Annotated in this window: 36 protein-coding genes; 14 read left to right on the top strand and 22 right to left on the bottom strand. The window is 37.3% G+C overall.

The window, feature by feature from the left end; translation table 11 throughout:
* The 9 genes from ACEW8U_RS21930 to ACEW8U_RS21970 form a co-directional block, all read right to left on the bottom strand.
* Positions 1–2,375 (bottom strand): PKD domain-containing protein (locus ACEW8U_RS21930; protein ID WP_373524195.1); only part of this gene is annotated, 2,375 nt, incomplete at its 3' end.
* Positions 2,376–3,050: 675 nt separating this feature from the next.
* A complete protein-coding gene (locus ACEW8U_RS21935) occupies positions 3,051–4,034 on the bottom strand; it encodes a type IX secretion system membrane protein PorP/SprF (RefSeq protein ID WP_373524196.1) in 984 nt (327 codons plus the stop codon).
* Between the two features lie 496 nt (positions 4,035–4,530).
* On the bottom strand, positions 4,531–6,018 hold the full coding sequence (locus ACEW8U_RS21940) for a M28 family peptidase (protein WP_373524197.1): 1,488 nt from the start codon (positions 6,016–6,018) through the stop codon (positions 4,531–4,533).
* A gap of 273 nt (positions 6,019–6,291) precedes the next feature.
* A complete protein-coding gene (locus ACEW8U_RS21945) occupies positions 6,292–6,603 on the bottom strand; it encodes a rhodanese-like domain-containing protein (protein ID WP_373524198.1) in 312 nt (103 codons plus the stop codon).
* A 6-nt stretch (positions 6,604–6,609) separates the two neighbouring features.
* Positions 6,610–8,427, bottom strand: a complete 1,818-nt coding sequence (locus tag ACEW8U_RS21950; RefSeq protein ID WP_373524199.1) for a T9SS type A sorting domain-containing protein — start codon at positions 8,425–8,427, stop codon at positions 6,610–6,612.
* 13 nt (positions 8,428–8,440) lie between these two features.
* Positions 8,441–9,223, bottom strand: a complete 783-nt coding sequence (locus ACEW8U_RS21955; RefSeq protein ID WP_373524200.1) for a PASTA domain-containing protein — start codon at positions 9,221–9,223, stop codon at positions 8,441–8,443.
* Positions 9,224–9,442: 219 nt separating this feature from the next.
* A complete protein-coding gene (locus ACEW8U_RS21960; protein WP_373524201.1) occupies positions 9,443–12,490 on the bottom strand; it encodes a M43 family zinc metalloprotease in 3,048 nt (1,015 codons plus the stop codon).
* A 10-nt stretch (positions 12,491–12,500) separates the two neighbouring features.
* A complete protein-coding gene (locus ACEW8U_RS21965; protein ID WP_373524202.1) occupies positions 12,501–12,749 on the bottom strand; it encodes a NifU family protein in 249 nt (82 codons plus the stop codon).
* A 4-nt stretch (positions 12,750–12,753) separates the two neighbouring features.
* Positions 12,754–13,845, bottom strand: coding sequence for an Mrp/NBP35 family ATP-binding protein (locus ACEW8U_RS21970; RefSeq protein WP_373524203.1), 1,092 nt, complete (start codon positions 13,843–13,845; stop codon positions 12,754–12,756).
* A gap of 179 nt (positions 13,846–14,024) precedes the next feature.
* Here ACEW8U_RS21970 and dnaG point away from each other — a divergent pair, with 179 nt between their 5' ends.
* The 4 genes from dnaG to surE all read left to right on the top strand — a co-directional run bounded on the left by dnaG (position 14,025) and on the right by surE (position 18,808).
* On the top strand, positions 14,025–15,965 hold the full coding sequence (gene dnaG, locus ACEW8U_RS21975) for a DNA primase (RefSeq protein WP_373524230.1): 1,941 nt from the start codon (positions 14,025–14,027) through the stop codon (positions 15,963–15,965).
* A gap of 86 nt (positions 15,966–16,051) precedes the next feature.
* Positions 16,052–17,275, top strand: coding sequence for a bifunctional 3,4-dihydroxy-2-butanone-4-phosphate synthase/GTP cyclohydrolase II (locus tag ACEW8U_RS21980; RefSeq protein ID WP_373524204.1), 1,224 nt, complete (start codon positions 16,052–16,054; stop codon positions 17,273–17,275).
* Between the two features lie 109 nt (positions 17,276–17,384).
* Entirely contained in the window at positions 17,385–18,020 is a 636-nt protein-coding gene (locus ACEW8U_RS21985) for a hypothetical protein (protein WP_373524205.1), read from the top strand.
* A gap of 5 nt (positions 18,021–18,025) precedes the next feature.
* The gene (surE, locus tag ACEW8U_RS21990; RefSeq protein ID WP_373524206.1) at positions 18,026–18,808 is read left to right on the top strand and encodes a 5'/3'-nucleotidase SurE; all 783 of its coding nucleotides are present in this window, start codon (positions 18,026–18,028) and stop codon (positions 18,806–18,808) included.
* Here the strand turns inward: surE and ACEW8U_RS21995 are convergent, their stop codons facing one another.
* Positions 18,809–19,642 carry an SDR family NAD(P)-dependent oxidoreductase gene (locus tag ACEW8U_RS21995; protein WP_373524207.1) on the bottom strand — a complete coding sequence of 278 codons (834 nt, stop codon included), beginning with the start codon at positions 19,640–19,642 and terminating at the stop codon, positions 18,809–18,811.
* A 245-nt stretch (positions 19,643–19,887) separates the two neighbouring features.
* Between ACEW8U_RS21995 and ACEW8U_RS22000 the strand changes: the two genes are divergently transcribed.
* The 3 genes from ACEW8U_RS22000 to ACEW8U_RS22010 are packed head-to-tail and all read left to right on the top strand — an operon-like array spanning position 19,888 to position 22,031.
* On the top strand, positions 19,888–20,703 hold the full coding sequence (locus ACEW8U_RS22000; RefSeq protein WP_373524208.1) for a 1-acyl-sn-glycerol-3-phosphate acyltransferase: 816 nt from the start codon (positions 19,888–19,890) through the stop codon (positions 20,701–20,703).
* A gap of 12 nt (positions 20,704–20,715) precedes the next feature.
* On the top strand, positions 20,716–21,669 hold the full coding sequence (locus ACEW8U_RS22005; RefSeq protein ID WP_373524209.1) for a GNAT family N-acetyltransferase: 954 nt from the start codon (positions 20,716–20,718) through the stop codon (positions 21,667–21,669).
* Positions 21,666–22,031, top strand: a complete 366-nt coding sequence (locus ACEW8U_RS22010; RefSeq protein WP_373524210.1) for a CoA-binding protein — start codon at positions 21,666–21,668, stop codon at positions 22,029–22,031. The genes ACEW8U_RS22005 and ACEW8U_RS22010 overlap by 4 nt, the downstream gene beginning before the upstream one ends.
* Here the strand turns inward: ACEW8U_RS22010 and ACEW8U_RS22015 are convergent.
* The 3 genes from ACEW8U_RS22015 to ACEW8U_RS22025 form a co-directional block, all read right to left on the bottom strand.
* A complete protein-coding gene (locus ACEW8U_RS22015) occupies positions 22,028–22,900 on the bottom strand; it encodes a Brp/Blh family beta-carotene 15,15'-dioxygenase (RefSeq protein ID WP_373524211.1) in 873 nt (290 codons plus the stop codon). The two genes, ACEW8U_RS22010 and ACEW8U_RS22015, sit on opposite strands and share 4 nt — an antisense overlap.
* Positions 22,887–24,038, bottom strand: a complete 1,152-nt coding sequence (locus ACEW8U_RS22020) for a lycopene cyclase family protein (protein ID WP_373524212.1) — start codon at positions 24,036–24,038, stop codon at positions 22,887–22,889. Before ACEW8U_RS22020 ends, ACEW8U_RS22015 begins: the two co-directional genes overlap by 14 nt.
* Before the next feature lie 64 nt (positions 24,039–24,102).
* On the bottom strand, positions 24,103–24,855 hold the full coding sequence (locus ACEW8U_RS22025) for a bacteriorhodopsin-like (protein WP_373524213.1): 753 nt from the start codon (positions 24,853–24,855) through the stop codon (positions 24,103–24,105).
* Between the two features lie 376 nt (positions 24,856–25,231).
* On the opposite strand from ACEW8U_RS22025, the gene gyrB reads away from it, so the two are divergent.
* Both gyrB and ppk1 read left to right on the top strand, forming a co-directional pair.
* Positions 25,232–27,190 (top strand): DNA topoisomerase (ATP-hydrolyzing) subunit B, encoded by a 1,959-nt coding sequence (gyrB, locus tag ACEW8U_RS22030; RefSeq protein WP_373524214.1) that lies wholly within the window; start codon positions 25,232–25,234, stop codon positions 27,188–27,190.
* A 119-nt stretch (positions 27,191–27,309) separates the two neighbouring features.
* Complete coding sequence (gene ppk1 / locus ACEW8U_RS22035) at positions 27,310–29,430, top strand: polyphosphate kinase 1 (protein WP_373524215.1); 2,121 nt, start codon at positions 27,310–27,312, stop codon at positions 29,428–29,430.
* A 90-nt stretch (positions 29,431–29,520) separates the two neighbouring features.
* On the opposite strand, the gene ACEW8U_RS22040 is transcribed toward ppk1, so the two are convergent.
* Together ACEW8U_RS22040 and ACEW8U_RS22045 are read right to left on the bottom strand one after the other, a co-directional pair.
* Entirely contained in the window at positions 29,521–30,498 is a 978-nt protein-coding gene (locus ACEW8U_RS22040; RefSeq protein ID WP_373524216.1) for a TerC family protein, read from the bottom strand.
* 70 nt (positions 30,499–30,568) lie between these two features.
* Positions 30,569–30,850 carry a DUF202 domain-containing protein gene (locus ACEW8U_RS22045; RefSeq protein WP_373524217.1) on the bottom strand — a complete coding sequence of 94 codons (282 nt, stop codon included), beginning with the start codon at positions 30,848–30,850 and terminating at the stop codon, positions 30,569–30,571.
* A 185-nt stretch (positions 30,851–31,035) separates the two neighbouring features.
* On the opposite strand from ACEW8U_RS22045, the gene ACEW8U_RS22050 reads away from it, so the two are divergent.
* Positions 31,036–31,518 carry a cytidine/deoxycytidylate deaminase family protein gene (locus tag ACEW8U_RS22050; RefSeq protein ID WP_373524218.1) on the top strand — a complete coding sequence of 161 codons (483 nt, stop codon included), beginning with the start codon at positions 31,036–31,038 and terminating at the stop codon, positions 31,516–31,518.
* Here the strand turns inward: ACEW8U_RS22050 and murB are convergent.
* The gene (gene murB, locus ACEW8U_RS22055) at positions 31,515–32,528 is read right to left on the bottom strand and encodes a UDP-N-acetylmuramate dehydrogenase (RefSeq protein ID WP_373524219.1); all 1,014 of its coding nucleotides are present in this window, start codon (positions 32,526–32,528) and stop codon (positions 31,515–31,517) included. The two genes, ACEW8U_RS22050 and murB, sit on opposite strands and share 4 nt — an antisense overlap.
* A 90-nt stretch (positions 32,529–32,618) precedes the next feature.
* On the opposite strand from murB, the gene ACEW8U_RS22060 reads away from it, so the two are divergent.
* Positions 32,619–33,557 carry a succinylglutamate desuccinylase/aspartoacylase family protein gene (locus tag ACEW8U_RS22060; protein WP_373524220.1) on the top strand — a complete coding sequence of 313 codons (939 nt, stop codon included), beginning with the start codon at positions 32,619–32,621 and terminating at the stop codon, positions 33,555–33,557.
* A 182-nt stretch (positions 33,558–33,739) separates the two neighbouring features.
* On the opposite strand, the gene ACEW8U_RS22065 is transcribed toward ACEW8U_RS22060, so the two are convergent.
* The 5 genes from ACEW8U_RS22065 to ACEW8U_RS22085 all read right to left on the bottom strand — a co-directional run bounded on the left by ACEW8U_RS22065 (position 33,740) and on the right by ACEW8U_RS22085 (position 39,776).
* On the bottom strand, positions 33,740–34,309 hold the full coding sequence (locus ACEW8U_RS22065; protein ID WP_373524221.1) for a hypothetical protein: 570 nt from the start codon (positions 34,307–34,309) through the stop codon (positions 33,740–33,742).
* Positions 34,310–34,624: 315 nt separating this feature from the next.
* Positions 34,625–36,358 carry a phospho-sugar mutase gene (locus ACEW8U_RS22070; RefSeq protein WP_373524222.1) on the bottom strand — a complete coding sequence of 578 codons (1,734 nt, stop codon included), beginning with the start codon at positions 36,356–36,358 and terminating at the stop codon, positions 34,625–34,627.
* A 236-nt stretch (positions 36,359–36,594) separates the two neighbouring features.
* Complete coding sequence (gene hppD, locus ACEW8U_RS22075; RefSeq protein ID WP_373524223.1) at positions 36,595–37,689, bottom strand: 4-hydroxyphenylpyruvate dioxygenase; 1,095 nt, start codon at positions 37,687–37,689, stop codon at positions 36,595–36,597.
* Between the two features lie 145 nt (positions 37,690–37,834).
* Positions 37,835–38,842, bottom strand: a complete 1,008-nt coding sequence (locus ACEW8U_RS22080; protein WP_373524224.1) for a 1-acyl-sn-glycerol-3-phosphate acyltransferase — start codon at positions 38,840–38,842, stop codon at positions 37,835–37,837.
* 7 nt (positions 38,843–38,849) lie between these two features.
* The gene (locus ACEW8U_RS22085) at positions 38,850–39,776 is read right to left on the bottom strand and encodes a bile acid:sodium symporter family protein (protein ID WP_373524225.1); all 927 of its coding nucleotides are present in this window, start codon (positions 39,774–39,776) and stop codon (positions 38,850–38,852) included.
* Between the two features lie 404 nt (positions 39,777–40,180).
* Here ACEW8U_RS22085 and ACEW8U_RS22090 point away from each other — a divergent pair, with 404 nt between their 5' ends.
* Together ACEW8U_RS22090 and ACEW8U_RS22095 are read left to right on the top strand one after the other, a co-directional pair.
* Positions 40,181–41,908, top strand: coding sequence for a DUF1800 family protein (locus ACEW8U_RS22090; protein WP_373524226.1), 1,728 nt, complete (start codon positions 40,181–40,183; stop codon positions 41,906–41,908).
* 4 nt (positions 41,909–41,912) lie between these two features.
* Entirely contained in the window at positions 41,913–43,463 is a 1,551-nt protein-coding gene (locus ACEW8U_RS22095; RefSeq protein ID WP_373524227.1) for a DUF1501 domain-containing protein, read from the top strand.
* A gap of 39 nt (positions 43,464–43,502) precedes the next feature.
* Here ACEW8U_RS22095 and ACEW8U_RS22100 read toward each other — a convergent pair whose 3' ends face one another.
* Positions 43,503–44,915: a TlpA family protein disulfide reductase gene (locus ACEW8U_RS22100; RefSeq protein ID WP_373524228.1), complete on the bottom strand. Its 1,413-nt coding sequence runs from the start codon at positions 44,913–44,915 to the stop codon at positions 43,503–43,505.
* Positions 44,916–45,292: 377 nt separating this feature from the next.
* Between ACEW8U_RS22100 and ACEW8U_RS22105 the strand changes: the two genes are divergently transcribed.
* Complete coding sequence (locus ACEW8U_RS22105) at positions 45,293–46,186, top strand: nucleoside hydrolase (RefSeq protein WP_373524229.1); 894 nt, start codon at positions 45,293–45,295, stop codon at positions 46,184–46,186.
* Positions 46,187–46,378: the final 192 nt, after the last annotated feature.

Below are 46,378 nucleotides of genomic sequence, written 5' to 3' on the forward strand. Positions count from 1 at the left end.
GCAAAGGTTGATTCAGTTACTGCCTTCGATATGGCAAGGGTAGGGGACTGGGTAGCTGTTACGGTTACATCATCACTTACCAATAAATCATTAATAGCAGCCGTTGCCGTATTGGAAACGGAACCTGCATCGATATCATCCTGATCGACTGCATAGGTGGTATTAATGTCCTGAGAAGCACCCGGAGCAAGAACAGTGATTGTTGTGTTCAAACCAGTTAATGGATCGACAACCGAAATGTTCTCCAAAGTCACATTTCCTGTATTGGATACCGTAATGGTATAATTCAGTTCATCACCCGGAGCGGCAAAGGTTGATTCAGTTACTGCTTTCGATATGGCAAGGGCAGGGGACTGGGTAGCTGTTACTGTTACATCATCACTTACCGATAAATCATTAATAGCAGCCGTTGCCGTATTGGAAACAGAACCTGCATCAATATCATCCTGATCGACTGCATAGGTCGTGTTGATGTCCTGAGATGCACCCGGAGCAAGGATTGAAATAGTGGTATTCAGTCCTGTTAAAGGATCTACCACTGAGATGTTCTCCAAAGTCACATTTCCTGTATTGGATACCGTAATGGTATAGTTCAATTCATCACCCGGAGCGGCATAGGTTGTTTCAGTTACTGCTTTCGATATGGCAAGCGCAGGGGAAAGTACCGTAGGGGTTACAGCGGAGGCTACTATCGGACCGGGGACTTGGGTGGAATTTACATTTACAACATTGACCAAATTGTCCCCTGTATCAAAAACATTTTGTTCAACTGTGTAAACAATAGAATAAATCCAAATTTCACCCACATCCAAAATTCCAGGGTTTTGGGTATCTCCACTGACAACATTTAAAACAATTCCAGTAGAACTTTCTGGTAAAAAGTCAGTGGCCACAATATTGGAAATATTGACATTCCCTGTATTTTCGACAGTTATTTCATAAGTTAATTGCTGACCTGCGGCTGTCACAGGATTTGGACCATCGATCTGGGTTTTTTCAACTTTCAGTCTTGGTAGTTTGGTAAAATTTTCAGTATGACTGTCTGTTGCTTTAACCTGAATGTTTCCGGCGTTTGCAGTCGTAGTAGCAGTATTGGTGAAAAATCCATTCTCAATATCTTGTTGTGTTAAAACATAAGTACCCGCAAAAGCATTATTATTTGATTGTCCTACAGGAAGGGAAAAAGAAGAGCCCGTCAAATTAATCAAAGGGTCAACGACTATTACATTATTCAATGGGAAATTCCCTGTATTTGTCACCAAAAAAGTATAATTGATTCTATCTCCTGCACTTTGCATACCATCACCATTAGTATCCTCATAAACCCCGGATTTAATGATACTTATATTTGGTTCAGGGCTAGTCAGAACTATGGTAATGGATTTTTTACAATTGAATTCATCGGTTACAGTAGCTATGTATGTCCCCGCCGCCAAACCGGTTCTTTCGAATTCCGTGTTGCCATCATTCCAAGAAACGGAATTATCCCCGGTTCCGCCTGCAGTGCTTAATAGGATAGATCCGTCATTATTACCTGGGGTAGGTTGCGATGCGGTTGAAGTGACTAATAATTCATTTGGAATTGTAACTGTTTTTGTAAATGTATTTGAAACACCTTTCGAGTCTGTCACAATTAATGTGGCAGAGCCAGCAGAAGAGTATGTAACTGTTGGATTTGGTATATTGGAAGTTGTAGGATTGGCGTTGTTTCCAAAATTCCAATTGTATTGGTAAGGCTGACTACCACCATTGGTAGTCGATGTAAAATTAACCGAGGTTGACCCATTGACGGTACATGCTGTAAAATCAAATTGGACAGCCAAAGGTGCATCCACCACTATATCCGCTCCAAATTGACATTGTGCACTGGGGTAACTATTACACTCATAACTGGTAGATAAATTAGCCGATCCTGAAGTAGTCCATGCCAATGTTGGGGAGTCCAGTTTTACTTCAGCCCCACAGGTCCATGTAAATGAGTGGTTGAGTGTGACAACCCTGTCAATGTTTTTTGCAGAAGGGAGGTTGCCAATCCAAATGTTTATGTATTCTGAATTGCCCCCAATAATTAAATCAGCAAACAGCCTTGTGTTACTGGTACTTGATCCGGAATTTGAATTGTACACAAAGGAGATAAAGGCTGTTTGTTGTACACCAGGTGTACAGGTGGCAAAGGAGCTTGATAATGGAACCCCGTTAACATTACTCAAATACACTTCCTTAATTGTGAAGTTGTTTGACGAACAGGAGCTACCGCAAGTTCTTAAATCCAATAAATTTGGCTGATTTTGCGCGTGAACCTCATTTGGTATTGCCAAAAAATTCCATACCAAAAGTAAAGCCAGATTGGCGAAGTAGGTAATTGTTTTTTTCATTGCCTTTTTATTAATAATTGAAGAGTATGGAGGTTAGTCTAAGTATTGATTTTCAAAAATTCAGATTCCTACTCGGGAATACAGAAAAGTCTTAAAACATTTTAATGGTCCGCCTGATAGTTCAAGAGGAACAAGAAAATATTTTTCAAACATTTATTTTACAAAATCCAGTATCTTGGGTGATCAGGAATTTGAGAAAATCAATAGATAGATAATAACCTACCTAAATTGGGTGATAAACACTTACTAGGGTTTATCAAAATTTTTATTTTTATTCCAATTAAAAAAACTTTTGATGTACAAAGCAGAAATCTGATAACTAGGTGCTTTTTTTTATTGATTTTGTAAATACTAATCTTGTAGGTACAACTTACCATTTGACAGTTAATCTGTTTTATTCCAATTCTTTATAGTTATTGTTTATTTTATTCAGTTGAGGGAATTATCTTATAAATGAGAAATTGGCATAAAAAAAAGCTGCCTAGTAAGGTGAATCACCCCAGGCAGCCTTTTGAATTTATAGACTCTAAACTTAAAAAATCTCTTTTATGATATCCGCCTAAGTGAGCGTTTCTCATGTGGTTCGGGATTCCCTGAACTTTGATGGGGGATTGGATAATTTTTTTTATCCAATCGATAATTGAAGAGTTATATCTTTATCTCGTTTTGTATCTTTTAGAAATACCTTGGATTTTTCATATTTACTTTTCTTGCAGAAAGATAATAGCCAAGAGATATTTCGTGTGAATTTGTTCTCATATCCTGAAGAACATTCAGGTTTTGGTCATATGCATATCCTATTCTAAGGTTTGGAGTTGCAAAGAATTCAGTAATAAAAGCAACTGCATTTCTATTGCTCAAAGTTGGGCTGCTAGCTTCTAGGTTTTCATTCCAGATTTTGACATTTGATCTGTAGGAAGCACCTAACCAAAGCCTATCCATAAACAATACCATTCCATTCAAATCATAGTTTGTAGGAGCTCCTTTTACTTCTTTTACCAAGAAGGATGGCTTGAACTGAACATTCTCAGTAACAGGGATCAATACACCCGCTGTCAGGTAAAAATGAACATCATGGTATGCCAGGGCAACATCTTCTCTTTCCAAAGCAGATTTACCAATAAGGTTGTAAGCACTTAAACCTGCATAGAATTTATTGGTATGATAGAAAAGTCCAAGGTTCATATTTGGTGTCATCATATTTTGTACACCTGCAGGAAGGTTTGGGTCATTCTGGTGTAAAGGATTCAACATGTCACCATCAATCATATATTGAGAAACTCCTGCGCTGGCACCCAATGAAAAGAATGATTCTCTTCCTGTTTGGATCCTGTATGCATAAGTAAGCAAACCGGTTGTAGTGCTGGTAGGACCAATTTTGTCAGACATGACAGATGCTCCAAATCCCATCAAACCTTCATTGGCACTGAGGTCTGCAGTTACTGTGAAGGTTTTAGGGGCACCTTCAAAACCTACCCATTGACTTCGGTAGGTACTTTGAACATAGCCTTCATTTTTATATCCTGCATAAGCTGGGTTGATGTGAAGTCCATTAAAAATGTACTGGCTGAATTGAGGCAATTGCTGGCCAAAAGTAATTGATGCTGCTAATAAAGTTAAAGCAATTGAAAGTCCGAAAATCTTTAAAGTCGTTTTCATAACATTTTATTTTAGGGTGATGAATCTGGTTTGCAGACTCGATAATGTTTAGAGTTTTTAAAAATGTATTGCTGTTATGAGTAGACGAATACATTATTATGCTGTAAATATAGATCAAAATGTATTTCATATCCTAATAAAAGTAAAAAATAATTTTTCAAAAGGCGTTTTTTTTTATTTAAAAAGTATTTTAATGACTATTAACGTGTTTATTGATAATGCTATTTTATTTCAAAATAAATCAAAAAATGCCCTTTATAGCGTTTTTAGAATACTTTTATAAAAATTCGGCAAAAAAATAAGTGCTAAACAATAAATGATAGCACTTATAAATAATTTCAAAAATATTTTTACCATTAGAAGTATCGGAATCAATTCATTTGTCGAATTATTTTTTCAGTTGATTCAAATTAGATATTAATGGGAATAAATCCTTTTGTTTTTGAATTGACTTAGTGAAAAAATAGGATGGTTCCAACATTGGGATTTACTAAATCTATTTGATTCCGTAAAGTTCTTTCCCAACAGCTTCATATTTATCACCGCTTTTCCAAACAGGTCTTTCATTCCAATTGGCTATATTCTCAGCAGCTAAGATGTAAGATTTCCAATATAGCAATGCATAATCCAAGTCAAAGTTATCTACTTGGTCAGAGGGTTCATGGTAGTGTCTGGTGATTTCCTCATCGAATGCAGTAAAACCCATACCATAAGTAGGAGCGGGGATACCCTTTCTGGCAAAGCTCACATTGTCAGACCTGTCATATAGATTTTGCTCGGGAGCAGGGTCTGCTATGGCTTTCAGACCGAATTCTGCTGAGGCTTTTTCTAAGAGAGGGTCTGCTGAGGTTCTTCCCAATCCTATAATAGTTACCAATGAAGTGTCATTATACCCACCATTATCAATATTCAGATTGTAAATAATTTGTTTTAGAGGAATCAATGGATTTTCAGCAAAATAAGCTGAACCCAACAAACCTTTTTCCTCGGCAGTCCATCCACATAGTAAGATCGAACGATTGGGAGGGTTTTTGGCAAAATGTCTTGCCGCATTGATCACTGCCACAATTCCTACAGCATTATCTCTGGCCCCGTTATAGATAGAGTCGCCTTCAGCATTGGGTGTTCCAACCCCGACATGGTCATAATGGGCCGATAACATTACATATTCATTTTTTAGCTTTGGGTCTGTACCTTCTATAAAAGCCACCACATTTTTACCTGTGATGCTGCGATTAATTTTTCCTTCAACAAGAATTTCGGCTTTTTTTATTTCACCTTTCCCGATAGCATTTATATGTTCGTTGTTAAGATCCCTCAGCCATAAGTAAGGAAGACTTTCTACCCCTTTGGTGTTATCCAATGTCAGTTGTGTCCTGTTAAGAAAATTGGCAACAAGGTTCCAAGGAATTGTCGGTACATTATACATTTCTATTAATGCGACTGCTCCCTTTGATTGAGCTAATTTTATTTTTTCTCTTCCAGAACTAAAAAGGTCTGCAGGACTCAGTCTATTTGGAGCCCCCACGTTGGTTACTACTACTTTTCCCTTGACATCCTTACCTGTATAATCGGCTTCGAGTCCGTATCCTACTACTATCAATTCAAAATCGCCTGAAAACGAAGGTCCATCCAAAACCAAAAGGTTGTCACCTTGTGAGAACGAATTGCTTCCCAGCGAAACCCTTCCGACGGTTGGAGGTCCGGAGATTCTAAATGGAATTTCCTGATAATAGCCATTTGCTCCAGGTATTTCCTTTGCACCATACTTCCAAAACTGTTCAGCGATATATCTTGCAGCTAATTCAATTTCAGGACGGAGAGGATCTCTCCCCATCATTTCATCTGAAGCCAGATACCTAAAATGCGAAATGGATTCTTTGTCATTGAAATTAGACTCTATTATTTTTTTTGCATTTTGCGCAAAAGCTGTTACCGTAAGGATAGTTGCCAATAGGCAAAGGATTGTTTCTTTATTTATCATAGTTTTGGTAGTATTATCATATCAATAATAGGACAAAATATTCCTCATTCAAAAAAAACATCAATCTTTGGTTCAATGACATAGCAGTGAGCTTTGCCGTAGATTATCTTAATTTGGGATTGCCTTTGGGTTGGGACAATCTGTTGGACCACAATTCAAATTTTTGGATTTATCAAAAAAGGCCTTGGGTTGGCCTCGTTTTGGGGATTAACTTAAATTAAAAATAGGCAGCATTTTAAGATAAAATACTGCCTTTAATTTTAAAGATTTGCTTTAATCTTCCTCTTCTTCCATGGCCCTGTAAGCCAGCATGCCTCCAAGAAGATTCCTAACCTTGTTAAAACCTTGCGTTTCCATATATTTCTTTGCATTCCCACTTCTTGCACCCGACCGGCATTGGACAACGATTTCCTTGTTTCTATCTTTTATGTAATCCTTAAGCTGATGGGGTAATTGGCCCAAGGGTATGTTGAGGGCTCCAAGATTATCCTCTTCATATTCCCACTCCTCACGAACATCTATAAATAAGAAGTCTTCTTTGTTTTCTAGTTTTTCCCGGAGTTCTGATACTGTTATGTCTTCCATATTAGATTATTTAACTAAAATTCTAAATGATTTTTGTTCCTTATGACTGTTAAAAGTCTTTAATAGATATATGCCTTTTTGTTGTCCAACAAAATTAATGATTTTTCCCTTTTCGTAATCCTCATTGGGCAAGCTTAAATTTCTTCCCATAGGGTCAAAAATTTCAAAATATTCAAATTCGCCCTCAACATACAGTCTTTCACTAACAGGATTTGGGTACACTTTGAAAAGTAAAATGCTTTCTGAATCAACTTCTACTGGTGCTGTAAGGGTCAAATGTGGACGCATCATCAATGAACCTTCCACAATTTCGTTTTGAACCCAGGCACCCACTACGTTAAAGAAAATCTCCTGTCCATTATCATAGGTCTTGTCCAGTCCCACGTAAACAAATTCATTTGTAAACTGAGAAAAGCCTATATAGAATGTGCCATCAAGAGATATATTCTGATCAAGCTCAAAATAAGCAAATTCATTCAGTTCATTTTTTTCCGGAATAAATACTTCCTTTACATAAACAGGATCTTCATCCAAATCAGTCCAGACTGTCAAGTCGATTACCCGTCCGATCTGTGTGAAGTTTGTAAAATTGATGCTGATTCCTTTAAGAAAAAACGGGTCTTCTACCTCGTACCTGGTTGCCAGCATTCCTGATCTTTGATTGATACCGGCCGAATAATCTACACTTCCGTCATCATAGGCCAAATAGTCCCTGATGGGAATACTTGTTCTAACAGTATCATTTACCCTAAAGTCAATTTCGGGATAGCTAACGGTTCCCCCGTTTTCAGTTACCGTGAGAATGTCATCACCTGTGACCAAATAAGTGATCAACTCATAATCTGTTTCAACTTCTGGTAATGGGATTTCTGAAAATGGGTTACTTGTAAAAGTACGCCTTTCTTGCGCCGTAGGTACTGGATTGAAAGGGGTGTTGCTATTGAAGGATTTTATGAGGCTTTGATTTGCAGATTCCCGAATTTCAATGCTGTATTCCATTGCCCTGAATGTACTGCTCAGATTCTTGAATTCATTTCCTGTATTGTTCCAGAATCCCTCGGGATTTTTCTGTAACATAATTAAAGGAATAGCAGAATATTTTTCAAAGGGTCTTGCATTCAATTCAGTCAAAGCCCTATCCTGAAAATTTAAATCAGATTGGTTTCTGTTTTTGTTTAAAAATACATAATCCAACAGCCAACTGTCAAAGGGCCCTGAACTTCTTCCCCTGATCTGATATCGGAACTGAAAACCTGCGTGATGAAAGTCCGGATCAACCTTTATGATTTCCTGTGTGAAAAAGAACTGCTCTGCGGTCAACCCCCCTGATTTTTCCCAAACAGTTAACCAAAAACCATCAGGATCAAGAAACTGTAGACTGATCTCATCATTGGGGTCAGGCAATTCGCCTTTACCCCCTGCCTGCCAAAAAAAGCTTATAAAAACAGAGTTTGATTCGGAGGGCAAAATACCAGAAAGGTTTATGGGTTGAGAGGTGATTCGATCTGTAAATCCCTGCTCGAACTGAACGTTGGAATAAGGCCTACCACTTGTATCCACGCCATCCAAAAGGATTACTCCCAAGGTCGGTGCTGAATTGCCAACAGTGAATGATTGGGTGGCGCCTTCAATGATCCACTTTGTGGTATCGATTTCATTATTGGAAAAATCATCCCAAAAAGGGAGGCTAACTGGGTCTGCCATTACCCTGTTTGTAGTTCCGCTTTTTGTCTTGGACTTCGCCCAAGCAGGCGTAGGTAACTGTTGGAATTGCCCATAGGCCAGCATTGGCACCATATATAGCACAAAAACAAATTTGTTCAATATGAATTTGAACCTAATCATCTAAGTTATTCCTGTTGTCGTTGGATTCAGAAATCCAAAGATCTATGGGTTCACCGGTTTTTACAGTAGCACCGGGAGGAGGTATTTGCTGAATTATAATTCCTGATGGCACACTGTCTGTTTCCACATAATTTAGCCTTCCCATTCTAAGGCCTGAGCCGATTATTAGAAATTCCGCATCTATATCATCCATGCCAATAAGGTTTGGAACATCCAATATCTGATTGCCCAATCCATCTCCAACCACAAGATCAATCTGAGAACCTTTGGGAACTTCAAATCCCTCGGGTATATTTCTTCCTCTGTATTTTTGTTCCAAAACCACATTGATGCCAATATCCGGAACATATATGATTTCTCCCCTTATCAATCCAATATTACCCAAAATCTCTTGAGCATTTTTAAGTTGACTATTTACAAGATTGGGCATTTTGAGTAAAGGTGCATTCTTGGAATTGAGGGTTACATAAATTTTTCTTCCATTTTTTACTTTACTAGCAGGTTTTGGGGTTTGTTTAAGAACACTTAATGGTTTTAATTCCGCATTGAATCCACTGTCCAAGGTTACCTCAAAGGAAAGGTCCCTCGCATTTAGGTAAGATTGAAGTTCATTATATTCAAATCCTTCCAAGTCAGGTACTGTGACAGTTTGACCATGATTGGTATATGAAGGAAGATATACTTTAAGAAAAAGTACAATAATCAGTATGAAAATGCCAAGAACCAATGCGAAGTGAACGGTGATTTTTTTCAATGATTCCTTAAAATTCCCCATGTATTAAATGTCTTATTTGAATTAACGTATAAAGGTAAAATTATATTTGTTTCCTGACCAACAAATATCTGCAATAGGAATCAATTCTGTCCCAACTACCAAGATAAACGTTGTTAATTTGAATCTCTCAAATCATAAGCCAGAAGAAATCAGCCCGCTAAATGTTTTAAACAAATCATATAAAAAGCCAATCTAGAATAAATTTAATATGGTTTGGCACTATCTTATAAATAGTTTTCTTGTTTCAGTAATACTCCTACTTGTTATTTTTATGATAAACAAACCTTTTGAAAACTGTCTGGAGGTAAAGGTATAAGTCTGGTTCAAGGTATTGGGGTAATCCACATTTTGAACCAAAGCTCCTGTTGGACTGAATATTTGGATATTGACAGTTTCAAACTCCTGAAAATTGAAAACTAAGTTGAAAAGATCATCAGTGGGATTAGGATATATAATGGTGTTTCCTAAGCCTGGATCAACAGGCTGTTCATTTGCTGAAAGGAAGAGTTCTATGTTATCCAGATAAACGGGTCCATTACTCAAATCACCATTTTCAAAAACAAATGCCAATCGAGTTTCCCTTTTGTTAGGGCCCGAATATTCTGTCAAATCTACATAGTCCCTTACAAATTCAGAACTGTTATTTGGGTTGGCTTCATTGGCTTCGATTGTAGTGATTTCTGAACCTGTCTTTCTATAAACTTCCTGATAGGATCCACCCCCATCACTACTTGCCATTACCTTAAATACAGCACCTTGATTCATAGACCCTGCTGCCCTGTCAAAGAAAACACTTGCTTGACTGCTAACTGTCAAGTCAAAAATAGGAGATCCAAGCCAAAAACTATTGTTAGGGGCCTCACTTTCAATTTTCGCAACGTTTGATCCAGTTTCCCCGGTCTGTGTGGCAGAAAGTATCCATGAATTCAGATTATTTTCAGGATTCAATGAAATCCAAGGATTTAAAGAGGTCATGTTATTGAAGTTTTCTCTCCAAGGTGCCATAATAGTTTCAGAATTTATAATCACAAATCTGAGAAGATTGATGGGGCCTCTTTCATTTTGGTCAAAACTTGGATACAAAAGGTTGTATTCAAGTCTGTTTAAACCCTGTCTTGTGGAATTTGGTAAAGTGATATTTGTAGTTTCGCCAGGTAGAAGCTGTGTGCCTCTTGCTAAAAAGTTCTGTGAAAGTCCATTGACGATTCTGTTGAAGACGAAACCTGAAATGGGTAAATTGCCAGTGTTTGTCAACGATATGCTTTCATTTTCATGAGAATTGTTACCGATAGGAGCAGGGGTGATCAGTTCAGTCATTACAGCATCATACCTATATTCTTCCTCTGTTAATATCTCAATATCTTTTAGATAAATATTATTGCCATACCCATTTATGGCTATAAATGCTATTCTAACATTTGGTTGTCCTGCATATTTGCTCAAATTAACTACTTCTCTTCTGAACTGGTTTGAAGTGGAAGGTATAAACTCGTCTAAAGTAGGAGCTGTTGTTTGGAGAAAATCTTCATTTTTGTCGTAGGGTGCTTCTGAAATTCCAAATGTGTTGCCACAATCTGTTGAAATAGCGATCATCAAAAAATCTCCGAATCCTTCGGCGTCATAAGGACCATGAGCCATATTAAAAGTGAGCTGTGCATTGCTGACCTGGCTTAGGTCAAATTGGGGAGATACCAAGAAATCCTGTTCGCCCAATGCCTCATACTCATAGTTCCTGATGAAAATAGTTTTTTCAGGATTTGCATCAATTATTATTTCAGTTTCCTCCCATGTAAAACCCGCATCTGGATTTTTTATATCCCAAGTTTGATTGAATGTGTTGAAATTTAACTGGTATGGCAAATTTAAGGAAGGTTGAATGACTGGTGATGAAATAAAGGTATTGTTACCCGGATTTGGATCTGTATTACCATTAACCAATAATATGTTAGCCTCAAAATTGTTGCCTGTTGGAGCAAGTGTGATCTGATCAAAAGTTACATTGGCGGTCTCCCCTGAAGCAATATTGAAATTGAAGGTTCTGGTTTGAAGAACAGATCCGTTATTTTTAATTTCTATTCTAGCTGATGTAATCCGATTATTACCTGCATTTAAAACTTCAAACTGAGGAAGTAAGGTAAGATTGCATATGAAATTCTGCGGTTCGATAGTTCTTTCGAATGCAAGGTCATTCGGTTGCAGTATGGGGACAATAGTTGCCCTATTATTGACCAATGATGCCCTCCTCGGGCTTTCTTCCAAAACCACATCCATTCTTTCGACCTGTCCCACAGTGAAAATGTTCATACATGCATCGGCAGTGTAATCCATGTAATTTTCATTCATATCCCTGGATTCACATGTAAATCTTGGATTATTTATTCTACATACGCTATTTGATCCGCTTTGAAGTGGTGTATCGGTCACAAAATCATCTACGTCACACCCACCATCACCCCAAATATGCCTAAGTCCAAAAAAGTGGCCGATTTCATGGGTAGCAGTCCTACCACTAGAACCTGAAACTGCACTTCCTCCTTCTCCAAAATACCTGTAATCAACCCAGATTCCATCAATTTCCCGAGGCCATGGGTTCCCTCCCCAACCGGGAAGGCTCGTGATAGGAGGGGAGGCGATCCCAATAATTGGTGATGTAAACGGCAAAACCCATATATTTAAATACTCCTCAGGTGGCCAAAGTGCTATCTGACCGATAGATAACAGGTCATTAGACCCATAAGTGGTTTTTGGGCCCAAAACTCTATTAATGCCGTCTGTGGGAAAACCTCTAACATCTTGTTTGGCCAAAACGAATTCAATGTTTGAATCAGCTGCAAAGGGTAAAAATTCTTCAGATGTTTGAATAGCATCTGGATTCTGACGCCTGAAATCTTCATTTAAAATTCTTATTTGCGCTTCAATTTGGGATATCGGGATATTTGCACCCTGTCCTATATTGGTTCCATTATGGATCACGTGAACAATGACTGGAATAACCCTGACATCATTTTGTTGGCGTTGAAAACTTTGAGGTCTGTTTTTCCTTTCTTGAATATTGCCTTTCATCCAAGATTCAAAATATTCTTTTGAACCGTGAATCCCCATTTTTTCTTCCTGCAGTTTTTCCATATATACTGCGCCACATTTCTCATCATGTTGATGTTGATAGGGCTGTCCAAAGAAATTTTGGGCCTGTAAAAAAATACTATTAAAAATAAAAAAAAGGAACCATAATAGTCTGATTCCTGAACTAAATGCATTTATTTTCATTCGGATATTGTTAGGCAATGACGACATTAACGGCCTCGACCTTAATAATTTTAGGAACAGCTCTTTTAACTGCTTCTTCGACTCCTGCTTTAAGGGTCATTGTGGACATTGGACACGAACTGCAAGTACCTGTCAATTCCAATCTCAAAACCAAATCATCCGTGATTTCCACAATCTTCACATTCCCGCCATCAGCTTCCAAATAGGGTCTTATACTATCCAAAGCCAATTCTACTTGATCAATCAGTGATGCGTTCATTATTTTAATTTATTTGTACGATTTCTGTTTTATTTTTTTCAGCATTTCTGATGGCAACTTGCCTTGCTACTGCTTCCGCTAATGTTGAATACGCAATTTCTGTAATTCCGGATTTAAAAACGGCAGGATATCCGGAATCACCACTTTCACGGATACTTTGTACAATAGGAATTTCTCCAAGCAAAGGCACTCCGTATTTTTCCGCCAATCTTCTACCACCTTCTTTTCCGAATAAGTAGTATTTATTATTGGGTAATTCCTCTGGTGTAAAATAGGCCATATTTTCGACAACACCTAAAACGGGTACATTAATTTGAGGTTGCCTGAACATGGTCAATCCTTTTGTTGCATCACCCAAAGCCACTTTTTGAGGTGTAGTCACGATCACAACACCTGTTACCGGGACAGTCTGAACCATGGTAAGGTGGATGTCAGAAGTTCCTGGGGGAAGGTCAATCAACAAATAATCTAATTCTCCCCATTCTACATCCCCGATGAATTGCTTTAATGCTGAACTCGCCATTGGTCCCCTCCAAACTACTGCGGCATCCGAAGGGGTTAGAAATCCAATTGACATCAATTTGACTCCGTATTGAACAATTGGTATAATGATATTCTTGCCATCAACTTGCTTTATTCCAGGCTGTTCTCCTTCTACATTGAACATCATAGGTATTGATGGACCCGAGATATCCGCATCTATCAATCCCACTTTAGCTCCTGCATTGGCCAATGCTACTGCCAAATTGGAAGCAGTAGTTGATTTACCTACTCCGCCTTTACCTGAAGCAATAGCGATGATATTTTTTACATTTGGGAGAAGTGGCGTATTTGACCTGCTTGAGGTGACATTAGAAGTCATGGTAATGTCCAAGTCGACGTCTTTTCCAAAATCCTCTTTAAGTGCCTCAATGCAATTATTTTTAATTACTTCTTTGAGTGGGCAAGCAGGAGTGGTCAATACAACATTGAAGCTGACTTTCTTTTCTTTGATTTCAATGTTTTGTATCATTCCCAAAGTCACAAGATCTTTTTTCAAATCAGGATCCTCTACTCTGGAAAGGGACTTCAATATATTTTCGTTATTTAATATCATTTAATGGTTTGTCAATTTCCCTGCAAAATAGTTTATAATTATTCTAAATGGAAAATCTTTGTTTTTTTTCATGTATTTGTCAGCTCTAAACTAACCTTCAATATATTCGAATAGTTTCAGCTTTCAAGACAGATATGTTTTGCAGGAATACTTTTTATCTTTGAATCTACAATTCCAAAATCGTGATCAGCAGAACTACTACAGAAAAAGTCAAAGAAAGAGCAGATATTGAAGATATAGTCAATGACTATGTGCCTTTGAAAAAGAAGGGACAGAATCTCTGGGCCTGCTGTCCCTTTCACAATGAGAGTACACCTTCATTTTCAGTTTCTCCCGTAAAACAGATTTACAAATGCTTTGGATGTGGGAAGGCAGGAGATCCCATTCAGTTTGTCATGGACATTGAAGGAATTGGCTTCAATGAAGCCATTAGACATCTTGCTCAGAAATATGGAATTGAAATTGAAGAAGAAAAACAGGAAACCCCAGAAGCAATTCAGGCTTACAATGAACGTGAAAGCCTTTACATTGTACTGAATTTTGCCAAGGATTTTTTTCGAAACAATCTTACGACTGAGGAAGGTCGTGCGATTGGACTAAGCTATTTTAAAGAAAGAGGATTTAATCAGGCCATCATTGACAAATTTGATTTAGGTTATGCGCTTGATGGTTGGGACCATTTTTTAAAAGCAGGGAAGCTGGCAGGCCATTCAGAAGAATTAATGCTTAAAGCAGGACTGATTCTTCAAAAGGAAGGAGATCCTGAGCGGCTATATGACAGGTTTAGAGGTAGGGTGACTTTTACAATCCACAATCTTGGAGGTAAACCGATAGGTTTTGGAGCTAGGATCTTGACCCAGGATAAAAAACAGCCCAAATACATCAATTCCCCAGAAACAGAAGTTTATCATAAAAGTGATACCCTGTACGGTGTTTTTCAAGCTAAAAAATCCATCAGGGAAAAGGATAACTGCTACCTCGTCGAGGGATATACTGATGTCATATCCATGCACTTGGCCGGAATAGAAAATGTGGTGGCTTCTTCAGGTACCTCTTTGACCGAAAATCAGATCAAATTGATCAAACGGTTTACTGATAATGTTACCGTTTTATACGATGGAGATGCAGCCGGGATCAAAGCCTCTCTTCGAGGAATTGATATGATTTTGGAAGGGGGACTTAATGTAAAAGCTGTCGTTTTTCCTCAAGGAGAAGATCCGGACAGTTATTCTAGAAAAGTAGGTTCACATGCTTTTTCTGGTTATCTGACCCAAAAAGCCCAAGACTTTATTGCATTCAAAATCGCACTCTATGCTGAGGAAGCAGCTAATGATCCTATTAAGCAAGCAGATTTGATCAAACAGGTGGTCATTAGCTTGGCAAAAATTCCTGATCCGATCATTCGAACAGTTTATGTCCGACAATCAGCATCCTTGTTGGATATTGATGAGGATATTATCCTCACTGAACTGAACAAGATCTTCATCAAAGGTGAAAAGGATAAATACTTTAAAGATCAAAGGGAAACACCTGTAGAGACGAAGTTAGAAGATACCCTTTCAACAAGTGAAACAGGATTGTCCAATGCCTCCCTCATTTATATTCAGGAAAGGGAAATGATGAGGCTGCTGGTCAATTATGGGTTTGAGATGGTCTCAGAGAAAACCTCTGTGTGTGAATATCTCCTTCAGGAAACAGCAGAGTTGAATTTTGAAACTCCTGTTTTCAGGAAAATCCTTAATTTATATCAGACAGCCCTTGAAAATAAAGTGATTCCACAACCCGACTTTTTTCTATCATCAGATGATCAGGAGGTCAAAAAGGAAATTATTGGCATGGTTACACGTAAGTATGAACTCTCTACTTTGTGGGAAAGCAGGCATCAAATTTTTACCCATCATGAGGCTGATGACCTTGCCAAAACAGTTTATGATAATGTGCTGCATTTAAAGAAAAAAGTCATAAAGAAATTATTGGAGGAATCTCGTCAAAAAATCAAAGAAGCAGAAAATCAGCATTTGGATGAATCAATTATTTCTGAAAGATTGGAACTCTACATGGAGCTGAAAACATTTCAGGTTCAAATAGACAAACAGCTTGGAATTGTAGTTAGTTTTTAAGCCAAACTTTAATTGGTCAAAACCTGTTTTGTAACCCAAAGGATTGTAATTTTGAAACTTGAAATTTAAGAATTCGGATAATAATTATGTCAAAAAATATTGAACTCCATACCATAGAGGAAGCAATTGAGGCCATAAAAAATGGAGAAGTGATCGTCGTAGTAGATGACGAGGATAGAGAAAATGAAGGGGATTTTATTTGTGCTGCGGAAAAAGTAACACCCGAAATCGTCAATTTTATGGCTACCCATGGTAGGGGCTTAATTTGTGCACCCTTGATCGAAGACAGATGCGAGAAACTGGGGCTACATTTGATGGTGGGTAATAACACAGCTACATTTGAAACACCCTTTACTGTGTCAGTAGACCTTATTGGACATGGCTGTACTACCGGGATTTCGGCAAGTGATAGGGCCAAAACCATAAAAGCCTTGGTTGACGATTCTATTCATCCTGATGAATTGGGAAAGCCGGGCCATATTTTTCCTCTTAAAGCAAAAAGAGGAGGTGTTTTGAGACGATCAGGTCATACAGAAGCCGCCATAGATTTCGCAAGGTTGGCTGGTCTTTCTCCTGCAGGGGTATTGGTGGAAATCATGAATGAGGACGGTACCATGGCAAGGTTACCTGATTTAGTGAAGGTTGCGAAGAAGTTCAATTTAAAATTGGTTTCAATCAAAGACCTAATAGCCTACAGACTGAAAAACGAAAGTCTCATAAAAAGAGAAATAGGGGTAAATCTTCCTACCACCTTTGGTGATTTTGACCTGATTGCATTTCGACAGACAAATACTGAAGATATTCATTTGGCATTGATCAAAGGGGCCTGGGAAAAGGATGAACCGATAATGGTAAGGGTACATTCTTCTTGTGTTACTGGAGATATTTTTGGAAGCTGTAAGTGTGATTGTGGACCTCAGCTTCATGCAGCTATGGAAATGGTCGAAAAGGAGGGTAAAGGTGTTGTGCTTTATATGAATCAAGAAGGAAGGGGAATCGGTCTTATCAACAAGTTGAAGGCTTATAAACTTCAAGAACAGGGCATGGACACAGTTCAGGCTAACTTGGCTTTGGGTTTTCCTATGGATAATCGGGATTATGGCGTTGGAGCACAGATACTTAGAGACCTGAACATCAGCAAAATCAGATTGATATCCAACAATCCCACCAAAAGAGTAGGACTTTTGGGCTATGGCTTGGAAATAGTGCAACAAATTCCAATTGAAATCTCACCAAATCCCCATAATGAAAAATATCTTTCTACGAAACGGGACAAAATGGGCCACTCAATCCTCAAAAACCTGAAGTAGTTGAATAATCTGAAACCTTCGAGTTACAAATTTCGGCCGAACAAAAGCCGAATTGTATTAACCAATTGCATTGAAGATTCGTTATTCAATAGAACCTAAAATTAATAATATGAAAAATATATGGTTAGTTGTCATTTTCATATTTCTCTTCAGCATAGCATCGACAGCTCAGAACAGTCAGTTTCCTTCTCAGGTATGGCACAAGGGGCAGATTGTCACAGTAAATGGACAAGTTTACCAAGGAATGGTAAAATATGATATTGACAATAATATTGTTCAATTGCAGCAAATTGGAGTTGAAACATTTGGAGCATCTAGTGTTTTGCAATTCGAAATTTACGATGAACAATATGGTGGGATAAGAAATTTTTTCACTCTCCCATATCCTTTGGCAGGGGATTATGAAACACCTGTTTTCTTTGAGATTCTTACAGAAGGCACAGATATAGCCTTGATGTGCAGGGAATTCATTACTACTGACAACCGAGGAATGGGTATGTATGGGCCTATGGCCATGAATCCTTTATGGGGACCACCTATGGCGGGGATGTATAAATTAGCTTTCAATTACTATTTTCTAAAGGATGGAAAAATCCAACGCTATGCCCAAAAGAAAAAAGAATTGCTTGATATTCTTGGAGACAGATCAGATGAAGTTGAGCTTTACATGAGAAAAAACAGACTTTCACATGACAAAAGAGGAGATTTACTCCGAATTACAGCATATTACAATCAGATAAAATAATTTTTATGTCAAAAAAACCATTGATTTTGGTTTCCAATGATGATGGAATCACCTCCAAAGGCATCAGGGTATTGGTCAATATTATGAAACAAATAGGTGATGTAGTTGTAGTAGCACCCGATAGTCCCCAATCAGGTATGGGTCACGCTATTACCATTGGCGAAACACTAAGACTTTACGAAGAAGATATTTTCCCTGATGTTCAAGCATATAAATCAAGTGGTACTCCTGCTGATTGCGTCAAGCTTGCCAAGCATTATGTACTAAAAGACCGGCAACCTGATCTTGTTGTGAGTGGTATTAACCATGGTAGTAATACTTCAATTTCTGTCCTATATTCAGGAACAATGTCTGCTGCCATAGAAGGTGCTTTGGAAGGATTACCTTCCATTGGATTTAGCTTGTGCGATTATAGTTCTAAAGCTGATTTCAGTCATACCGAAGAATATGTTTATAAGATAGCGAAGCAGGTTTTGGAAAATGGCATTTCAAAAGGAGTAGCTTTAAATGTGAATTTCCCCCCTAAAAGAAATGAGTCGATAAAAGGAGTGAAGATTTGCCGTCAAGCTCACGCAAAATGGCAAGAAGAGTTTTCTGAAAGATTTGATCCCAATGGCAGAAAGTACTTTTGGATGGCAGGAAACTTTGTGAATTTTGACAAAGGAGAGGATAATGATGAGTGGGCTATTGCCAATAATTATATTTCCATAGTACCTTGTCAGTATGACCTGACAGCCCATCATGCTATCAATCAGATCAATGAAGATTGGGACTGGAATCAATTTTAATCACATCCAATTTGCCACTGACTTTTCACTTACCTCCCATAATCTGTCTCTCAACTTTTTTGACAATGCTTCGGATGAAGGTTTTGAAGGCTTGCTTTTTTTAAAGTAATAGCCATTGAGAGACTTGTTTATTTTGGTTTTTGCCAAAAAGATACTTGTTTTTGCACCATCCTTTGGAGTAATCATAAAGGGTGTTGCTAGTTTCCAGAGAATCTTGAAAACCCCTGATGTATCCATACCGAAATTTGATTTTACCACACCTGGGTGTAGGGCATAAGAACTAAGCCCCTTGTGTCCAAAGCGGTCAACGAGTGATTTTGTAAATAGGATATTAAAGAGTTTGACATTTGCATAAGCAGTGAAAGAACTGTAATTCTTTTTTTCATACTGAAGATCATTGAAGTCAGGTCTGGCTGCACGGTGTGCCTCAGAACTCACATTGATTACTTTTGGGGATTTTGATTTGAGCAAAATTGGCATCAATAAATTGGTCAGTAAAAAATGACCAATGTGATTGGCAGCAAAGCTTAGCTCAAAACCATCAACAGTTACTTCTTTATTTTGGAATATTCCACCGGCATTGTTGATCAGCACATCGATTTGAGTAACTTCCTTTTTCACCAAGGCCGCAGCCTTAGAAACGGAGTTCATATCTGATAAATCAACAGGAATAAAAATTGCTCTATGTTGTAAGTCTTTTGGTAGTGAATCAATCAAAGCCTTTGCTTTTTTAGGATTTCGGGCCAAGATCAGTGCTTTTTCACAATCAGGAACAAGTCCTTTTAAAGTTTCACTCCCTATTCCTGAAGTGGGGCCTGTAATTGCAAGAATCATATCTTTTTGTTTCCTATTGAAACCCAATTGAATAGATAAAGTTTCCAAAACTGTGTGAAAATAAAATTCTGCAATTTGACAAATCGCATAATGGATAAGTAAAAATTTGTATTTTTAAGACCTGCAAATAATAAAAAATTAGGAATCAGGAAACTTTATAAATGGAGATATCTATAAACAACTGTATTAATCAGGAAGTTAAAAGAAACCTTAAGTTCGCAAGTCGTTAATTATAAAAGTTAAAAGTGAAAGAGCAGTCCAAGTTTATTGATATTGAAAAAATACTGAAGGATAAAAATTCCAATCTGCACAAGTGGCTTCCGGGATTTGCCTTGAACTATATCAAGAAGATTGTACATGAAAATGATGTCAATGATGTAATGGCTAAAATCGGTCATCTTCAGGGCATGGAATTTGTCAATGCGCTCATTGAAGAATTTGGAGTTGAGGTAACTTTGGAAGGGGAAGAAAACATTCCGATGGAGGGCTCTGTAATTTTTGCTTCCAACCATCCACTTGGAGGTATGGACGGGGTGGCATTTATGTATGCTTTAGGAAAATACAGATCTGATATACGTGTTTTGGTCAATGATATCCTTACCAATATCAAGAATTTTGAACCTATGTTTATTCCGGTCAATAAGCATGGTTCCAATAGCCGTCAGGTTACCCAATTGATTGAGGATACATATTCAAGTGAAAACGCACTCTTAGTCTTTCCGGCGGGATTGGTTTCCAGAAAACAATCAACGGGAATAATGGATTTAGAATGGAAAAAAAGTTTCATCAGTAAATCCAAGAGATATAAGCGAGATGTTGTTCCGGTATTTATTGAAGGAAGAAACTCAAATTTTTTTTATAATTTGGCAAAATTCCGAAAAATGGCAGGTGTCAAAGCCAATATAGAGATGTTTTATCTACCTGATGAAATGTTTGCTCAGAGGGGCAAAAAAGTAACGATTCATGTAGGAAAACCTATTTCTTACAAGTATTTTGATCAATCCAAAAACGAGAAATTCTGGGCAGAAGAGGTAAAATCGATTGTTTACCGAATGGCCTAAAAAAATAATTTTATGCAAGCAATTATACCTTCTGTTGATAAGGAACTCCTAAAGAAAGAACTCAATCCCGAGCGATTTCTTAGGTATGCCAATAATGGTGACAATCATATTTATTTGGTTGATTTCCACAACGCACCCAATACAATCAGGGAAATAGGGAGGTTAAGAGAACTGACATTCAGGGCAGCGGGGGGTGGCACTGGTCTTTCATTGGATATTGATGAGAATGATACCTCAGATAACTGTTACAGGCAATTGATTACTTGGAATCCTGAAGAAGATGAAATTGTTGCCGGATATAGGTTGATACACTGTAAGGATGCAGGATTTAATCCTCATGGACACATTAATCTTTCAACCGCTCATTTATTTGAATTTTCTAAGAAATTTATAGACAATTACATTCCATTTACAATAGAACTCGGTAGGTCTTTTGTACAGCCCAAATACCAGCCAAGTGTCAATAACAGAAAGGGACTTTTTTCGTTGGACAACCTTTGGGACGGATTGGGAGCAATTGTCATGTTGAATCCTGATGTGGAGTATTTGTTTGGTAAGGTAACCATGTATCCTCATTACAACAGAGAAGCAAGAGATCTATTGCTGTTTTTTATGCATTATTATTTTCCTGATAAGGATAGTTTGGTAAAACCTTTGAAACACCTTACCCTGACTTATGAAACAGATATTTCTTCTCTTCACAAGATATTTGATGGATTGGATTACAAAGAAGGTTATAAGCTCCTCAACAGCCGCATTAGGACCTGCGGTGAAAACATCCCGCCTTTGATCAATACCTATATGAATCTTTCCCCAACAATGAAAACTTTTGGTACTGCTTTGAATGATGAATTTGGGGCAGTGGAGGAAACAGGTATTATGATTACCATTAAGGATATCTATGACAGCAAAAAACACAGACACATGGAAACCTTTGAGAGAGATAGGGTGTTTGCTAAACGATGAAAAAAACAGTTATTATCGGGGCATCAAATAATCCCAGTAGGTATGCTTATGTGGCAGCTAGTATGTTTTCAGAAAAGGCATTTCCATTTGTGCCAGTTGGAATCAAAAAAGGTCAGTTATTTGGAGAAGAAATTTTAGACCTCAGACTTAAACCTGCTATTCAGGATGTGCATACAGTTACCTTATATCTTGGACCGCAAAATCAAGTCGAATGGTATGAATATATTATTTCCCTTCATCCAAAAAGAATAATTTTTAATCCCGGAACCGAAAACGATGAATTTATGAAAATCTCCAGAGAAAACGGGATTGAGGTCTGTCGCGCTTGTAATTTGGTGTTATTAAGTACAGGTCAGTTCTAATTTTTTTTTGTCTCCAAAAATATGTTCATAAACCAAATATGAGGAGCGGATATCAATGCGATTAAAATAAAAAACATCATAGTTAGATCATTCTTTTCCATTCGATTGGAAAATACATACAATAGAAAGGCAATTCCCACCAAACTGATCAAGCTGAACGGAAGTAAACTAGAAATAAATGATATAATTTTATTGCCAGTAAAATGATGCTTTAGGGATTGATATTCAGTTAACATACTGGGTAACGCATGCCAAAACCCAAAATATATAATAAAACCCAAAAGTAAAGGAACCGAATATAGTACAAAACCTAGTATAATCATTTCTGCCCAGACAAGTAATCTCTTCTCTTTTTGAAAGAAAAGAAGGCTTAAAGTGTTCAATAAAAATAATACTGCAATAGCAAACAAACCATTATTTTTCCAATCTTCAAAATTGACCGTATTTCCCAAAATAGAAGCAGTCGCCTCAAAATCACCCCAAAGAATCACACATAAATAGAATGAGCCTAATAAGAAATAAGAGATGCTTTTATATCGATCGATTTTGCTATTGATAAAATGACTCTGCCCAAAATGATAGGCCGACATTAAAATAAATAATAAAAGGGCTGTTTTGGGAAAGAAGACCCAAACAAAAAGGTAAGCCGCAATGATCAAGAAATACTTTGAAATGAACTTAAATAATTCTTTTTTTTCAATTTTTGGATTAGCCAATAAATGGTCGATTGCACCATGTGGAATCCCGATTGTAACCATAATGATAGCAAACCATATCCATTGATATGTTTCACTTCCCTCAAAAAATAGAAGAAATACCGATCCAATTAAGATCCCGAGGATTTTTCCTATTGTTTCAATGTTTTTCATAATGAAGAAGTGACTTGATGAATATCCCATATTTTAAACTGCCCAATATTTTCACTTCCTCCCAAAAACTGCTTTCCTCATTTAAGAATCTTAAAACCATTTTCCCATGGTTTTTTTCAAACATTTCCTTAAAAATCCTAGGCAATTCAGATGGCCACTTGACTGCTATATTTAAAAGGATATTGTCGTAAAATGAAAATCTTTGCTTTCTGTTCCAGTGGTATTTTTTTTCACCACCATTCTGTAAAAGCTGATTGAGGATTTGTTTGCTATGTTTTTGGATATCATAAAAAGTATATCCTGTTGAAGGTTTTGTACATCCGGCCAAGGTACCGATTGAAATTATATTGGATTCTTTAGGTTGTTCGAATTTTTGGGTAGTCATGGGAATAGAACCAAATTCTCTAAATAGAATTTCAAATTCACTGATTTCCAGCTTATTTTTCAGGTATTCATCAAGCTTTTTTTCCAAAAGTTCTATCTGAACTTTATTTTTGGTGTAAAGCGTGTATTCGATTAAGGCTTCAGACTCATTGAAAGGTAGAATATAAAAAAACTCAGTTTCTTTTGTTTCAGGATTTGGAAAATGCATGAGAGTTGCGGCACTTTTATCAAAACAAGAGTTTTTACAATTGATTCTCCATCCTACAAAAGTTTGATACAAAACTGGTTTAACAATATTTTTTATATCAAATGGAATACTGTTAAATACTTTCTTTCCAGTAAAACTGCCGTTCATTTCTGTTTTGACGAGAACGTGAGCATCATTAAGTTGTTTTAATCCGGAAATATGATCATTAATAAAAGTTACGTTTGGAAATTTTTTGATTTTCTCAATTATTTCTCGATAAAAATCAGATGACTTAATATGAAAATATTTAAAGTTATCCAGTCTGCTTTGGACTTTTTCATCTGACTTGATGATATTGATGTTATCCCAATATACTAAAGGGCTGTTTTTAGGATGTATGCTTAGCGGATTTTCTGCCCAATAACACCATGTTCTATCATTTTTGGATTTTGTGGAATAATCAATTAATAGGATTTTCTTTTCCTTCAAAGGACTATCTAGCAAGTAATACATTAAACTCATTCCGGCACATCCAAGTCCCGTTACAATAAAATCATAGGTTATCATGGGATGGTAGGGATTAAATAAAAAAGGCTGCCCAAAAATTGGACAGCCTCTAATATGAATTAAATTAAGCAGTTATTGCTTTTTTGTTTTTGTTAGTCTCGGAAATGGCTACTGAATAGATTACCAATCCAAATCCAATTTTATTGATTGCATCAGCTAAGTTGTAGAATAAATCAATACTACTTACTTCAAACGCTCCTGATAGTAAGTTTCCTGGAAGAACCATATATCCAATTGGATAAATAGACCAACCTAAAGTGATAAAGATTTTCAACAAAAACATTGCTCTATTGAGAGCAGGACTTTCAGATCCCCTTGCTAATTTAGCTACGTCACCAGCAAATACTTCATAAACAATGTACAAATAGCCAATTGTTGAAAATATGCCCCACATGATGTTATTGTCGATTCCAGAAGTTTCGCCAATATAACCAGTGATAAGCATTAATAAAGAAGCAAGGATAAGTTTGCTAAGCGTACTGGTTTTAGCTCCGAATGGCTTGGTTAATAAATAAAATTCTACGCACATTAATGGAACTGTTAAAGTCCAATCAACATATCTGAATGCCGTTGGACTTTGACCTGTTTGGAGATAAAAATCTCTCATGTAATAATAGTGGACTGCTGCAATACCGGTGATCAAACCTGATACCAATAAAGAAGTTTTCCATTTGTCGCTTACAGAGCCTCTTTCTACGAAAAAGAAAACTGCTGATGCAAACATTGCCATATACCCTATAAAGAATGTGATGGCTACTGGGTCGCTGTTGATAAGTTTGTCAAGACCTATCATATCAGCTGTTAGGATACTGTTCATAGTTAATTGATTTTAGATGTGTTTGTTTTAGAGAAATTTTATTTGGATGCATTAACAGCTTTAAAAGTGTAATCGAATTAATTTTGTTTAATCTTATACTTAAAAAAATAAACAAATGTAAACAAACAGCCTGTTTTATAAATTGAACACCCTAAAACAGGTATTTACTATTACACAGAATTTTTTAGAATTTGCCTTACAGTAAAGAACATTTTAAAATTCAACAAATGCCTCCATGCGGAATTTACTCGGAAAAGGTTGGGTTTATCGTTCCATTTGGGTATGTGCTCTCATTTTTTTTGCGTATTATTACGGTTTGAAAAACAGTTAAAAAAATCTCTTTTTTTGGGAAAGAAAAAGGCATTTTAAACATCATATGAGCGAAAATAAAGAAGTAAACAAGCATGATTATTCAGCTGGAAATATCCAGGTATTAGAAGGACTAGAAGCAGTAAGAAAAAGACCGGCCATGTACATTGGCGATGTTGGAGTAAGAGGCTTACATCACTTAATTTGGGAAGTAGTAGATAACTCTATAGATGAGGCGCTTGCGGGTCATTGCGATACCATTCGTGTCACCATCAACGAAGACAATTCAGTAACTGTTGAGGATAATGGTAGGGGTATTCCTACTGATATGCACCTAAAAGAAAAAAAGTCGGCATTGGAAGTTGTAATGACAGTCTTACATGCCGGGGGTAAGTTTGATAAAGATACCTACAAGGTATCGGGTGGCTTACACGGAGTCGGTGTTTCCTGTGTGAATGCCCTTTCTACAATGCTTAAAGCAACTGTTCATAGGAATGGTAAGGTTTACGAACAAGAGTATAGCATTGGTATCCCACAATATCCTGTAAGAGAAATTGGCACCACAGATAAACGTGGTACCACTATTCATTTCAAACCCGACGACAGTATTTTTGCAATTACGGAATACAAGTACGAAACCATTGCTACTAGAATGAGGGAAATGTCTTTTCTGAATGCAGGGATTAGGATTTTTCTTACCGATTTAAGAGAATTGGAAGAGGACGGAACACCAAGATCTGATGAGTTTTATTCAGAAGGTGGCTTGGTAGAATTTGTCCAGTACCTTGATGAAAATAAGGAAAAGATCATCGAAAACCCTATTTATATCGAGTCAGAAAAGAATGGCGTACCTGTGCAGGTAGCCATGAATTATAATTCCTCCTACTCGGAAAATGTGGTTTCCTATGTGAATACCATCAATACCCACGAGGGAGGCTCCCACGTTTCCGGATTTAGAAGGGCGCTTACCAGAACTCTGAAAAGTTATGCTGACAAATCGGGCATGTTGGATAAACTTAAACTTGAAGTTTCTGGGGATGATTTCCGGGAAGGTCTGACAGCTGTAATTTCAGTAAAAGTCCAAGAACCTCAATTTGAAGGTCAGACCAAAACCAAATTAGGTAACTCAGATGTGGTTGGGGCTGTGGATAGTTCTGTATCAGAGGTTCTACAAATATGGTTAGAGGAGCATCCTAAGGAAGCTAAAACCATCGTTGGAAAAGTGATTTTGGCAGCACAAGCAAGACATGCTGCCAGGAAAGCCAGGGAAATGGTACAACGAAAAAGCATTTTGGGAGGCGGAGGTTTACCTGGAAAGCTTGCGGATTGTGCCAATTCTGATCCTACAGTATGTGAATTGTACTTGGTCGAAGGGGACTCTGCCGGCGGTTCAGCCAAGCAGGGAAGAGATAGGGAGTTCCAAGCAATTCTTCCATTGAAGGGTAAGATTTTGAATGTTGAAAAAGCTCATGAACATAAAATTTATGATAATGATGAGATCAAAAACATCCTAACGGCTCTAGGTGTAAAGTTTGGAACTGTTAATGACGACAAAGAATTGGATCTTTCACATTTGCGATACCATAAGATCATCATCATGACGGATGCGGATATAGATGGATCACACATCCGAACCCTGATTTTAACATTATTTTTCCGATACATGAGATCCCTGATTGAAAATGGGTATGTATATATCGCCCAGCCACCTTTGTATTTGCTCAAAAAGGGTAAAGATGAAAGGTATGCATACAATGAAGAGGAAAGAAAAATAATAGCCAGGGAGATGGTGGGAGAAGGTAAAGAAGATAGTATAAACCTGCAGAGATACAAAGGACTTGGAGAAATGAATCCGGAACAGCTGTGGACCACCACGATGGATCCAAATACCCGTACCTTAAAACAAGTTACGATCGACTCAGCAGCAGAGGCAGACCATTTGTTTTCAATGCTGATGGGTGATGAAGTTGCTCCTAGACGGGATTTTATTGAAAAGAATGCCAAATACGCAAAAATAGATTCCTGATTAATCAAAAACTAAAAAGGGCTTATGCCCTTTTTTTTTATTTAATTAATAAATTGTTAAAATTATAAATGATTTCGGTCGTTTTAATTTTCTTAATCTTACCCTTGTTTTAGCTTATTATGAAAGTAGCCTCTAAAGATAAATTTGACAGTATTGTTGACAGCAGTGACCTTGTCAGCAGAGATCTAAGTTGGATCAAATTCAATGAAAGAGTATTGGACCAGTCCAAAAAAGAAGGAAGATCGATTTTTGAAAAATTGAAGTTTTTGGCCATCACATCGACCAACCTTGATGAGTTTTTTATGATAAGAGTTGGCTCTTTGTACAATTACCTTGACTATGATAAAGAAAGAGTGGATTATTCAGGATTAAGAGAAGAACCATTCAAGATTAAACTGATGCTGGAATGTCAGCAGTTCCACAAGCGTCAGCAGGAGCATTTTCTCAATAATATACTTCCAAAAATGCCAGAATCAGGTTTTATCTTGAGTAATGTAAAAAACTTGGAACCAGATGAAAGGGATTTCATAAAATCATATTTTATGAAAGCGGTCTATCCCATGTTGACACCAATGGTATTTGATGGATATAGGACTTTCCCTATTTTGATGAATAAGCTTTTGGTTTTCGGTGTTGTCACATTGGCCCCCGGAGATAAAAAAGAAAATAAGAAATTATCATTTGTTCAGATTCCTGCGAATATCCCAAGATTTTTTGAGATAGAGCGTGAAGATATGGTGATGTTTATTCCCATCGAGGAAGTGATTAGAGAAAACTTAGTGACATTGTTTAGAAATGTAAATATTGAATCGGTCAACCTTTTCCGCATCACCCGTAATGGTGATTTTACGCTTGAAGAAAGTGAGGATATGGATGCCAACTTTCTTGAAGAAGTTAAAAGGAAACTAAATGAAAGAAAAACGGGTAGGGTGGTCAGAATTGAAATAGAAGAGGGATATAGTAGATGGATGATAAACTTGCTTAAAGAAAGATGGAATATTCATGATGATAGTATTTTTAAAGTGGAAAGGTCAAGTATGATGGACTTTAACGGTCTTTGGCAGTTCATTGGAAACAAACGATTCAAAGATAGATTGCCGCAAATTCCATCTCCGGTTCGTCCCATATCCTATCCTGAAGATGGCACTGATGATATTTTTCAGGTATTGAAGGGAAGGGATATATTATTGCACCATCCCTATAACAATATTGACCCTATCCTTGAACTTCTCGAAAAGGCTGTTGAGGATCCCAATGTGATGGCTATTAAAATGACCATTTACCGGCTGGCTAAAGATTCGAGAATTACAAAAGCATTGTTAAGGGCAGCCGAAAACGGGAAACATGTTTCGGTGTTGTTTGAGGTAAAAGCAAGATTCGATGAGGAAAACAATATCAGAGAAGCCAAGAAACTTCAGAAAGCAGGATGCTTTGTTATTTATGGTATCAGCAATGTAAAAACCCATACCAAGCTATTGTTAATTGTCAAAAAAGATGAGAATTATGTGACGAGACTTGTTCATTTGGGAACAGGAAATTACAATGAAGAAACCTCAAGATTGTACACTGATATTGGTCTATTGACTACCAATGAGGTTTTGGCAAATGATGTATCAGAGTTTTTTAATGTTATTACCGGGCATTCTATGCCCATCACCTATCAAAATCTGATAACTGCTCCGCGTGACATGAGGAATCAGTTAATCGAGTTTATTGAACATGAGGCAGAGAATGCCCGCAATGGATTGCCTTCAGGAATATTCATCAAAGTCAATTCCTTAGAGGATTCTGAGATCATATATGCATTATACAGGGCTTCTCAATCTGGAGTAACCATAAAACTTATTATAAGAGGTATTTGCTGCCTCAGGCCAGGTAGGGCAGGCCTCAGCGAAAACATTGAAGTATTGTCATTGGTAGGGGATTTTCTAGAACATTCGAGAATTTATCATTTCCATAATAATGGTGTAACAAGAACTTATGCCGGAAGCGCAGATATGATGGTCAGGAGTTTTGATAAAAGACTGGAATCTCTTTTCAGAGTCGAAGATTCTTTGCTCGAAAAACAATTGATGAACATCCTAGCATACAATTTAAAGGATAATGTAAATGCATATAGAATGCTTGAAGACGGAACTTATGTTCTAAAAATCCCTCAGGTCGATGAGGAAGAATTTAACGTTCACAAGGAGTTTTTTGATGTGAAGGTCGAGGACGTATTGGCTGTTAAACTGGTTTAGAAGTCTTTTAAAAAGCCTTGGTAGTCAGGGATTTTTAAAAGAATTACATCGTTTTATTAAATTGCAGCGCTTCCAAACATAAACTTCAATTTACTTTTCTGCCTGATATTTTTTGAGCGAAAAAATAATACTCAAAGCAAGAATTCCAAAAACCACTCCTAAGGAAATGGGTGAAGGCACGTGGAATGTGGCTGACAATATCATTTTTAGCCCTATAAATCCCAGAATAAATGATAAACCATGTTGCAGGTAATGGAAAAGTTCGAAGCTATTGGCCAGCAAAAAATACAATGCTCTCAAACCCAAAATTGCAAAAATGTTTGAAGTATAAAGAATTACGGGGTCTTTGGATATTGCAAAAATTGCTGGAATCGAGTCTACAGCGAAAAGTAAATCTGTAAATTCTATGACGGCTACAACCACAAAAAGCTGTGTGGCAAATTTCTTTCCATTAATCCTGACAAAGAAATTACCTCCGTGATATTTTGGGTCCACTCTGAACAGATTATGTATCAGTTTGGTGCCGATGGAATTTGAAAAATCCCTATCCGTTTCATCATCTTCTTTGTTTGCCCAGGATTTATATCCGGCATAAAGTAGAAATACTCCAAAAAGAGTCATGACAATATTTACCCTGAAATGTCTCCCCAACCAGTTGAAGTCAGGAAAATAGGTGAGTTCAATGAGTTTTACACCAAAAAAAATAAATATTCCTCGCATCACAATCGCACCCAAAATACCGTAAAAAAGGACTTTGTGCTGGTATTTGTCTGGAACCTTAAAAAATCTGAATACAAGAATAAAAACAAAAAGATTGTCTACACTAAGCGCTTTTTCTATCAAAAATGCGGAATAATACTGGGATGCTTTTTCCAATCCGAAATCCCAATAAATGTACAGTCCAAAAAGTAAACCAATACCTATCCAAACAATAGACCAATATAATGCCTCTTTGGTAGATATCTTGTGAGCTTCACGGTTGAAAACCAATAAGTCTACGGCAAGAAGCCCTAATATAACTACACCAAAACCTAGTAGGACGTATCCTTCTTCTTGTAAATAATTCAAAATGACCTACCCGTTTACTTGATCAAGTTTCAAAATTGCTTTAAAAAAAATGAAAGTAAATGAAATGACATTACATTTTTTGGTAATAGTGTTTTCTGAGTTTTTTCTTTACCATAAAAAAATTATAAAATCCGAGCACTAACATACCCAGACTCAACGCAAATCCCAGGTATCCTAATTGCCTGATATGTGACAGGGCATTTACTTCCATGAGTGCCGTTCCACTCACCAAGAAGTATAAAGCTGTTCTTATATAGGATAGAAGCGTGCGATCATTTGCAAGGTAGGTTCTTTGTCTTGCCAGGTAATCTCTTATGATAAGTTCGTTGTCGGTAAAGTTTTCTTCAGCCATTGGTATTGATTTTTGGAGTAAATATCGATAAAAACAAATTTTATCCAGTGATGATTTTCACAAAAGCATGAATTTTAATTGATCTGGTGTAATAAATTTTTGACTTTGATTACTTTTGGGGCCAGTATTTTTCTGAAAATCAATATTGGACAAAGATATTATGTGGTAAGTTTTGAAATATGATAATGAGTAGACCTAATTTTGATGACATTTTTATGGAGTTAGCTGTGAATCTTGCTAAAAGATCCCATTGCATAAAAAAGCATGTGGGAGCAGTTTTGACCAAAGAAACAAGAATAATCTCTATAGGATACAATGGACCGCCATCAGGAACCCATAATTGTGATGAGGAGTTTCCAGAACATGGTTGTGCAAGAGATAGTAAAGGCAGTTGTACATTGGCAATTCATGCAGAACAGAATGCGATTTTATATGCTGTAAAAAACAACACCTCAGTTGAGGGTTCTACCTTATATGTGACGCTTGCACCTTGCTTGGCTTGTGCAAGGATTATTTTTTCCATGGGAATAGTCAAATTGGTCTATATGTATTCTTATGCCGAATATAAGGGTTTGCTATCGGATGAAGGAATAGACTTCCTGTCCAAATTCGGTGTTGAGGTGGTGAAGTATTCCAAAGAAATAGCCTTTGAAGATCCCTTAATTTAGAGGAAGTTCACTTCGGGATGAAGTAGGATTCCAAATTTTTGGAGAACAGATTGTTGTATCTTTTCGCTGAGCACTTGAATTTCATAACCATCACCACCGCCATAATTTACCAGAACAAGTGGCTGATTTTTATGCACTCCGATTTTATCAAAGGTTTTTCCTTTCCATCCTGTTTGTTCAATTAGCCAAGCAGCGGGTATTTTCACTCCCTGTTCATTTGAAAATGAAGGTATTTCCGGATAGGTATTTTTCAATTTTTGAAAAAAATCAAAAGGGACAGTAGGGTTTTTAAAAAAACTTCCTGCATTACCAATGACTTTAGGATCAGGAAGTTTGCTTTGCCTGATATGAATGACAGCTTGGCTGATAGAGGCAATACTGGGAGTTTTGATTCCCATTTCTTCCAAGGTGGTTTTGATGGCACCATATTCAATTTGGAATTCAGGTTTCTTTTTTAATGCAAATACTACTTTGGTGATGACGTATTGGTCTTTGAGTTCATTTTTGAAAACACTTTCCCTATAGCCAAAACCACATTCCTCGGCATTAAAAACTTTCATTTGCAGCGTGTCTCTATGTATGGCTTGAAGAGATTTGAAAATGTCTTTGATTTCAACGCCATATGCACCAATGTTCTGCATGGGGGAGGCTCCAACTGTGCCTGGGATGAGAGATAGGTTTTCTGCACCTGCCCAGTCATTTTTTATACACTGGATTACAAAAGAATGCCAATTTTCACCAGCGCCTACCTCCACAAAAACTTGATCTTCATTTTCCTCAAGAACCTTAATTCCTATTATTTCAATTTTAATTACAAGGGCTTCAAGATCCTTCGTCAATAAAATATTACTTCCGCCCCCCAAAATAAACAGCGGAACATTTTTTTTATTAGCAAAAGTAATTGCTTCCCTTACTTCATTTTCTGAAACAACCTCAACAAAAAATTTTGCTTTTTTATCTATTCCAAAAGTATTGAATGATTTAAGGGAAATGTTTTCTTGTATATTCATGCTGTGAAATTGTACTTGCGAATTAAGGAAGATTTTGGCCAAATTGAAAGCCTGAAGTCTTATTACCCTGAAGTTCAAAATTAGATATTTATGAAAGAAATGGTTATCAATGGTGTACGGATTAGACCTGGACAAACTTTGAATATAGATATTGCGATCGCCAGGCTTCCTACCCATACATTGATTGATTTACCTATCTTTATCAAAAGGGCCAAAGAGGACGGTCCTGTGGTTTTGATCTCCGGTGGAATTCACGGAGATGAAATTAATGGAATAGTGGCTGTCCGAAAAATGCTGGAGGAAGAGATTATTGTACCAATAAAGGGGACCATTATTTTTATGCCTTTGGTGAATGTTTATGGTTTTTTGAGCAGTTCGAGAACATTTCCTGATGGAAGGGATCTCAACAGGATGTTTCCAGGTAGCAAAAAGGGTTCGCTTGCCTCTCAAATTGCTTTTATTCTGTCAAATGAAATTATACCTATCATTGATTATGGAATTGATTTTCATACTGGCGGCAGGATGCTTTCAAATTTTCCTCAAATTAGGGTGGATTATAAGGACAAAAGAGGTCTTGAATTGGCAAATGCATTTGGGACACATTTTATTCTCAATTCACCTCACATTGACAAGTCATTTAGAAAAGAGGCCTATAAAAGGCGAAAGCATATCCTTGTCTACGAGGGGGGGGAATCAATGAGACTGGACGATTATGCAGTAGAGGAGGCGATTTTGGGTACCAAAAGGTTGTTGTTTTTTTTGGGAATGCTGGAAGATGAAACTGTCGCTAGACCTACCATTATGATCAATGAAAGTTCATGGGTAAGGGCTAAAGTTTCAGGGATTTTCTCCTCTAATGTTGGTCTCGGTGACGAGGTCAAAAAAGGTCAGATTATAGCAAAAGTCACTGATCCTTACGGTCAGGTAAAAGTTCCTGTCAAAGCCACCAATAATGGACATGTTGTTGGACTAAACAACAACCCAGTTGTCAATGCGGGCGATGCGATAGTACATGTTGGTAGGGTTTGATAAAAACTATATTTACTAATGAAAATAATAGGAGGTCAATAAATTTTTTCCTACTTCAAGATTTCAAGTAAAACAAGTACCTGTTAGCTTAACCTAATTTACAGTCTAGAATTTTGCTTAGTGATAATTGAGTTGATAAAACAAAAAGCCGGGATTTTCCGGCTTTCAATTGATTTTTTATCTTATCTCAAAGATACTACATTTGGCATGAAAAATTCACCATCTGTCAGAATGAGAGACTGTCTCTGGCTAAGCTCTCCGGTGGAGTTCAGATCAAATGTAACTGCCTGGAATGTTCCGTAAGAACCCTCTGCGCTAAGTTCAGTTAGCATCAAAGAACCATCATCCATTGCACCGGGATTTCGGCTTTGCAGCAGGGTAGCTCCATATTCTTTACCATTTTCATCCAAATAAATGAAAGTTAGGGAAGGGGCAGTTTGTTCGTTGACCACAATGGGATTTTGCATTGTATAGTTCACTCCAAATTCCGGACTTACAGTGGTTCGAAGTGAAATTATAATCGCATTTTTATTAGGATCACTTCCGGTGATAAATGTAAATATCGTGAATCGGTTGCTAGAGTTTGTATCTTCTATAAATACAATATTGGCGTCATTATTTGCCTTAAATTCTTTTTCTACACCATTAACTTTGAATTTGTAATAATAATTAGGCCTTGGATCCTCTTTGTCGCAGGAAGAAAAAGCAAATATAACAAACAGACACAGCAGAAGGATTTTAGCAATTTTCATTTTTGATTGAATTAGTCTTATTTTATAACGGCTTTCGGGAAAGTTCGGGTTGAATTCAAGCCACAAAAATAGATTAAAAATTAAATTATAGATAACATAATTCCAAAAGCTTAATTTTTATTCAATAATTCAAAAGTTATTAAAGCTTTTAATGAGGCATTTTTTTGTTAACTCCTTTTAATCTAAAATTGGATGAAATTCCTTTTAGGATTTTACAATCCAGTTCTTTTGTTCTTCAGGAATGCTTTCTATTTTTAAAATCCTACAAAAAAGCCCTGTCAAATTTCTGACAGGGCTTTTGTTATAATTTAATTGCTAGGCAAAATATTTTTTTAAGCCTTCAATTTTTATGTCGAGAGATTCCTGAACAGCTTTATAAGCTTCCCTGTTGGGGAGGGCTTCATTGACCGAAAAATAATATTTAATCTTTGGTTCAGTGCCTGATGGTCTAGCGGAAATTTTACTTCCATCCTCCAAGTAAAATTGGATCACATTGGATTTGTCCATCTTCAACTCTGTTTCTGTTCCATCAACAAGGTTATAGATTTTACTATCCTTCACATCAAAAATTTTCACGACTTTGATACCATTTATTTCGGTTGGCCTGTTTGTCCTGAATCCTGTCATTAGTTTTTGAATTTGTTCCGCACCATCTTTTCCTTTTTTGGTTACAGAAATGAGTGATTCTTTATAAAATCCGAATTCCATATAAATTTCAGCTAGGACATCTTGAATGGATTTACCTTTCGTTTTATAATAAGCAACAATTTCAGCAACCATAGCACAAGCAGAGTTTCCGTCTTTATCCCTAACAAAATCCCCGATCAAATAGCCATAACTTTCTTCGCCACCTCCAATGAATTCTTTTTTTCCTTCAAGGTTTCTGATAACCTCTGCAATATTTTTAAATCCGGTAAGAACCGAGTAACATGTTACTCCAAAACCTCTACAGATTTCATCTATCAATTCAGTAGTGACGATGGTATTCACCATAAACTGATCACCGGTCAATTTTCCATGTTCTCTCCATTTGCCCAACAAATAATACGTCAATAAAGCACCTGTCTGATTACCGTTCAACAATTCAAAATCCCCCTTCCCATCCGGGATGCATGCGGCATATCGATCACCATCGGGATCACAGGCCAAAACAAGATCAGCCCCGATTTTTTTACCAAGTTCAATAGACATATTCAATGCCTCGGCTTCTTCAGGATTGGGATAGATTACAGTCGGAAATGTACCGTCAGGTTCAGCCTGTTCTTTGACGATATGGATATTTTCAAATCCAAATACTTTTAATGATGCAGGCACCATCTTCCCGGATGCTCCATGAATTGGGGAGAATACAATTGGCATTTCCCTATGAAGCATAATTTCATTGGGGGATAAACTGAGTTTTTTGATTAAATTAAGATAAATCAAGTCGAAATCCTCTTCTATATATTCAATCAAATTGTCATTCTTGTTCCAATTGACATCATCAATAGACAGGATTTTTTGCACTTCTTCAATGATATTTTTATCATGAGGAGCAACTACCTGACCTCCGTCATCCCAATAGGCTTTATAACCATTGTATTCTTTGGGATTGTGAGAGGCAGTTACCATCACTCCACTTTTGCATCCAAAATACCGTATGGCAAAAGATAGCATTGGAGTTGGACGAAGTTCTCTGAAGTACTTCACTTTAATGCCATTCGCAGTAAATACGTTGGCAGTAGTATCTGCAAACAAAGTATTGTTGATCCGGCAATCATGTGTGATGGCAACTTTGATTTCTTCATCAGGAAAACACTTGAGTAGATAATTGGCAAGTCCTTGGGTGGCCATCGCTATGGTATAAACGTTTACCCTGTTAGAGCCAACTCCCATTATACCCCTTAATCCACCTGTGCCGAATTCCAAATCCCTGTAAAAGGAATCAATCAATTCAGTTTTGTCAGAGGAATCCAGCAGTTTGCGGATTTCAGCTTTGCTTTTTTCATCAATTTTACTATTTAGCCAGCTTTCAGCTTTGGCTGTAATCATAGGATCTATTGTTGTCATTTTGGAAAAAGTTTTAATGAATTTCTAAGATAGAGAATTCAACAAAAATACCCATAAGATGGAAGTAATAAGATTTATAATATTTATTATTTATGCAATGATGCAAGTAAAATTTTAATTCAATATAATTCCCGTCAGGAAACTGAAAAGTCCGGTACATCAGACTTCCGACTTCCTACCTGATTGAAGTATAATATTGGGTTACTGGCAAAGAAGCGGATAACCAATAAATTTGATTACAAATTTCCTCTTAGTTCTTGTTCCCTTTCGATTGCTTCAAAAAGAGCTTTGAAATTTCCTTTTCCAAATGAACGGGCACCTTTTCTTTGAATGATCTCATAGAATAGGGTAGGGCGGTCTTGAACAGGTTTTGTAAAAATCTGTAAAAGATAGCCTTCGTCATCCCTGTCCACCAAGATATTTAGGTCTTTGAGTGGCTGTAAGTCTTCGTCTATCTGCCCCACACGGTCCAAGAGGTCATCGTAATAAGAAGATGGTACCTCCAAAAATTCAACCCCTCTTTTTCTCAGTTCTGAAACAGTATGTACAATGTCATCTGTGGCAATGGCCATGTGCTGAACTCCCGGACTTTTGTAAAAATCCAAGTATTCTTCTATCTGTGACTTCTTTTTCCCTTCAGCAGGTTCATTAATTGGAAACTTGATATATCCATTTCCATTTGAAACCACTTTGGACATCAATGCAGAATATTCAGTGGAGATGTCTTTGTCATCAAAAGTGATCAACAGCTTGAATCCCATCACATTTTCATAAAAATCCACCCATTTATTCATTTCTCCCCACCCTACATTTCCCACACAATGGTCAATATATTTCAATCCTATTGGAACGGGACTATACTTGCTTTTTCTAGGTTTATATCCCGGAAGGAAAATACCCTTATAATTTTTTCTTTCAACAAAAGTATGGATTGTTTCACCATAAGTTCTGATGGATGCAGTGACTACTTCTCCAAATTCATCTGAGGATACTTTAGGTTCCTGATAAGGGACAGCACCACGGGTAACGGTTTCTATAAAAGATTGAGCTGCATCATCCACCCAAAGAGCCAAGACTTTTACCCCATCTCCATGTGTTTTAATGTGATCTGCAATAGGGTGATTTTCCAATAATGGAGTAGTCAGCACCAACCTGATTTTGTCTTGTTTCAGCACATAAGATGCTTTATCTCGGATTCCTGTTTCTGGTCCTGCGTAGGCGATGAGCTCATAACCAAAAGCATATTGATAATATAAAGCGGATTGTTTGGCATTGCCAACGTACAATTCAACATAATCTGTCCCGTTGATGGGAAGAAAATCCTGTTCCATAGTATAATTATTTTGGGTTTAATTCTTTATGGTTCAAATATACTAATAATTGCCTGCCCCAAAGGTTTTTTGACCTACCGATAATTAGCGAGAAAATTGCTCAGTATAAAATTTTTAATTAGAATATTGGTTCCCAGGTTCATTATCAGGCTTGTCCACTTCGGTTGGCCAAAAGATAAATAAATCCTAAAAATGCGAAGGATAAAGCCCATGAAGCCTGTCCATGAATCGGATGTCCCAATAACAAAAAGATATACCACAGCGGTACGACGACTAGTCCTATCACAAACTTGAAAGTTGCTGTGAAAGCCGGGTCTGTGATCTTAGGGGCAATTAACAACCAAATCCAATAAACGGGAAAGTGGAAAATTTTCATCACTTTATTGGAGAAATATGGAGAGGAAATGGATTTCTGTTTATTTTCAAGTTCTGTTAAATTTAAAAATGTAGCTACAGATTTAGGAGATGCTAAATCTATTTTGTTTTCCACTAATTTTTCTAACTTTTCATTGTAATTTTCTTCTGGTATATGACTTACCAAAGGCCTCATGATTTGTTCTGTAGCCTTGAGAAGACTGTCGAAATTAGGATAATGAATTTTAGGGTTTATGGTTGGACCAAAAATGATATTCACTCTACTGCCTGTTTTTTGGTGGTTACTGTAATTGATTCCTACAGGTAATATAACCAAATCAAGTGCAAGGTCTTTTTCCAAAGCCTGGTATGCAATTCTTGCAAACCCTTTTCTCAGTGGTCGAAGGTTTCTTTGGATACTATGGTTGCCTTCCCCAAAAATCACCATGGCGCCTTTATTCAACAAGACTTGGGTACTTTTATCAAAAGTCTCCTTGTTTTTTTCCATGTTGTTAATTCCATCTCTGACTCGATAGATTGGGATCATCCGTATAAAATCAAGCATTTTTGCAACAAATGACTTTTTGAATACAGAGGCCCGAGTCAAGAAATAAGGATTCAGTCTTGTATGGGTAGCAATTAGAATTGGATCAAGCAGTGCATTTTGATGATTGGCAACAAGAAGCACAGCCTTTCCTTTAGGGATATGCTCTTTTCCTGTAACATTGATTTTTGAAAAATAAAAATGAAGTGCAATTTTAACTTTAATTCTGAGTATGTAGTTGAAAAGATCCTGCATCTGTAAATTATTTTTCGAAGAGTGATGGAATGTTAGAACTGGGAAAACGCATCCAGATTGTCGCTATGGTCATACCTGAAATAATATGCCAAATACCCCACCATGCAGCAATTATAGCCATTCCCCCCATTCCATCAAAATAAGTAAAAATAAGGACCAAAGCCAGACCGGAGTTTTGGATACCGGTTTCTATGGTCAAAGTTTTGGTATCGGCAAGATTTAGTCCTCCGATTTTTGCCATAGCATAACCTGAAAGCAATGCGATAAAGTTATGGCCCAAAACCCAAAGAAAAATTAGCCCAATGAATTTGAGGAATAGGTTAAAATTTCCAAGAAAAGCAATGATTACAAATCCAGCGAAAATCAAAATACTAATTGGTTTCAAAATCCTTGTGGCTTTTGAAGCCCATGTTGGATACCTGCTGTTGATGTACATCCCGACCAACAAGGGTATTCCCAAAATCAAAGCAACAGTCTGAAAAACCTCAAAATATGAAAGTGAAATATCCTTTAGCAAATTGGCAGTAGGATGATACAATCCTGCCCATAAAGCGAAGTTAAATGGAGTCAGGAATATAGATAAAGCAGTCGAAAATGCAGTAAGTGATACAGATAAAGCTGTATTTCCCTTAGCCAAATGGGTCATAAAATTTGACACATTTCCCCCCGGACAAGCGGCTACCAAAAACATTCCCAAAGCTACTGAAGGCGGAGGGCTAATAATATTGATCAATATCAGCGTCAATAATGGGAGGAAAAAGAATTGGGATAATATACCCAACCCAAATGATTTAGGATTTTGAAAAATATATCGAAAGTCAGAAGATTTGAGACCCAAAGATACCCCAAACATGATAATCGCCAAGGAGATATTCAAAAGCAGAAGTGAATCCTGATTGAAATTAAGTTTACTGCTATCGAGTGCTTCGTACATCTAAAAGATCAATTTTCCATGAAATATAGGAAGCAGGGTTTTGAATGACAAAAATCATTTTGGAAACCTGTTTTCTCAATTTTTTTAATGACGGCTTAATCTCATTAAAAATTTTTTTGTTGTGAAAAACAATAGTTTTGACATCAAAAACATATATCATTTAACAAAATTTTACTTTAAAAATTCTTTTTGTACTGTTGGTGTAAATTTTTATCTTTTCCGAGCATTTGTTATATCACCCAAAATCTAACAAAGCTAAAATTCGCCCGATAAGTAGTGTCTATTACTTTAAAAATATAAAGCTAATAGCCATAAAATCAGTATATTATAATATAAAATAAAATGGATTACATTTTATTTGAACTGACATTGTTTTTAAAAATCTCTTTTTAAATTATTGATATATGTTTCCAATCAGACCAGGGCAATACAGACATCTAGAGCCCCTATACAGGGAAGTTTTTCCTCCTGACCTTTCAAAAGGACAAAAACCCGGTAAAACTGAAAATTTTGCAAAATCCTCCCGATTCGATGAAATAGGAGAAGGTATAGAACCTTTTTCAGGTACTTTGACTGACCACCATCTTGCACACATTTTAAAAAGGACAAGGTTTGGGACTACGATGCAGGAAATAAAAAGCCTTAGAAATAAGTCCTTATCAGCTATTCTTGATGAAATCCTTGTAGTTTCAATAGATTATCCTGAACCGATCAATAATTATAACAAACCCAATGAAGGTAAAATTGATTTGGATGTACCACTGGGCTCCTCATTTGTAAATGCGGCATTCAATGACGATTTCGAAGGGGATAGAATTATTGCACTGAAAACTTGGATGATTGGTCGGATATTGAGTCCAAATTCAGGTATTCAGGAAAAGATGCTCTTATTTTGGTGGAATTTTTTACCCATCAAATTGTGGGATGTTTTTGTGTCCAAGTCCTGCTATGGGTACATAAAAATGCTCAATCGACATGTTCTTGGGAATTTCAAAGATTTGATCAAGGACCTTACCATGGATCCTGCTATGTTGGTATTTCTCAGTGGTGCATTCAATAACAAAGAAAATCCTGATGAAAACTATGGGAGGGAATTGCAGGAGCTGTTTTGCATTGGTAAAGGAAAAAATGCAGGATATATTGAGAAGGATGTTCAGGCTGCGGCAAGGGTTTTGACAGGATGGACTATTGATTGGGAAAGTATTCACACTGAAGGTCCACCAATTTCTTATTTTAACCCAGAAATGCATCATACAGGAAGCAAGACGTTTTCAGCATTCTATGGCAACAAGGTTATTGAAGGAAAAGAAGGAATGGCCGGAGCCGGAGAATTGGATGAAATGCTTGAAATGATTTTTGCTACGAATGAATCATCAAAATTCATTGCAAGAAAGCTATATACTTTTTTTGTAGCCTCTGAAATATCCGATTTGGCAGAGGCCAATGTGATTACACCCATGGCTGCCATCATCAAGGGAAACAATTACAATATTAGGCCGGCACTGAAAGCACTGTTGAGTTCTGCACATTTCTTTCATCCGGAAATAATGGGTTCGATGATAAAAAGCCCCATGGATTTTATTTTGGGTCTTTGGAGGAATTTCGATATGCCTGCTGCCCAAAATCCACTTGGCGAAAAAGATTTTTATTCTGCTATCCTTTGGAATATGGGTGGTATTGGTCAGGAAGTTGGCGATCCACCAAATGTAGCCGGTTGGCCTCCTTACTATCAGGCGCCCAACTATGACAAAATTTGGATCAATACTGACTCTATTACCAAGAGAGCCCTTGCTTCGGATTCCATGATATTTTGGGGATATTGGATTTCCTCATCCGTAAATATTTCAGCAGACCTGCTCAAATATGTACAAGGGTTTGAACATCCAGAAGACCCCAATTCACTCATTGCAGAATTTGTATTATTGAATCTAGGACCAGCCCTGAGTCCACAACAAATTGAAATGGCAAAAAACATCTTGTTAAATGGGCAGGAACAGGACTACTATTGGGCGGGTGCATGGCTGACTTATATGGCAAGTCCCACCAATCAGTCCAATGCCAACATTGTTTTAAACAGACTTAAACCAGCTTTTCAACTATTGTTACAAATGGGTGAATCGCAATTAATGTAATTTTATGAAAAGAAGGTCTTTCATCAAACATGCTGCGCACAGCCTGGCAATCCCAAGTTTTTTAGGCGCAATGAACAACCAAAGTTTCGGACAAACCATTGATAGGTTTCTGAACTTGGCCAATGAAACAGACAGGGTTTTGGTTTTGATTTATCTTGAAGGGGGTAATGATGGATTAAATACCGTAATTCCACTTTCGAACTTGAGTGGGCTTAATAAAGTAAGGCCACATGTAATTTTGCCTGAAAATAAATTACTGACTTTAGATTCCACGGATTTTGCGCTTCATCCTTCATTATCCGGTTTCAAGTCGCTCTATGAAGAAGGAAGACTTCAAGTAGTTCATTCAGTGGGCTATCCACAGCATAGCCAATCGCATTTTAAATCCACTGATATATGGATGAGCGGATCCAATTCCGATGAGTTGGTTCCTTCGGGTTGGACAGGACGATACCTAGAGGCCAATCATCCACAATTTCCAGAGGAATATCCAAACTTAGAGAATCCTGATCCAATGGCTGTGGAAATCGGGAATGGTTCTTCCATGTTGTTTCAGGGGGAAAGGGCCAATTTCAGTATGGTCATCAATAATCCCAATTCTTTTTATCAGATTTTAAACAATGCCATTGAAGACACTCCTGATACCATTGCAGGTGATAAATTGAGATATATCCGATTGATTGCCCAGCAATCACAAAAATATGGCATGATTGTCAAGCGTGCAGCTGAGAAAGTTACCCAGCAAAAGGTCTATCCTGAGACAAGACTTGGCACACAATTGAGAATAGTGTCAAGGTTGATTGCAGGTGGATTGAAAACCCCTTTATATCTAGTAAGAATGGGAGGCTTTGATACCCATGACAACCAAGTGGATGGTGGAGACCATACCAAGGGAAATCATGCAAACCTTCTCCAAAATCTCAATGACGCCGTAATGGCATTTATGAATGACCTTGAATTTCAAGGTTGTGCAGATAGGGTCATGGGAATGACTTTTTCGGAATTTGGAAGGAGAATAGTTTCCAATGCCAGTATGGGGACAGATCATGGCTCCGCTGCACCTTTGTTTATTTTTGGAAACATGTCACATGGTGGTTCAAGAGGTACAGCACCAATTATCACCGGAAATGAAGTATATGGAAATAATATCCCACTTCAGACTGACTTTAGACAAGTGTACACTTCATTGCTCAGTCAATGGTTTGATGCCGGGAATACAAGTATTCAAACGGCCACTAGAGGAAGTTTTGACCAGATTCCTGTTGTCAAAAATGCCATTGTAACATCTATAGAAAGGGAGGAACCGAATACCCTAAAATTATTCCCAAATCCTGTTAGGGATTTTGCCACGGTTAAACTTGACGTAATATCTGGCAAAGTCAGGATAGATTTGATCGATCTCAAAGGATCGAATATCGGATTGTTATTTGAGGGCAATGCTACCGAACGTCAGTTTACCGGTATTATAGACTTATCCATGTATCCTCCTGGCAAATATATTCTTAGGGTAATGGATGGGAATAGGAGACATACTTTACATGTCATCAAGATTTAATGGATTCATGCCATGACTTTGAGTCATGGCATGAATTTTTTAAACCAATCCTTCCAAGTGTTTGTCCAGCGTTTCCCGAATTTCACCAGAAGGTCTGTCTGCAGATGGGTCTAATATTTTGCCTTCAGTATCCAAAAGTAAAAACCTTGGGATAGCGTTGACCATGAAAAACTGAGTGAGTTCTGATTGCCAGGCATTTTCAGCAAACCATTGGAGGCCTTCCATTTTTTTGTTTTTGACCATTTTTTCCCATGGTTCTTTGCTGTCGTCAATTGAAACTGTAAGAAAAGCAACAGGTTTATCTTTGTATTCTTCTTTCATTTTATCCCAATGAGGATGTTCTGCAATGCATGGCCCGCACCAAGTTGCCCAGATGTCGATGTATACCAGTTTGCCTCTCAGGTCGCTCATTTGTACGGGATTTCCCTCAATGTCAACAAATGAAAAATCAGGAACTTCTTTGCCAGGACTGATAGGTTCCCACTTTTCCTTAATTTTTTCAAGTTTCTCTGCAAATTTCGGAGTAGTATTTTCTACCAGGAATTTATTGTATTGTTCCTCAACATGTGCAGGCCCTCTGTATTCCATGGTCATTTTGATATTTTCATACTTAAACTGATCTCTCATTACAGGATTCTTAAGCAATGAATCAATGGCCAGCCATGAAGCATCTTCATAAGAGGTAAGGGTAGAATCCTCCTTCATCAAAGCTGAAGCTAATTTCTGAATCCTGGAATCAAGAATATTTTTATATGGGCCGACGGCCAATAATTCTGTTCTGTCCAAAGGCACGTTATCCACTTCAGCCTGGATTTTTTCCCTAGGGAAATCAACTGAGTCCGGATGGATTTTATTGATATATGCATGATATGTTGGGTAAAGTTGATCCATAAACAGGCTCTGATAAGTGAAAAATGAATTTTCCATTTCTAAAAATTCCGGGTCAATACCTTCGTTGGCTTCCAATTGAGTGTAATTGCTTTTGACCACATTCAGGATACTGTCTTTCTTTACAAAATAATCATCCTTTTTCAATGACATCAATTCCATAAAATTGTTCAATCCACTTTCATTCATGGATTTGATTTTCTTCCTGAGGTAGGTATTTTCTTCGGACTTGTCCCCGGTAGCCAAGAAAGTAACTCCAAACTCTTCAGCATCTCCGGTCAAATAAATACTATCACCCGGACTAAGGTACAGGCTGAATCTCAGGTCAGCATTTTGAACCAAAAACATTTCGGTTTCTTCGTATTCAAATTTCAACAAAAACGAACCATCGCTTTGAATGGAATCAACTGACAATTCATCTTCGAGGGATACTTTAATGACCACATCAGAATGGTTTTTCAGTTTACCTGCAATGGTGATGGTTGTGTTGATGTCTTCTTGTTTTTCCGAACAGGAATAGCAGGCTAAGAGGATAATTAGGGATAACAACGTTTGTTTTTTCATGGCTTTTTATGATTCGTTAAAAATATTGGCAGATAGGCAGGTATCATATTTTTAAACGGATAGGCCTATAAAACCTAAAGTTACAGTAATAAATGTTTAGCTGAAAAAAATAAAGGAAAAATTTTTTGAAAAAATATTTTAAGCCTTTCTGCCATATGCAAATATCACAACCAAAGGCTTTGATCAAATCAAAAGCCCTATGGATAGTCTGGATATTTAGAAAATATCTTTAGTTTTATAGAAAATATATCAACAATATTAGTGATAGCAACCCGGATTGGGATGCTATCATCAATAATTGTTGATAGCAAACCGTTGTGCCGCATGCTAAAACATCCAGCATTCTAGACTATTATTAATCAAATACTTATACATATATGAAAGAATTTTATCTATTTTTCGCCCTTTTCTTCTTGCTAAATAATCTTCATGGCCAGAATACCAAAGTGATAATTGACGCAGATACTGGTAATGAAATTGATGATTTGCCCGCTATAGTATTGGGATTAAAATCAGGCAAACTGGATGTATTAGCTCTTACTGCTGCACAATGGAACCGCTTTGGAGTATGTGGTCGCCAAACCATGCACGAGAGCTGGATGCTGAACAACCGAATTCTACATCATTTGGATTTGAAATATATTCCTAGCCTGAAAGGTGCGGAGTACGGAGTGATTCAACATGGGATAAACAGAATGGTGCCAATCCCTAATGAGGCTTCTGATTTTATGGTTAATAAAGCTTTGGAAAAAGCCGATGGGGATAAACTTATTATTATTGTTACTGGCTCTGCCACCAACGTAGCATCGGCAATACTATCCGAACCGAGGATTATCGAAAAAATAGCAGTTTACTTCATTGGAACTATTTACGATTTTAATCGCAAGGCTTTTAGTAAGAATGAGTTTAATGTAACAAGTGATTTGAATGCTATAGACGTCCTTCTCAATACCGAGAACCTTGAATTACACATTATGCCGGCCAATATTTGCAGACAATTACTTGTTTCGCAGTACGATATCGATGAGAAACTCAGTTCAAACGAGGGCACACAGGGTATGTTGAAAGAACGCTGGGACACCGTTAATAAAGACGGGATAAACTGGATAATGTGGGATTTTGCCATCTTGCAGGCGGTGATGAATCCTCAGTGGACAAAGCAAGTTGTTCACCCAACACCCCCAGAAAACACACCGCGGAGTATTTTTTTATACACCGAGATTAATACGGAAGCTATGATGGATGATTTTTGGAAGGTGTTCTTAAAATAGCAGAGGGGGATTGGGATCTAGGAGGCCGTTGCCAACCTGCGTATTTTTGCGCCATGCTAAGACCATAGAACAGGATTCCATAAAAGTATGGAAAACGAGTAATGTCCCCACAGGTGAGAAACTTTACGGCAAGGCCTAGTCAGCCACCGGAAGTGAGTCTTGCGTAGTCAGTAGAGATGCTGGCACGAAGCG

Origin of the sequence: Aquiflexum sp. (assembly GCF_041751335.1) — a bacterium.
Taxonomy (GTDB): domain Bacteria; phylum Bacteroidota; class Bacteroidia; order Cytophagales; family Cyclobacteriaceae; genus Aquiflexum.

Bases quoted from the DNA above. Each gene is read 5' to 3' on its own strand.
- ACEW8U_RS22100 (WP_373524228.1), bottom strand. From the start codon at position 44,915: ATGAAAAAACAAACGTTGTTATCCCTAATTATCCTCTTAGCCTGCTAT.
- ACEW8U_RS21935 (WP_373524196.1), bottom strand. From the start codon at position 4,034: ATGAAAACGACTTTAAAGATTTTCGGACTTTCAATTGCTTTAACTTTA.
- ACEW8U_RS22050 (WP_373524218.1), top strand. From the start codon at position 31,036: ATGAGTAGACCTAATTTTGATGACATTTTTATGGAGTTAGCTGTGAAT.
- ppk1 (WP_373524215.1), top strand. From the start codon at position 27,310: ATGAAAGTAGCCTCTAAAGATAAATTTGACAGTATTGTTGACAGCAGT.
- ACEW8U_RS22085 (WP_373524225.1), bottom strand. From the start codon at position 39,776: ATGTACGAAGCACTCGATAGCAGTAAACTTAATTTCAATCAGGATTCA.
- ACEW8U_RS21965 (WP_373524202.1), bottom strand. From the start codon at position 12,749: ATGAACGCATCACTGATTGATCAAGTAGAATTGGCTTTGGATAGTATA.
- ACEW8U_RS22105 (WP_373524229.1), top strand. From the start codon at position 45,293: ATGAAAGAATTTTATCTATTTTTCGCCCTTTTCTTCTTGCTAAATAAT.
- ACEW8U_RS22065 (WP_373524221.1), bottom strand. From the start codon at position 34,309: ATGAAAATTGCTAAAATCCTTCTGCTGTGTCTGTTTGTTATATTTGCT.
- ACEW8U_RS22015 (WP_373524211.1), bottom strand. From the start codon at position 22,900: ATGAAAAACATTGAAACAATAGGAAAAATCCTCGGGATCTTAATTGGA.
- ACEW8U_RS22020 (WP_373524212.1), bottom strand. From the start codon at position 24,038: ATGATAACCTATGATTTTATTGTAACGGGACTTGGATGTGCCGGAATG.
- ACEW8U_RS21995 (WP_373524207.1), bottom strand. From the start codon at position 19,642: ATGATTCTTGCAATTACAGGCCCCACTTCAGGAATAGGGAGTGAAACT.
- ACEW8U_RS22080 (WP_373524224.1), bottom strand. From the start codon at position 38,842: ATGCAGGATCTTTTCAACTACATACTCAGAATTAAAGTTAAAATTGCA.
- ACEW8U_RS21960 (WP_373524201.1), bottom strand. From the start codon at position 12,490: ATGAAAATAAATGCATTTAGTTCAGGAATCAGACTATTATGGTTCCTT.
- ACEW8U_RS22095 (WP_373524227.1), top strand. From the start codon at position 41,913: ATGAAAAGAAGGTCTTTCATCAAACATGCTGCGCACAGCCTGGCAATC.
- hppD (WP_373524223.1), bottom strand. From the start codon at position 37,689: ATGGAACAGGATTTTCTTCCCATCAACGGGACAGATTATGTTGAATTG.
- ACEW8U_RS21945 (WP_373524198.1), bottom strand. From the start codon at position 6,603: ATGGAAGACATAACAGTATCAGAACTCCGGGAAAAACTAGAAAACAAA.
- murB (WP_373524219.1), bottom strand. From the start codon at position 32,528: ATGAATATACAAGAAAACATTTCCCTTAAATCATTCAATACTTTTGGA.
- ACEW8U_RS21940 (WP_373524197.1), bottom strand. From the start codon at position 6,018: ATGATAAATAAAGAAACAATCCTTTGCCTATTGGCAACTATCCTTACG.
- ACEW8U_RS22060 (WP_373524220.1), top strand. From the start codon at position 32,619: ATGAAAGAAATGGTTATCAATGGTGTACGGATTAGACCTGGACAAACT.
- surE (WP_373524206.1), top strand. From the start codon at position 18,026: ATGTCAAAAAAACCATTGATTTTGGTTTCCAATGATGATGGAATCACC.
- ACEW8U_RS21980 (WP_373524204.1), top strand. From the start codon at position 16,052: ATGTCAAAAAATATTGAACTCCATACCATAGAGGAAGCAATTGAGGCC.
- ACEW8U_RS22045 (WP_373524217.1), bottom strand. From the start codon at position 30,850: ATGGCTGAAGAAAACTTTACCGACAACGAACTTATCATAAGAGATTAC.
- ACEW8U_RS21955 (WP_373524200.1), bottom strand. From the start codon at position 9,223: ATGGGGAATTTTAAGGAATCATTGAAAAAAATCACCGTTCACTTCGCA.
- gyrB (WP_373524214.1), top strand. From the start codon at position 25,232: ATGAGCGAAAATAAAGAAGTAAACAAGCATGATTATTCAGCTGGAAAT.
- ACEW8U_RS22010 (WP_373524210.1), top strand. From the start codon at position 21,666: ATGAAAAAAACAGTTATTATCGGGGCATCAAATAATCCCAGTAGGTAT.
- ACEW8U_RS22025 (WP_373524213.1), bottom strand. From the start codon at position 24,855: ATGAACAGTATCCTAACAGCTGATATGATAGGTCTTGACAAACTTATC.
- ACEW8U_RS21970 (WP_373524203.1), bottom strand. From the start codon at position 13,845: ATGATATTAAATAACGAAAATATATTGAAGTCCCTTTCCAGAGTAGAG.
- ACEW8U_RS21985 (WP_373524205.1), top strand. From the start codon at position 17,385: ATGAAAAATATATGGTTAGTTGTCATTTTCATATTTCTCTTCAGCATA.
- ACEW8U_RS22070 (WP_373524222.1), bottom strand. From the start codon at position 36,358: ATGACAACAATAGATCCTATGATTACAGCCAAAGCTGAAAGCTGGCTA.
- ACEW8U_RS22005 (WP_373524209.1), top strand. From the start codon at position 20,716: ATGCAAGCAATTATACCTTCTGTTGATAAGGAACTCCTAAAGAAAGAA.
- ACEW8U_RS22090 (WP_373524226.1), top strand. From the start codon at position 40,181: ATGTTTCCAATCAGACCAGGGCAATACAGACATCTAGAGCCCCTATAC.